This is a genomic window from Nocardiopsis sp. KDC1DS13DA1, assembly GCF_055632325.1.
Window position 1 is genome coordinate 109,352 of sequence record NZ_JBVMUY010000005.1, and the last position, 54,887, is coordinate 164,238.

Annotated in this window: 55 protein-coding genes (1 of these 55 cut by a window edge); 27 read left to right on the forward strand and 28 right to left on the reverse strand. The window is 72.7% G+C overall.

All coding sequences use genetic code 11. The features are described from left to right. Positions 1–196 precede the first annotated feature (196 nt). On the forward strand, positions 197–379 hold the full coding sequence (locus ACTVAJ_RS04235; RefSeq protein ID WP_470386708.1) for a hypothetical protein: 183 nt from the start codon (positions 197–199) through the stop codon (positions 377–379). 318 nt (positions 380–697) lie between these two features. On the opposite strand, the gene ACTVAJ_RS04240 is transcribed toward ACTVAJ_RS04235, so the two are convergent. Then, a complete protein-coding gene (locus ACTVAJ_RS04240) occupies positions 698–904 on the reverse strand; it encodes a hypothetical protein (RefSeq protein ID WP_470386709.1) in 207 nt (68 codons plus the stop codon). 127 nt (positions 905–1,031) lie between these two features. Here ACTVAJ_RS04240 and ACTVAJ_RS04245 point away from each other — a divergent pair, with 127 nt between their 5' ends. After that, positions 1,032–3,854 carry a helix-turn-helix domain-containing protein gene (locus tag ACTVAJ_RS04245; RefSeq protein ID WP_470386710.1) on the forward strand — a complete coding sequence of 941 codons (2,823 nt, stop codon included), beginning with the start codon at positions 1,032–1,034 and terminating at the stop codon, positions 3,852–3,854. Positions 3,855–4,029: 175 nt separating this feature from the next. On the opposite strand, the gene ACTVAJ_RS04250 is transcribed toward ACTVAJ_RS04245, so the two are convergent. After that, entirely contained in the window at positions 4,030–4,323 is a 294-nt protein-coding gene (locus tag ACTVAJ_RS04250; RefSeq protein ID WP_470386711.1) for a hypothetical protein, read from the reverse strand. A gap of 390 nt (positions 4,324–4,713) precedes the next feature. Here ACTVAJ_RS04250 and ACTVAJ_RS04255 point away from each other — a divergent pair, with 390 nt between their 5' ends. Further along, complete coding sequence (locus ACTVAJ_RS04255; RefSeq protein WP_470386712.1) at positions 4,714–5,721, forward strand: Gfo/Idh/MocA family protein; 1,008 nt, start codon at positions 4,714–4,716, stop codon at positions 5,719–5,721. 33 nt (positions 5,722–5,754) lie between these two features. On the opposite strand, the gene ACTVAJ_RS04260 is transcribed toward ACTVAJ_RS04255, so the two are convergent. From ACTVAJ_RS04260 to ACTVAJ_RS04280, 5 genes are all read right to left on the reverse strand, one after another. Then, positions 5,755–6,663 carry a GNAT family N-acetyltransferase gene (locus tag ACTVAJ_RS04260; protein WP_470386713.1) on the reverse strand — a complete coding sequence of 303 codons (909 nt, stop codon included), beginning with the start codon at positions 6,661–6,663 and terminating at the stop codon, positions 5,755–5,757. Positions 6,664–6,784: 121 nt separating this feature from the next. Further along, positions 6,785–7,744, reverse strand: coding sequence for a helix-turn-helix transcriptional regulator (locus ACTVAJ_RS04265; RefSeq protein WP_470386714.1), 960 nt, complete (start codon positions 7,742–7,744; stop codon positions 6,785–6,787). 139 nt (positions 7,745–7,883) lie between these two features. Next, positions 7,884–8,282: a RidA family protein gene (locus ACTVAJ_RS04270; RefSeq protein WP_470386715.1), complete on the reverse strand. Its 399-nt coding sequence runs from the start codon at positions 8,280–8,282 to the stop codon at positions 7,884–7,886. 95 nt (positions 8,283–8,377) lie between these two features. Continuing rightward, the gene (gene lanL, locus ACTVAJ_RS04275) at positions 8,378–10,966 is read right to left on the reverse strand and encodes a class IV lanthionine synthetase LanL (protein WP_470386716.1); all 2,589 of its coding nucleotides are present in this window, start codon (positions 10,964–10,966) and stop codon (positions 8,378–8,380) included. 148 nt (positions 10,967–11,114) lie between these two features. Beyond that, a complete protein-coding gene (locus ACTVAJ_RS04280) occupies positions 11,115–11,276 on the reverse strand; it encodes a hypothetical protein (RefSeq protein WP_470386717.1) in 162 nt (53 codons plus the stop codon). 181 nt (positions 11,277–11,457) lie between these two features. Here ACTVAJ_RS04280 and ACTVAJ_RS04285 point away from each other — a divergent pair, with 181 nt between their 5' ends. From ACTVAJ_RS04285 to ACTVAJ_RS04300, 4 genes are all read left to right on the forward strand, one after another. Next, on the forward strand, positions 11,458–12,462 hold the full coding sequence (locus ACTVAJ_RS04285) for an ABC transporter ATP-binding protein (protein WP_470386718.1): 1,005 nt from the start codon (positions 11,458–11,460) through the stop codon (positions 12,460–12,462). Further along, positions 12,459–13,304, forward strand: a complete 846-nt coding sequence (locus tag ACTVAJ_RS04290) for an ABC transporter permease (protein WP_470386719.1) — start codon at positions 12,459–12,461, stop codon at positions 13,302–13,304. The genes ACTVAJ_RS04285 and ACTVAJ_RS04290 overlap by 4 nt, the downstream gene beginning before the upstream one ends. Before the next feature lie 135 nt (positions 13,305–13,439). Next, positions 13,440–13,640: a hypothetical protein gene (locus ACTVAJ_RS04295; RefSeq protein ID WP_470386720.1), complete on the forward strand. Its 201-nt coding sequence runs from the start codon at positions 13,440–13,442 to the stop codon at positions 13,638–13,640. An 8-nt stretch (positions 13,641–13,648) separates the two neighbouring features. Beyond that, positions 13,649–14,215 (forward strand): Clp protease N-terminal domain-containing protein, encoded by a 567-nt coding sequence (locus ACTVAJ_RS04300; RefSeq protein WP_470386721.1) that lies wholly within the window; start codon positions 13,649–13,651, stop codon positions 14,213–14,215. A 4-nt stretch (positions 14,216–14,219) separates the two neighbouring features. On the opposite strand, the gene ddaH is transcribed toward ACTVAJ_RS04300, so the two are convergent. Beyond that, positions 14,220–15,038 carry a dimethylargininase gene (gene ddaH / locus ACTVAJ_RS04305; protein WP_470386722.1) on the reverse strand — a complete coding sequence of 273 codons (819 nt, stop codon included), beginning with the start codon at positions 15,036–15,038 and terminating at the stop codon, positions 14,220–14,222. Between the two features lie 132 nt (positions 15,039–15,170). Here ddaH and ACTVAJ_RS04310 point away from each other — a divergent pair, with 132 nt between their 5' ends. Continuing rightward, positions 15,171–16,286 (forward strand): NAD(P)/FAD-dependent oxidoreductase, encoded by a 1,116-nt coding sequence (locus tag ACTVAJ_RS04310; protein ID WP_470386723.1) that lies wholly within the window; start codon positions 15,171–15,173, stop codon positions 16,284–16,286. A 116-nt stretch (positions 16,287–16,402) separates the two neighbouring features. Then, the gene (locus tag ACTVAJ_RS04315; protein ID WP_470386724.1) at positions 16,403–17,260 is read left to right on the forward strand and encodes a siderophore-interacting protein; all 858 of its coding nucleotides are present in this window, start codon (positions 16,403–16,405) and stop codon (positions 17,258–17,260) included. Between the two features lie 51 nt (positions 17,261–17,311). On the opposite strand, the gene ACTVAJ_RS04320 is transcribed toward ACTVAJ_RS04315, so the two are convergent. Next, on the reverse strand, positions 17,312–18,007 hold the full coding sequence (locus tag ACTVAJ_RS04320; RefSeq protein ID WP_470386725.1) for a type 1 glutamine amidotransferase domain-containing protein: 696 nt from the start codon (positions 18,005–18,007) through the stop codon (positions 17,312–17,314). 493 nt (positions 18,008–18,500) lie between these two features. On the opposite strand from ACTVAJ_RS04320, the gene ACTVAJ_RS04325 reads away from it, so the two are divergent. Then, positions 18,501–19,721 carry a cation:proton antiporter gene (locus tag ACTVAJ_RS04325; protein ID WP_470386726.1) on the forward strand — a complete coding sequence of 407 codons (1,221 nt, stop codon included), beginning with the start codon at positions 18,501–18,503 and terminating at the stop codon, positions 19,719–19,721. A gap of 55 nt (positions 19,722–19,776) precedes the next feature. On the opposite strand, the gene ACTVAJ_RS04330 is transcribed toward ACTVAJ_RS04325, so the two are convergent. Continuing rightward, the gene (locus ACTVAJ_RS04330) at positions 19,777–20,052 is read right to left on the reverse strand and encodes a hypothetical protein (RefSeq protein ID WP_470386727.1); all 276 of its coding nucleotides are present in this window, start codon (positions 20,050–20,052) and stop codon (positions 19,777–19,779) included. A 131-nt stretch (positions 20,053–20,183) separates the two neighbouring features. Between ACTVAJ_RS04330 and ACTVAJ_RS04335 the strand changes: the two genes are divergently transcribed. Beyond that, positions 20,184–20,474, forward strand: coding sequence for a YiaA/YiaB family inner membrane protein (locus tag ACTVAJ_RS04335; RefSeq protein WP_470386728.1), 291 nt, complete (start codon positions 20,184–20,186; stop codon positions 20,472–20,474). Between the two features lie 147 nt (positions 20,475–20,621). Here the strand turns inward: ACTVAJ_RS04335 and ACTVAJ_RS04340 are convergent, their stop codons facing one another. Further along, positions 20,622–21,104 (reverse strand): winged helix-turn-helix transcriptional regulator, encoded by a 483-nt coding sequence (locus tag ACTVAJ_RS04340; RefSeq protein WP_470386729.1) that lies wholly within the window; start codon positions 21,102–21,104, stop codon positions 20,622–20,624. Between the two features lie 134 nt (positions 21,105–21,238). Here ACTVAJ_RS04340 and ACTVAJ_RS04345 point away from each other — a divergent pair, with 134 nt between their 5' ends. Further along, the gene (locus ACTVAJ_RS04345; RefSeq protein ID WP_470386730.1) at positions 21,239–22,201 is read left to right on the forward strand and encodes an AraC family transcriptional regulator; all 963 of its coding nucleotides are present in this window, start codon (positions 21,239–21,241) and stop codon (positions 22,199–22,201) included. 108 nt (positions 22,202–22,309) lie between these two features. On the opposite strand, the gene ACTVAJ_RS04350 is transcribed toward ACTVAJ_RS04345, so the two are convergent. After that, positions 22,310–23,158, reverse strand: coding sequence for an NAD(P)H-binding protein (locus ACTVAJ_RS04350; protein ID WP_470386731.1), 849 nt, complete (start codon positions 23,156–23,158; stop codon positions 22,310–22,312). Positions 23,159–23,419: 261 nt separating this feature from the next. Continuing rightward, the gene (locus ACTVAJ_RS04355; protein WP_470386732.1) at positions 23,420–24,469 is read right to left on the reverse strand and encodes a flavin-containing monooxygenase; all 1,050 of its coding nucleotides are present in this window, start codon (positions 24,467–24,469) and stop codon (positions 23,420–23,422) included. Positions 24,470–24,709: 240 nt separating this feature from the next. Here ACTVAJ_RS04355 and ACTVAJ_RS04360 point away from each other — a divergent pair, with 240 nt between their 5' ends. Together ACTVAJ_RS04360 and ACTVAJ_RS04365 are read left to right on the forward strand one after the other, a co-directional pair. After that, positions 24,710–25,483: a thioesterase family protein gene (locus tag ACTVAJ_RS04360; RefSeq protein ID WP_470386733.1), complete on the forward strand. Its 774-nt coding sequence runs from the start codon at positions 24,710–24,712 to the stop codon at positions 25,481–25,483. A gap of 21 nt (positions 25,484–25,504) precedes the next feature. Next, positions 25,505–26,674: a thiolase family protein gene (locus tag ACTVAJ_RS04365; protein ID WP_470386734.1), complete on the forward strand. Its 1,170-nt coding sequence runs from the start codon at positions 25,505–25,507 to the stop codon at positions 26,672–26,674. A 52-nt stretch (positions 26,675–26,726) separates the two neighbouring features. Here the strand turns inward: ACTVAJ_RS04365 and bioB are convergent, their stop codons facing one another. After that, a complete protein-coding gene (gene bioB, locus ACTVAJ_RS04370; protein WP_470386735.1) occupies positions 26,727–27,788 on the reverse strand; it encodes a biotin synthase BioB in 1,062 nt (353 codons plus the stop codon). 239 nt (positions 27,789–28,027) lie between these two features. Here bioB and ACTVAJ_RS04375 point away from each other — a divergent pair, with 239 nt between their 5' ends. Continuing rightward, positions 28,028–28,759: a class I SAM-dependent DNA methyltransferase gene (locus ACTVAJ_RS04375; protein ID WP_470386736.1), complete on the forward strand. Its 732-nt coding sequence runs from the start codon at positions 28,028–28,030 to the stop codon at positions 28,757–28,759. A gap of 15 nt (positions 28,760–28,774) precedes the next feature. On the opposite strand, the gene ACTVAJ_RS04380 is transcribed toward ACTVAJ_RS04375, so the two are convergent. Then, the gene (locus ACTVAJ_RS04380) at positions 28,775–29,536 is read right to left on the reverse strand and encodes a metal-dependent hydrolase (RefSeq protein WP_470386737.1); all 762 of its coding nucleotides are present in this window, start codon (positions 29,534–29,536) and stop codon (positions 28,775–28,777) included. Between the two features lie 161 nt (positions 29,537–29,697). Here ACTVAJ_RS04380 and ACTVAJ_RS04385 point away from each other — a divergent pair, with 161 nt between their 5' ends. Continuing rightward, positions 29,698–30,204, forward strand: a complete 507-nt coding sequence (locus tag ACTVAJ_RS04385; RefSeq protein WP_470386738.1) for an HAD domain-containing protein — start codon at positions 29,698–29,700, stop codon at positions 30,202–30,204. 306 nt (positions 30,205–30,510) lie between these two features. Then, positions 30,511–32,571 (forward strand): aminodeoxychorismate synthase component I, encoded by a 2,061-nt coding sequence (pabB, locus tag ACTVAJ_RS04390; RefSeq protein ID WP_470386739.1) that lies wholly within the window; start codon positions 30,511–30,513, stop codon positions 32,569–32,571. A 67-nt stretch (positions 32,572–32,638) separates the two neighbouring features. Here the strand turns inward: pabB and ACTVAJ_RS04395 are convergent, their stop codons facing one another. Continuing rightward, positions 32,639–33,655, reverse strand: coding sequence for an aldo/keto reductase (locus ACTVAJ_RS04395; RefSeq protein WP_470386740.1), 1,017 nt, complete (start codon positions 33,653–33,655; stop codon positions 32,639–32,641). 397 nt (positions 33,656–34,052) lie between these two features. On the opposite strand from ACTVAJ_RS04395, the gene ACTVAJ_RS04400 reads away from it, so the two are divergent. Next, entirely contained in the window at positions 34,053–34,865 is an 813-nt protein-coding gene (locus ACTVAJ_RS04400) for a helix-turn-helix transcriptional regulator (RefSeq protein ID WP_470386741.1), read from the forward strand. 86 nt (positions 34,866–34,951) lie between these two features. Next, entirely contained in the window at positions 34,952–35,551 is a 600-nt protein-coding gene (locus ACTVAJ_RS04405) for a DUF4291 domain-containing protein (RefSeq protein ID WP_470386742.1), read from the forward strand. Between the two features lie 142 nt (positions 35,552–35,693). Here the strand turns inward: ACTVAJ_RS04405 and ACTVAJ_RS04410 are convergent, their stop codons facing one another. Continuing rightward, entirely contained in the window at positions 35,694–36,362 is a 669-nt protein-coding gene (locus ACTVAJ_RS04410; RefSeq protein ID WP_470386743.1) for a DUF998 domain-containing protein, read from the reverse strand. 121 nt (positions 36,363–36,483) lie between these two features. Between ACTVAJ_RS04410 and ACTVAJ_RS04415 the strand changes: the two genes are divergently transcribed. Then, the gene (locus ACTVAJ_RS04415; protein WP_470386744.1) at positions 36,484–37,104 is read left to right on the forward strand and encodes a TetR/AcrR family transcriptional regulator; all 621 of its coding nucleotides are present in this window, start codon (positions 36,484–36,486) and stop codon (positions 37,102–37,104) included. Between the two features lie 124 nt (positions 37,105–37,228). On the opposite strand, the gene ACTVAJ_RS04420 is transcribed toward ACTVAJ_RS04415, so the two are convergent. Continuing rightward, positions 37,229–39,028, reverse strand: coding sequence for a bifunctional metallophosphatase/5'-nucleotidase (locus ACTVAJ_RS04420; protein WP_470386745.1), 1,800 nt, complete (start codon positions 39,026–39,028; stop codon positions 37,229–37,231). A gap of 230 nt (positions 39,029–39,258) precedes the next feature. On the opposite strand from ACTVAJ_RS04420, the gene ACTVAJ_RS04425 reads away from it, so the two are divergent. After that, positions 39,259–39,636, forward strand: a complete 378-nt coding sequence (locus ACTVAJ_RS04425; protein WP_470386746.1) for a nuclear transport factor 2 family protein — start codon at positions 39,259–39,261, stop codon at positions 39,634–39,636. A gap of 255 nt (positions 39,637–39,891) precedes the next feature. Then, complete coding sequence (locus ACTVAJ_RS04430; RefSeq protein WP_470386747.1) at positions 39,892–40,407, forward strand: ATP-binding protein; 516 nt, start codon at positions 39,892–39,894, stop codon at positions 40,405–40,407. Between the two features lie 135 nt (positions 40,408–40,542). Here the strand turns inward: ACTVAJ_RS04430 and ACTVAJ_RS04435 are convergent, their stop codons facing one another. Continuing rightward, on the reverse strand, positions 40,543–41,814 hold the full coding sequence (locus tag ACTVAJ_RS04435) for an aspartate aminotransferase type Ic (protein ID WP_470386748.1): 1,272 nt from the start codon (positions 41,812–41,814) through the stop codon (positions 40,543–40,545). 528 nt (positions 41,815–42,342) lie between these two features. Here ACTVAJ_RS04435 and ACTVAJ_RS04440 point away from each other — a divergent pair. Continuing rightward, complete coding sequence (locus ACTVAJ_RS04440; protein ID WP_470386749.1) at positions 42,343–43,764, forward strand: selenium-binding protein SBP56-related protein; 1,422 nt, start codon at positions 42,343–42,345, stop codon at positions 43,762–43,764. 154 nt (positions 43,765–43,918) lie between these two features. On the opposite strand, the gene ACTVAJ_RS04445 is transcribed toward ACTVAJ_RS04440, so the two are convergent. From ACTVAJ_RS04445 to ACTVAJ_RS04455, 3 genes are all read right to left on the reverse strand, one after another. Next, a complete protein-coding gene (locus ACTVAJ_RS04445; RefSeq protein WP_470386750.1) occupies positions 43,919–45,520 on the reverse strand; it encodes a tripartite tricarboxylate transporter permease in 1,602 nt (533 codons plus the stop codon). Beyond that, complete coding sequence (locus tag ACTVAJ_RS04450) at positions 45,521–45,985, reverse strand: tripartite tricarboxylate transporter TctB family protein (protein ID WP_470386751.1); 465 nt, start codon at positions 45,983–45,985, stop codon at positions 45,521–45,523. It lies immediately after the preceding gene. Between the two features lie 149 nt (positions 45,986–46,134). After that, positions 46,135–47,127, reverse strand: coding sequence for a Bug family tripartite tricarboxylate transporter substrate binding protein (locus tag ACTVAJ_RS04455; protein ID WP_470386752.1), 993 nt, complete (start codon positions 47,125–47,127; stop codon positions 46,135–46,137). A 209-nt stretch (positions 47,128–47,336) separates the two neighbouring features. Between ACTVAJ_RS04455 and ACTVAJ_RS04460 the strand changes: the two genes are divergently transcribed. Next, entirely contained in the window at positions 47,337–48,035 is a 699-nt protein-coding gene (locus ACTVAJ_RS04460; RefSeq protein WP_470386753.1) for a metal-dependent transcriptional regulator, read from the forward strand. A gap of 152 nt (positions 48,036–48,187) precedes the next feature. Here the strand turns inward: ACTVAJ_RS04460 and ACTVAJ_RS04465 are convergent, their stop codons facing one another. Further along, positions 48,188–48,841, reverse strand: a complete 654-nt coding sequence (locus ACTVAJ_RS04465; protein WP_470386754.1) for a dioxygenase family protein — start codon at positions 48,839–48,841, stop codon at positions 48,188–48,190. A gap of 66 nt (positions 48,842–48,907) precedes the next feature. Beyond that, entirely contained in the window at positions 48,908–49,825 is a 918-nt protein-coding gene (locus tag ACTVAJ_RS04470; RefSeq protein WP_470386755.1) for an AraC family transcriptional regulator, read from the reverse strand. On the opposite strand from ACTVAJ_RS04470, the gene ACTVAJ_RS04475 reads away from it, so the two are divergent. After that, positions 49,824–51,164, forward strand: a complete 1,341-nt coding sequence (locus ACTVAJ_RS04475) for an MFS transporter (protein WP_470386756.1) — start codon at positions 49,824–49,826, stop codon at positions 51,162–51,164. The genes ACTVAJ_RS04470 and ACTVAJ_RS04475 overlap by 2 nt on opposite strands. A 124-nt stretch (positions 51,165–51,288) precedes the next feature. Here the strand turns inward: ACTVAJ_RS04475 and ACTVAJ_RS04480 are convergent, their stop codons facing one another. After that, a complete protein-coding gene (locus tag ACTVAJ_RS04480; RefSeq protein WP_470386757.1) occupies positions 51,289–51,612 on the reverse strand; it encodes a TetR family transcriptional regulator C-terminal domain-containing protein in 324 nt (107 codons plus the stop codon). On the opposite strand from ACTVAJ_RS04480, the gene ACTVAJ_RS04485 reads away from it, so the two are divergent. Beyond that, positions 51,602–52,432, forward strand: coding sequence for a DUF418 domain-containing protein (locus ACTVAJ_RS04485; protein WP_470386758.1), 831 nt, complete (start codon positions 51,602–51,604; stop codon positions 52,430–52,432). The two genes, ACTVAJ_RS04480 and ACTVAJ_RS04485, sit on opposite strands and share 11 nt — an antisense overlap. Before the next feature lie 227 nt (positions 52,433–52,659). On the opposite strand, the gene ACTVAJ_RS04490 is transcribed toward ACTVAJ_RS04485, so the two are convergent. Together ACTVAJ_RS04490 and ACTVAJ_RS04495 are read right to left on the reverse strand one after the other, a co-directional pair. Continuing rightward, the gene (locus tag ACTVAJ_RS04490; protein WP_470386759.1) at positions 52,660–52,794 is read right to left on the reverse strand and encodes a hypothetical protein; all 135 of its coding nucleotides are present in this window, start codon (positions 52,792–52,794) and stop codon (positions 52,660–52,662) included. A 136-nt stretch (positions 52,795–52,930) separates the two neighbouring features. After that, positions 52,931–53,521: a TetR/AcrR family transcriptional regulator gene (locus ACTVAJ_RS04495; RefSeq protein ID WP_470386760.1), complete on the reverse strand. Its 591-nt coding sequence runs from the start codon at positions 53,519–53,521 to the stop codon at positions 52,931–52,933. A gap of 55 nt (positions 53,522–53,576) precedes the next feature. On the opposite strand from ACTVAJ_RS04495, the gene ACTVAJ_RS04500 reads away from it, so the two are divergent. Continuing rightward, positions 53,577–54,551 (forward strand): alpha/beta fold hydrolase, encoded by a 975-nt coding sequence (locus ACTVAJ_RS04500; protein ID WP_470386761.1) that lies wholly within the window; start codon positions 53,577–53,579, stop codon positions 54,549–54,551. Between the two features lie 15 nt (positions 54,552–54,566). Here ACTVAJ_RS04500 and ACTVAJ_RS04505 read toward each other — a convergent pair whose 3' ends face one another. Next, positions 54,567–54,887, reverse strand: the final stretch of a protein-coding gene (locus tag ACTVAJ_RS04505; RefSeq protein WP_470386762.1) for an FAD-dependent oxidoreductase. The gene runs 855 nt beyond the window's last position; 321 of the gene's 1,176 nt are visible here — the last part of the coding sequence; its start codon lies beyond the right edge, outside the window; its stop codon occupies positions 54,567–54,569.

The following is a 54,887-nucleotide window of genomic DNA, read 5'->3' on the forward strand; positions in this document are numbered from 1 at the left end:
GACCATCTCGAAGGGCACGATCCGGGTGAGTTCGCCCGGGTGGCCCGTGGCTAGGACGCCGGTGGCGGTGCGGTCGTCGTGAGAGACGACTGTTCCACCAGGGAACCCCTTCCTTGTGTTCCAGGGGTTCGGAGGCGGGGTTGACAGGACACCGCCCAGCCTCAACTGAACGGCATGGCGACGAGACCACGCTGAGATGACGAACAGGGTCGACGTGACCACCTGGCCGGACTACGAAGTGCTGCGCGACATCAGAGAACTGCGTATGGTCACCACCAACGCCCGCAGGGCCCACACACCTGGCACACGCGACGAAATCCGTCGGCGCGTCGAAGGCCTCCAGCGGTCGGAGGACACTTTGACCCGGAACATCCTGTGATTCTCACAAGGACGTAGGCGTAGGAACTGAGCACGTCGCCGTGTGGGGTGTAGGCGATTCCAGCCGCGGCGGCCAAGGCGCGTACGGCAGTCCGGTTGGCAGACTAATGTGCATACCTCCACAGTGGCCCAACCAGCACGAACACGTCAGCACGGGGCCCTGGTGTGCTGTCTTCGGCGCGGCCGCCCTGCGCGTCGGCCTGCGGTCCGGACATCGGCGGAGGGTCGTCAGGGCGTGAGCGAGGCTCCCGCACCCCGGGGTGCGGGAGCCTCCTGGCTCGTCTTCGGGATTCTGGTGCTGGCCTGTCGCTGTGCCGGTTCAGTGGGTCAGGGTCGCCACAGCGGTCAGGGCTGTGGTGAGGACGGCGGCGAGGGTGAGGGTGGCGGCGGCGGTAGCCGCGGCTCGGCCGATCGCCTGGGGGGAGCTGGCGCCGTCACGGCGGGCCAGGTAGGCGGCCCCGGCCCCGGCCAGCACAGCCACGACCGTGACCAAGCCGCAGGCCAGGACCAGCAGCGCGATCAACATCGTCTTCTCCTCCGGTTCGACGCGGTGTCGGTGGTGTCGAATCTGACAGAAGGGGTGGCCGCCGGTGACCGGCTGGACAAAAATGAACACCAACGCACACGCAGGGCGGTCACGGCAGGGGGACTGTGTGGAACAGGCAGCAGCACGCGAGGAACTGCGCGAGCGCCTGGACACCGCCCGCTTGCGTGCACGGATAGGCAAAAGACAGCTGGCCGCCCGCGCCGCGTTGAGCCCCACCACGGTCAGCAACGCCCTCAACGGCACCGGGCCTGTGCCCTCGAAGGAGACCGTCGTCGCTCTGGCCAAAGCACTGGGCCTGGATACCGGCCCGCTGCTGGAACTGCGTGCGGCGGCTGCGGGCCCGCCTCCCGGCCCTGTGAAGGCGGCGTCCCCCCACCGGCCCACCACGGACTGGGGCGAGGCCATCCCTGTCGAGACCGCCGACCCCGCCCGGCTGCAGGTGCACGCCGCGGTGCTGCCCGCCCCCGACCCGGGCGGGTACACCTTCCTGACCCCCTACCTGCGCCGCCGCCACGACCAGGAGATCCGCGACCGCCTCACACCCGCACTCCAGGGGCAGACGTCGGTGCTGGTGATGGTGACCGGAGGCTCCTCCACCGGCAAGACCCGCGCCCTGTACCAGGTCCTGGCCGACCTGGCCCCCCACTGCACCCTGCTGTGTCCGGACACCGGAGAGGACCTGCTCCGTCTCCTGGAGCGCGGGCGGATCGAGGGCCAGGCGGTGCTGTGGCTCAACGAGGCCCAACGCTTCTTCTACGGCCCCCACGCCAACGAGGCCGCCGCCGCCCTGCACCGCCTCCTGGCCCAGCAGACCGGGACCGTCGCGGTGGGAACGCTGTGGACCGACCCCTACTGGCAGGACCTGACCCGCCCCGGTACCCCCGGCGACCCGCACGCCCACATCCGCGACCTACTCACCGGACCGGTCACCGCCCGCATCACCGTCCCCGACCGCCTCTCACCCGACGAGCAGCACCAGTGGCGGGAACTGGGCCGGGCGCACGACGACCAACGCCTGAGTCAGGCCCTGGACGCGGGATCGGCCGACCGCGGCCGGATCGTCCAACACCTCAGCGGCGGCCCCGAACTCCTGCGCGCCTACCTGGACGGGCCGGGCCACCACTTCACCGCCACCGAGCACGCCCTGATCACCGCCGCCGTCGACGCCCGACGCCTGGGCCACCGCGCCCCACTCCCCGCCCCGTTGCTGGCCCAGGCCGCCGACGCACAGCTGGACCCGCGCGAACGGCCCACCGGCAACCACTGGGGCCCGGCCCTGGAGGGGCTGTGCACGGGCCAGCGCCCCGACGGTACCCACACCGACATCCGTCGCGCCCTGACCGCCGTGCACACCCACGTGCCCCGCACGGGCGCCGAAGCGGCCTACGAACCGGCCGACTACCTCGAACAGCAGCTGGGACACCGCCGCGCCGACCAGCTGGGCGACCCCGACCTGTGGCAGGCCCTGCTGGAGCACACCACCGACCCCCACAGCCTGTACACCCTGGCAGATGCAGCCGAGCGCCGCGGCCTGCTCCAGCACGCGGTGAGGCTCTACCAGCGGGCGATCCGAGCCCGCCACCCCACGGCCGCCGCAGGCCTGGCCGGTCTGCTGTCCCCGGAGACCGATCCCCACCAGAACGGCACCCGATGGCTCATCGAGCACGCCGACCTCACCGACCCGTTTGGGGTCACCCATCTGCCGGGGGCACTGTGCCGGACGGGGCAGGAGGAGACAGCGCGGGTGCTGGCCTCCCGCGCCGCCGAGCAAGCCGACCCCACCGACCCGGGGGTGTCCGCCCACCTGTTGGGGGCACTGTTCCGGACGGGGCAGGGTCATGCGGTGGGAGTGTTGGCCTCCCGCGCCGCTGAGCACGCCGACCTCACCCAACCGGGGGGTGTCGGTGCCCTGTTGGAGGTGCTGCACGACGTGGGGCGGAAAGAGACGGTACCGGTGCTGTTGGCGCGCAACCCCGCCGAGCACACCGACCCCACCGACTCGGGGGGTGTCGCCTTCCTGTTGGAGGTGCTGCACGAGGTGGGGCGGGAAGAGATGGTGGGTGTGTTGGCCTCCCGCGCCGCTGAGCACGCCGACCTCACCCAACCGGGGGGTGTCGGTGCCCTGTTGGAGGTACTGCACAGGACGGGGCGGGAAGAGACGGTGCAGGTGCTGTTGGCGCGCAACCCCGCCGAGCACACCGACCCCACCAAAGCGAGGGATGTCGCCAGCCTGCTGGGGGCACTGCACGAGGTGGGGCGGGAAGAGACGGTGGGTGTGCTGGCCTCCCGCGCCGCCAACCTCACCAACCCCACCGACCCGAGGGGTGTCGCCTTCCTGTTGGAGGTACTGCACAGGACGGGGCGGGAAGAGATGGTGGGTGTGCTGGCCTCCCGCGCCGCCGAGCACACCGACCCCACCGACCCGAGGGGTGTCGCCTTCCTGCTGGAGGTACTGCACAGGACGGGGCGGGAAGAGACGGTGGGTGTGCTGGCCTCCCGCGCCGCCAACCTCACCAACCTCACCGACTCGGGGGGTGTCGCCAGCCTGCTGGAGGTGCTGCACGAGGTGGGGCGGGAAGAGATGGTGGGTGTGCTGGCCTCCCGCGCCGCTGAGCACGCCGACCTCACCCAACCGGGGGGTGTCGCCTTCCTGTTGGAGGTACTGCACAGGACGGGGCGGGAAGAGACGGTGCAGGTGCTGTTGGCGCGCAACCCCGCCGAGCACACCGACCCCACCAAAGCGAGGGATGTCGCCAGCCTGCTGGGGGCACTGCACGAGGTGGGGCGGGAGGAGACGGTACAGGTGCTGGAGCGCCGGGCCCTGAACGCCGGTGGGCTTCGTCCGCTCCCCCCACCTCTACTGCCCTACGGCCGCGATCTCGACGGTACCCCCGCCCAGGCATGGACATGGGATGAATTGGGGCTGTGACCCGGCCGGGGAGTCCTCACAGCCATGGTGAGCCGCGCCGGGCATCCTCTCTGTCCTACCGGACCGTGACCGTGGAGGGGGCCGCGCCGTAGGAGCGCAGCATGTGGTGGGGGGTGTCCACCCACAGCCGGGTGCCGTCGGCGTCCACGGTCAAACCCAACCGTTCCGTGATGGGTCATCCGGCCGTGCACCAGGTGTTCCAGGCCGAGCCAATCTGTGCCCACAGGTCGTCGGGGCCGTGCCGGGCGGCCTCGGACGGGCCGCCCGCGGGGATGTACTCGGCCAGCGCCCAGGACCCATTGGGAGAGGCGACGTAGATGCTGGCCTGGCCCGCCCACTCGGGCCGGTCGGGGGCGGCTGTCGTAGACGGCGTGCCGCAGGCCGGGCACCAGGTGGCCGAGCAACAGCTGCCACCCCTGGTGGGGTAGGTGAGCACACGCGGGTTGAGGTCGGTGTGGCCGACGGCCACACCCGGCGGCGGTCTCGTCCACGATCTCGCGCAACGTCCGGCGGTCGGGACGGTGCTGGCAGCACCACCGGCCGACGCCACGCAGGACCATCGACACCGACCACGCCAGCCAGCGCGGCACCTTTCCCCGGGAGCCCGCCGGGAAGTCACCATGCCGACGCCGTCGGGCGTCCCGCGCGGAACGCCCGACGGTGCCTGAGAGGCCGCGCTCCAGTTCGCGATCCGGAGCAGGTCTGGAGCGGTGGAACCGCCCCGGTCCCTCTCAACCCACGGCGGACCACGCGAGAATCCCGAGGTTCAGCGCTCTGGTCTGCGTATATGTGATTGACGTGCTGGTCGGCGGAGACCGTCGGTAGACCTTGGGACGACCGGGTTTTTAGGATGGCCGTCATGACGGATGGCGAAGGTGTGCTGCGTTGGGGTGTCCTCGGTACGGGCGGGATCGCCCACTCCTTCCTGGAGGCGATACGGGCCACGCCCGGGGCGCGGGTGACGGCGGTGGGGTCGCGTTCGGCGGAGCGGGCGCGGGAGTTCGCCCACACGTGGGGGATCCCGGTGGGCCACGGCGACTACGCGGAGCTGGCCCGCGACGAGAACGTGGACGTGGTGTACGTGGCCACCCCGCATCCTGGGCACCATCCGCACACGCTGACGTGTCTGGACGCGGGCAAGCACGTGCTGGTGGAGAAACCGATGGCGATGAATGCCCTCCAGGTGGCGGAGATGGTGGCGGCGGCGCGTTCCCGGGGGCTGTTCCTCATGGAGGCGATGTGGACGCGCTACCTTCCCGCCTACCGGTTGGCCCGTGACCTGGTGGCCGACGGGGTGATCGGCCGACTGTGCTCGCTGTCGGCGGAGTTCGGGATCAGCGTGCCCTTCGACCCCGACCACCGGCTTTTCAACACCGAACTCGGTGGCGGGGCACTGCTCGACCTGGGGGTGTACCCGCTGGCGCTGGCCACCGACTTCCTGGGGGACCTCAGCATCGTGGGGGCGGCCCGGCAGCTGTCCCCGGACCGGATGGTGGACACCCACACGACCGTCCTGGCCCGTGGTGAGGGCGGGGTGACGGCCACGCTGAGCTGTGCGTCGCGTTCGACGATGCCCAACCGTGCGGTGCTGGTGGGCACCGAGGGGTGGTTGGAGTTGGACCGCGCGTGGGCTCCGACCGAGGTGGTGGTGCACCGCGACGGCCGTGAGCCGGAGGTGTTCCACCGCCCCTACCGCGGCAACGGTTACGTGCACGAGGCCGAGGAGGTCGCGCGGTGTGTGGCCGAGGGGTGGACGCAGAGCCCGGACATGCCGTGGTCGGAGAGCCTGCGGCTGGCTCGGCTGATGGACCTGGTCCGCGACGTCGGCGGGTTCGCCGACGAGGACCCCGGGATGGTCGCGCGCTGAGTCCGGTGGGCCGGCACGGGTGTGCGGCTCCCCTCAGGGGCGCGGGTTCGGGAGCAGACCGGAGGCGCCCGCGCCGGTGGGGGTGACCGATTCCGGGGTTGCGGCGCGGCTGGGACGGGCGTCGGCGGCGGTGCGGTGGCGCAGGCGCGCGCGGACGTGCCGGGCGGCGGCCACCCGGGCGAGGACGTGGATGTTGGTGCGCGCCACGACCAGGACGGCGTCTCTGGGGCCGACGGTGTCGTCGAAGTAGCCGTCGATGCCGGTGTCACCACTGCGCGGGCGGATCCCGTAGATGTCTCCGTCGAACATGCGGTAGGCGTCGCGCACGACCAGGGTGTCGGGGTGCAGGCGGGGGCCGTCGCCCAACCATTCGGCCGCCTCGCCGGCCAGGCGTCGGATCAGGCCGGGCGGGGGGCGCCTGCGGTCGGGGAAGACGCGGTGGGCGCCCAGGCCCCGGCGCCACCCCGCGTAGACGGCCGGGTGACGGGTGCGCAGGACCACGTAGGTGTTGGACAGGGGGTGGGCGAGGACCTCCCGGGTGAGGAAGTGGGTCATCAGCGCCGTGGACAGGCCGAAGCGGCGGTGGGCGGGGACCACACCGGCGGCGTCCAGGTACAGGGAGCGTCGGGAGGCCAGGCGGAGGCGGTGGTAGCCGCCCCAGCCGACGGGGGTGTCGTCCGGGCCGAGGATGAGGGCCAGGGTGGTGATCCGGTCGAAGAACCCGGACCGGACACGGGTGCGCCAGTAGCCGGAGTGGTCGGCGCCGAAGGCGCGTTCGGCCAGGTCGCGCAGGGTGGTGTGGAGGCGTTCGCGACTGTGGGCGGAGAGGGCGTGGGGGTGGTCCCATCGGGCGACGCGGTAGCCCGGCGCCAGGTCGTGGAGGGTCGGCGGGCAGCTGAGGTGCCGCAGTTCGGGGCACCGGGGTCGAGTGGGCACGCACACCCCTACTTTCGTTACTCTATGAATGCAAGTAACTCCTTAACGTAGTGGTTTGCTGGTGGCGTGTGGGGCCACTTCCCGAAGTCGGTACCGGACGCGGCCCCGCGGCGGTGCCGGGCCGGGGTCAGTTCCCGGAGGAGGCGCGGTGCAGGCGGGTGGCCAGGAGTGCCATCTGCTCGCGGAGTTCAGCGGGTTCCTCCACCTCCATGTCCATGTCGAGCATGGCCAGGTAGCAGGCCATGTGGAGCATGGAGTTCCCGGCGCACACCAGGACGCAGGAGTGGTCGTCGACCGGTTCGATGCGGCCGAACCACTCGCCGACGCGGCGGTGGGCCTCCTTCGCGGACACGAACAGGCGGACCCGCGCCCTGTTCGGCCACATGTGCACGTCCATGCGTTCGGCCAGGTAGGCGGCCACACCCTGCTCCGGTGGGTCGCGGGGCGGGACGCGCGGACCGGTGGGTGTCAGCGGCCGCATCCGGTCCACGCGGAAGGTGCGCCAGTCGTCGCGGTCGTTGTCCCAGGCCACCAGGTACCAGCGCCGTCCCCGGGCGACCAGGCGCAGGGGTTCGACGGTGCGGCGGGTGGGGCTTCCGTCGTGGCGTTGGTAATCGAACCGGAGTCGTTCGCTGTCGCGGCAGGCCGAGGCGACCAGGGCGAGCGTGTCGGCGTCGACGGTGGGGCCGCTGGCGGGCATGGGGACGGTGAAGGTGCCCAGCGCGTCGACCCTGCGGCGCAGGCGGGAGGGCAGGACCTGGAGGAGTTTGGCCAGGGCGCGCACCGAGGACTCCTCGGTTCCCGACACTCCGCCCTGGGCGGCGGTGCGCAGCCCCACGGCGACCGCGACGGCCTCGTCGTCGTCCAGGAGCAGGGGAGGCAGGGCGGCTCCGGCCCCCAGCTGGTAGCCGCCGCCGGTGCCCATGGTGGCCTCGATGGGGTACCCGAGCTCGCGGAGGCGGTCGATGTCGCGGCGCACGGTGCGCGGACTGACCTCGAGGCGGTCGGCGAGGTCGGCGCCCGGCCACTCCCTGCGCGTCTGGAGCAGGGACAGCAGACGCAGCAGGCGCGCCGAGGTCGCTTTCATCGGGCTCCTCCGGGGCGGACGGCGGGGAGGTCCCGCGGTGCGACCCGCGGGATCCCTTCGTGGGAAGGGTGTGCGTACACGCAGTCTGCCAGGGGTGGAGGACGACCGTTGTCCTCCACCCGTGCGGATCGTGGCCGGTTCACACGACGGCGACCGCCTCGACCTCGACCAGCTGGTGGTCGTAGCCGAGGACGGCCACGCCGAGCAGGGTGCTGGGGGCGTCGTGGTCGCCCATGTGGGCGCGGACGACGTCCCAGGCCGCCACGAGGTCCTCCTGGCGGTCGGAGGCCACGTACACCGTCGTCTTGACGATGTCGGTCAGGTCCGCGTCCACGCCCCGGAGCACCGTGCGCAGGTTGCGCATCACCTGTTCGGCCTGGCCCGCGTAGTCGCCCACGGCGACGGTGGCGCCGTCCTCGTCCAGGGGGCAGGCGCCGGCGGTCCACACCACGGTGCCGGCCTCGGGCGCCGTGGCCGCGTAGGCGTAGTCCACCTGCTGGGTCAGCTTCTCGTTGCGGATCAGGGTGACCGCGCTCAAACTCCACCTCCGTGTCGTCGTTGACTGCCCTGGCAACGGGCGCGGTGGTGGCTGGGTTCCCGGTGGTGTGGAGCGGGGCGGAAGTGTCGTGGTGGTCACATGTCGGGGGTGTGGGGGAGGTCGCCCGACCAGTCGCGCGGTCCGCCCCGGGCCAGCCTGCGCAGGAAGGCCAGGACGCCCGCGACGCCGCTGGCCCAGCCGCCGCCCGGCTCTCGGGTGTGGTCGAGGAAGACCGGGGCGTCGGGGGTACCGTCCGACCGGACCAGGGCCAGGCCCGCCACGTGCAGGGCGGCGTCGCGGTGGGCGGCGTCCCCGGTGCGGTCGGCGGTGTCCAGGAGGAACTCGCCGACCCCCGCCAGGCCGCAGCACTGGCCGGTGACGGCGATCCGGGGAGCGTGCGCGCGGCAGCGGCGCGCGGCGCCCAGGGCGAGTTCGGTGAGGTGGCTCCGGCCGGTGTGGGCGCCGCCGCGGAGCAGGACCGTGCCGATACCGGCCAGTCCCTGGCACGACGACAGGGCCATGGGGCGGGCGGTGGCGTGGTCGGCGTGGTCCAGCAGCGGTGGCAGGAGGTGGGCGAGTACCTCCAGGCCGGCGGTGGCCTCGGCGAGGGCGTCGTGGTCGCCCACCGCCGCGTCCAGGCACAGCAGGGCGTGGGTCACGCCCGCCAGGCCGTGGGCCAGTCCCAGGTGCGCGGCCGTGGCGTCGTGGTCGCCCGGGTCGGGCGGGCGGGCGCGGACGGTGGCGGCGGAGCCGGTGGAGACGAGGAGCCGTGCGCCGCGCCGGGCCAGGTCGAGGCGGGTCGGGTCCCCGGTCAGGCGCCAGAGGTGGAGCTGGGCCAGGACGATCCCCGCGAGTCCGGCGGTGTGGTCGGTGGAGGTGACGGTCTCGGGCAGGGGCCGGGCCAGGGGGCGGACGGCTTCGGTGAGGGTGGGGTCGTCGAGTTCGCGTGCGGCCGTGGCCAGGAACACGGCTGTGCCGCAGGAGCCGAGCTGCAGCCCGGGCGGTGTGGGGCGCAGGGCCAGGAAGCCCGAGGTCCAGTGGGCGAGGGCGCGGGACAGGGAGCGTGAACGGGGGTCGTGGTGGCGTAGGAGTTCCATGCCGGTCCCGGCCGCCCCCTGGTACTGGTTGGTGGGGCTGGGTGTGCCCGCCGGGGAGCGGTCGCGGCCGGTGAGCAGGGCGCGGGCGGCCTCGTGGGTCTGGTCCAGCGCCGCGGCGACGAGCGCGTCCACGCGGGCGGGTGTGACGGTGTAGCGGGGATCGGCGCGCGGGGGTTCGGGGGTGCGGCCGGAGCGGAGCAGGGCCATGGCGTGGACGCGCTGTGCGGGGTCAGGCGACATCAGGTCGGGGATCACCCCGGCCACGGCCGGGACGCGGTCGCCCAGGGCGGCGAGGGCGGTGCGGGCACGGCCGTCGTCGGGTACGGCCCGGGCCGCGCGGGAGGGCGGGTCGACGCCGGTGACGGCGTAGAACAGGGTGGCACCCAGGGAGTAGAGGTCGTCCTCGGTCCGGGCGGGTTCGCCGCGTTCCTGTTCCGGTGACGAGTATCCGGGGGTCCAGCCCCGGGGCGGATCGGGGTCGGGGGCGTCGGCGGTGTGGCTGATCTCGAAGTCGACCAGGCCGGGGTGGCCCTGTTCGGTGACGACGACGTTCTTGGGGGCCAGGTCGCGGATGAGTACGCCCCGGGCGTGCACGGCGTCGACCAGGCGGGTGAGGCGGGTGGCGAGGAGGACCGGACTGCGGTCGGCGGTGGTGTGGGTGCCGTGGGTGGCCACGTCGGTGCGCAGGTCCCGGGGGCCGAGGTCGGTGGTGGCGAGGAACTCGTCGGCACCGTGGCGGAAGTGGTCCACGACGCGGGGGACGCCCGCGACGCCCTCCAACCGTCGCAGGACGGCGGCTTCGGCGCGCAGTCGGTGGCGGGCGTCGCGGGTTCCGGTGGGGTCCTCGTCGGTGTGGGCGCGGCGCTCCTTGACCACGGCCGCCCGCCCGGTGGTGGTGTCGGTGGCGCGGTAGACGCCGCCCGAGGCGGTGTGGGCGATGGCGCCCGGCACCAGGAACCGGCCGCCGAGCAGGACGGGGGAGGGGGTGTCCGCCTCCGGAGCCGGCAGCCCTCCGGTGAGGGGGTCGGGGGTCCAGGACGGGGCGTGGTAGCGGCCGTCGGCGCCGCCGGGCCGGGCGCGTCCCTCGTCGTCGTGGACGACCAGCTGGAGGTCGCCGTTGTCGTCGGTGGCGTGGGTGGCCTCGAAGGGGGCGTAGCGGTAGTAGACGGGGGCGTCGGTGCGGATCCTGCGGTCGCTGTGGACGCGCGGTCCCTCCATGCCGACGAGTTCGGCGGCCAGTTTCTCGGCCAGGTCGGTGAAGTGCTCGCGCGGGGGGTAGACGGTGACGGCCTTGCCCACGGCACCCGGCCGGGAGCGGTGGGAGTTGAGCTCGCGCAGGATCTCGGTGGTGCGCGCGAACTTGAACCGGCAGGGGGTCCGCAGCAGGAGGGGGAGGGCGCGGTCGAGGGTCTCGACCAGGGTCGGGGGGCGGGCCGACAGGTGGATCTTCCAGCCCTGGGGCGGCAGGTCGAGACCGGGGAGGGTGACGTCGGTCCAGGTCGTGTGGTCGGTGATCACGCGTCCGGCCCGGCGCAGGCGTTCCTCCAGCGCGGGGGTGCAGGCCCGGGTGGCGTCGTGCTCGCGCACCGTCGGTCTCCTGTCGGTGTGTCGGGGAGGGGCGGCCGCCGGCTGGGGGCGGCCACCCCGGTGTCGGGCTCGTTCCGGGTGGGACGTGCTCGGTCGTGTCCGGGTGCGGCTCCGGCTCAGGTTCGCGGTGTCGTGGCCGGGTCCGGCGTCAGAAGGTGGCTCCGTCGCAGCGGATGGTCCAGCCGCTGATGCAGGTGCGGATGCAGTCGAGGTTGAGCTGCTCGGAGAGGAGTTCGGTCTCGGCTCCGAGGGAGACCAGGGGGGTGGTGTCGAGCGTTCCGGCGTCGCGGGGCAGGTCCTGCGCGGCCATGGGTTCCTCCCGTTCGGCTACTGATTGTGAGAGGCACGCTACCTCGTGTAGCTTTGCCGAAGACTTCAATCCCCCCTGGGATGCGCGGAAAACGGTTCGGTCATCGGATCCGCCCACCTGGCCACCAGATCGCGTCCGGTTTGGCCCCATGAGGAGTGAATTGGAACCCGAAAGTCCCCCCATGACCTCGATGGGAGTGACGGCCGCAATGCGCCAGGCCGCCACGCCCGAATCCCCACCGGAGGTGCCCGCCATCCGAGCCGAGGGGCTCGTCAAGACGTTCCCCGGAGTGGAGGCGGTGCGAGGGCTCGACCTCCTCGTCCGCCCCGGGGAGATCTTCGGTCTCCTGGGGCCCAACGGCGCCGGGAAGTCGACCACGATCTCCATGCTGTGCGCGCTGACGCGGCCCACCTCGGGCGGGCTGTGGGTGGCCGGGCACGACGTGCGCACCCGCCCGGCCTCCGTCCGCCGCTCCATCGGCGTGGTCTTCCAGGAGACCACCCTGGACGACAAGCTCACCGTCGAGGAGAACCTGCGCATTCACGCGGTCCTGTACGGGGTCTCCCGCCGCCGTGCGCGGGAACGGGTCAGCGCCATGCTCGCGCTCACCGAGTTGACCGACCGGCGCCGCAGCCTGGTGGGCACCCTCTCGGGCGGGATGAAGCGCCGCCTGGAGATCGCGCGCGGTCTGCTGCACGGTCCCCGGGTGCTGTTCCTGGACGAGCCGACCGTGGGCTTGGATCCGCACAGCCGGGCGGAGGTGTGGCACCACGTGCACCGCATGCGCCGCGAGTCGGGCGCCACCGTCCTGCTGACCACGCACCACCTGGCCGAGGCCGACCACTGCGACCGGTTGGCCATCCTCGACCACGGCCGGGTCGTGGCGCTGGGCTCACCCGAGGAGCTGCGGGCCAGGATCGGCCGCGACAGCATCCGGGTGCGCACCGCCGATCCCGAACGCGACGCCCTCACCCTGGCCGGCGGTCTCGGTGTGCGCCCGGCCGTGATCGACGGCCAGGTGGTGGTGCGCGCCGAGGACGGGGCGGCCATGCTGCCCAGGATCGTGACCGCCCTGGAGGGGGCGGTCACCTCCGCGACCGTGTCCAGGCCCAGCCTGGACGACGTGTTCCTGCACTACACGGGGCGCAGCCTGGGTTCCCCGGCCGGTGAGGGGAGGGCGCGGTGATCGACGCGTCGTCGCGGGAGGTCGGCGCGCGCCTGGCCGGGGAGGCGCGCGCGGTGGGGGCCGTGTGGCAGCGGGAGATGATCACCTTCGGCCGTGAGCGTCTGCGGCTGGTGATCAGCCTGCTCCAGCCGCTGCTGATCCTGGTCTCGCTCGGCGTCGGCCTGGGCGCGGTGGTGCCCGACGGGGGGTCGGGGATCGGGTACGTGACGTTCCTGTTCCCGGGGGTGCTGGTGATGGCGATCCAGCCGCCCGCGTTCGCGTCGGGCGCCTCGATCCTGTGGGACCGCGAGTTCGGGTTCCTGCGGGAGATGTTGGTGGCACCGGTGCGCCGTGAGTCGCTGCTGCTCGGCAAGGTACTGGCGGGAACGGCGACGGCCACGTGTCACGGGGCGGTGCTGCTGGTGTTCGCGGGCGCCGCGCAGGTGCCCTACGATCCCGCGCTGCTGGTGTCGTTCGTGGCCGTGTTGGCGCTCGCGGCGTTCGCGATGACGTCGTTGGGCGCCCTGCTGGCGGTGTCGCTGCCCAGTCCGCAGACGTTCCAGGCGGTCACCGGGCTGCTGCTGGGGCCACTGGTGTTCCTGTCCGGGGCGTTCTTCCCGCTCAGCGGTCTGCCGTCGTGGCTGGACGCGCTCACCGCGCTCAACCCGCTGACGTACGCGGTGGACGCGGCGCGGCGCGTCCTGGCGGCGCGTCTGCCGGGTGAGGCACCGACGGGACTGTTCGAGGGGCTGGAGGTGTGGGGTTCGCTGGTGCCGGTTCCGGTGGAGCTGGCGGTCCTCGCGGGGTTCGCGGTGTTGTGCCTGGTGGTGGCCGCTCGCCGGTTCTCCCGCCCCGACCAGTGAGGTCCGGTTCGGTCCCCGCCCCGGGTGTTCCGGGACGGGGACCGACGCGTGTGCGGGTGTCGGCGCCCTGACCGGAGACCACAAGATGTGTCAATTTCCATTGACAATCATGCTGTGTCAATTTATCTTGACGTTGTGGCCGACAGCACCGAACCCATCGACCCGCGGACCGGCCTGAGGGCCGTGGTCGCGCTGCGCAGACTCGCCGACCACCTGGAGGGGCTGCACGTGCGGGACGCACGGGCCCAGGGGTGGTCGTGGCAGAGCATCGCGGACGCCCTGGGCGTCACCCGCCAGGCCGTCCACCAGAAACACGTCCGCCGGACCAAGGAGTAGGACAGACCATGTTCGAACGTTTCACCAAGGAGGCCCGGGAGATCGTCCGCGGGGCCGTCGAGTCGGTGGAGGAGCGGGGCGAGGACAGGGTCGGCCCCGTCCACCTGCTGCTGGCCCTGGCGTCCGACACCGAGAGTCTGGGCGCCCGTGTCCTGGCCGACCACGGCCTCACCGCCGCCGAACTCGACACGGGAGCCTCCCCGCAGGGCCCGGCCGGCCTCACCGACGACGAGATCGCCGCGCTGCGCGCCGTGGGCGTGGACACCGACGCGGTCTTCGACCGGATCAGGGAGAGCTACGGCCCCGACGCCCTGCGCCCGGAGGCCGCGGCGAAGCGGCCCGGCAGGCGGGGGCGGCGCGGCGGCTCCTTCGACCCCCGGGCCAAGAAGGTCCTGGAGCTGAGCCTGCGTGAGGCGATCGCCCTGCGCCACAGGGCCATCGGGTCGGGGCACATCCTGTTGGCGCTGCTGCGCCAGGGCCTGCCGGAGCCGGTGGCGGGGGTGGTCGCCGACCACGGCCTGACCTACGAGCGGGCCCGGCGGCGCGTGGACGGCGCGCTCGACGACGCGGCCTGACCGCTCACGCCCCGGAACCGTCGTCCCGGTCCCCGCGCCCGCGCTCCCGGTCGGGGACCAGGACGCTCAGGCAGGTGACGCAGCCCTCCATCCTCTCGAACTCCGAGACGTCCACCGGCAGCACCCGCCAGTGCTCGGCGGTCAGCTCGTGGATGGTGGCGGGCGCGGCGGCACTGACCAGGACGTCGCGCCCGCCCAGCGGCAGCACGTGCGCCCCCGGTTCCTCGGGGGCGCGCCGGATCGGGGGCAGCGCCGCGGTGTCCACCAGGTCGGGCAGCCCGATCAGCGAACCGTCGGGGAGCGCCGTCACCGCAGACTTCAGGTGCAGGACCGCTCCGAGTCCGACCCGCCTGACCTCGCGACCGAGTGGTTTGAGCAGGCGTGCCAGCTGGTCGGCCCCCTCGGTGTTGGTCCGCCCGCCCACGCCGACGTAGACGGTCTCACCCACCTGGAGCACGTCCCCGCCGTCCAGGGTTCCGGGGGCCTCCAGGCGGGCCACCCGCAGACCCAGGGAGCGCACCGACGCCTCCACCCCCTCCACCTCGCCCCGGCGCTCCTCGACCCCGGGACGCGTGAGTACCGCCAGGTCCCCGCAGACGACCACCGCGTCCTCGACGAACACCGAGTCCGGGTGGTCCGGGGCCGGGTCGACCTCGACCACCCGCCACCCGGCCGAGGCCAGCGCCTCCTGGTAGATGACGTACTGGCGCATGGCCAGCACGGGGTCCACGGGAGAGCGGGGGAGGTGGGTGAGGATGCCCCGTGCCATCTCCGGGCTGGGCCTGCGTGTGAGGGCCAGCCCCGGGCTGGTGAATCCGTCCACGTGCGTGACCTCCCGGAGGTTCGGGTCGGGTACGGGAGAGCTCAACGTACCGCGTCGGCCGCACCGGCTCCCGGACGCGGCACGCGGGTCGCCCGCCTTGTCCGGGGGCACCGCCCGAGGCAGGGTGGGCACATGGACGTGATCGTTGTCGGTGGCGGGATCGTGGGCATGAGCGCGGCCTTCCACCTGGCCAGGAAAGGTGTGTCCACCGCACTGGTGGACGCCGCGAACAGGGGGCAGGCGACCTCGGCGGGGCTGGGTGTGGTCTTCCCCTGGCCCCTCCCCTGGGACTCCGCGCCCCTGTGGGAGTTCAAGGCGCGCGCCGCCGCGCACTACCCGGAACTGATGGCCGAGTTGGCCGACGACGGGCACGTGACCGGGTACGAGGCGGTCGGCGGCGTGTCGGTGGACCGGGAGGGGGACGACGCCGGTTACGACCTGATGCGCACTCTGGCCGAGCGGCCGGAGTTCACCACCATGGGGCGGGTGGAGCGGTTGGCGCCGGGCGAGGCGACCCGCCTGTTCCCCCTGGTGCCCGAGGAGTACGGGGGTGTGCGCGTGGCCGGTATGGCCCGCCTCGACGGCCGCCGTGCGCGCGACGCGCTGTTCGACGCCGCGGAGGAGCGGGGGCTGCGGTACTTCAAGGGCGACGCCCACCTGTCCTGGAACGGACATCGCGTGACCGGGGTGAGCGTGGGCGGCGACGACCTGGAGGCCGACGTGGTGATCGTCGCCGCCGGGGCGTGGTCGGCGCGCCTGCTCGCGGTGGCGGGGGTCGACCTGCCGGTGTTCCCGGTGCGCGGCCAGATGACGCACTTCGCGTTGCCGGGACGTGACACGCGCGCCTGGCCGGTGGTGCGGTTCGGTGAGCGCGGGTACTTCGTGTGCGCGTTCGGCCCGGACCGGGTGGTCACGGGTGGAACGGTGGAGCCCGAGGCGGGGTTCGACCGGCGGGTGACGGCCAGTGGGCTGCTGCACAACCTGTCCACCGCGGTGGAGGTGCTGCCGGGGCTGGCCGAGGCCACGGTCGTGGAGACCAGGGTGGGGTTCCGGCCGGGAACGCACGACGGCGGTCAGCTGCTGGGGCGGATCGGACGGCTCCCGGGGGTCGTGGTGGCGACCGGCCTGGGGGCGGAGGGGCTGACGTTCGGCCCGTACCAGGGCCTGGTCGCGGCCCGCCTGGCGGCGGGGGAGGACCCGGGGCTGGACCTGGCGGAGTTCCGCCCCGACCGCCCCCAGTCAGAGTGACGCATGCCACAAAAACAAGCACGGTTTTTCATTTGACATTTTCGCGAAATCGCTTGCTAGAACTTGAGTTTCGGCCTTGAGAACACCTGGCGAAACCACTATCCTGAGGAGTTTTGGTGAGCGAGAAAATGCCGGTCCGCCATCTCCGCGTCGTCGCGTCGCGTCCCCTCACCCCGCACATGGTGCGCGTGACCTTCACCGGTGACGGCCTGGCCGCCCCGTCCCTGAGCGGGCCCGACCAGCAGGTCAAGCTCTACTTCCCCCGCCAGGGGCAGGACGCGCCCCGTCTGCCCCGCCCCGAGGGGGACCTGATGTCCTGGTACCGGGCCTACACCGCCCTGCCCGACGACGAACGGCCCTGGATGCGCAGTTTCACCCTGCGCGGGCACGATCCCGAACGGGGCACCGTCGACATCGACTTCGTCGTGCACGGCGACTCCGGGCCCGCCACCCGGTGGGCGCGGCGGGTCCGTCCCGGCGCGGTCCTGGGCATGTTCGGCCCCTCCGCCGAGTTCGCCTCCCCCTTCGACACCGCCACCCCCGACTGGCTGCTCATGGCGGGTGACGAGACCGCCCTGCCCGCCGTGGGCACCCTGGTGGAGAGCCTGCCCGAGGGGCGGCGCGCCGTGGTCCTGGTCGAGGTCCGCGACACCGCCGAGGAGCTGCCCCTGACCACGCGCGCCGACGTGGACCTGAGGTGGATCCACCGGGGGGACGCCGCGCACGGAGAACGGCTGGTGGCGGCGGTGCGCGCCGCCGAGCTGCCGCCGGGGCGGGTGGGGGCCTGGATCGCGGGTGAGGCCGGGATGGTCCGCTCCCTGCGCCGCCACCTGGTGAACGACCGCGGCGTACCCAAGCGGGACGTCGACTTCACCGGATACTGGCGGCGGAGCCTGACCCAGGACGACGCTCCCACGACCGAGGACATGGCCGAGGCGCGGGAGAGGCTGGAACTGGCCCGGGGGGCTCGGTAGGCCGAGGCCCGGCCGCGGCGCCGAGCCCCGCGGCCGGGCCGGTCACGTCGGTCAGCCCAGCTTCCTCAGCAGTTCGGCGGCGAGCGGAGCCGAGGAGGCCGGGTTCTGGCCCGTGACCAGGTTCCGGTCCACGACCACCTTGGGAGCCCAGGGCTCACCCTCCTCCACCCGCACACCTGCCTCGGTGAGGCGGTCCTGGAGCAGCCACCTGGCCCTGTCGGCGAACCCGGCCTGGCGCTCCTCGGCGTTGGTGAACGCCGCGACCCTGTAGCCGGCGAAGGAGTTGGCGCCGTCGGCCCCGGTCGCCGCCAGGAGCGCGGCCGGGGCGTGGCAGACCACGCCCAGCGGCGTCCCGCCCTCCAGGGCCCGGGTGAGCAGCGCCCCGGAGTCGGCGTTGACCGACAGGTCCTCCATCGGGCCGTGGCCGCCGGGGTAGAAGACCGCGGCGTAGTCCGCGAGGTCGACGTCCTCCAGCGCGATCGGGCCGCGCAGTTCGGTCATGGCCTCCAGCGCGGCGGCCATCCTGTCGGCGCCCTCCTGCCCGCCGTTGGCCTCGGCGGACAGGCTGCCCGCGTCCACGGTCGGGACCACCCCGCCGGGGGTGGCGACGGTGACCTCGTGCCCCGCGGCCGTGAACGCCTCGTAGGGGGCGACCGCCTCCTCGGCCCAGAAGCCGGTGGGGTGCCTGGTTCCGTCGGCCAGCGTCCAGTGGTCGACGCCGGTCATCACGAAAAGGATCTTGGACATGGTGTGTTTCCTCTGGGCGGCGGGCCGCCGCGGACCCGCGGTGACGTGGTGGCGCGCACCCGACGGCCCGCGAACCCGCGACCGCGGGTGCGGGCCGTCAGTGCGGCGACGGTTCGAAACTAGGCGCCGAACCCACAGGCGTCCAATGCGAAGACGAATACCCGACATCAATCTTTCTATGGTTTTCCGGGAACGGCACAGAGCCGTGACCCGGCTGCCCGGAACATGACCCGCAACGGACCCGACGCGCCGACCCGGCCGCCGTGCACGTGGTCGGCCAGGACGCCCGCGAAGCCCCCGAGGTCCTCACGGAGGTCGGCCCTCCCGCACCGGAACCCGGGCCGATCCGCCTCGGCCAGTGTGGTGGCGTCGGTGAGGCACGGGGGAGGCCGGGATCGACGCGGTGGTGTGGACCCCGGGCGCGGCTCCACCGGTTCGACCGGTGCGTTCGCCAGGATGACCTGGTAGGAGAGCGCACTGAAGGGCGGAGCCGGTGGAAGCCGACACTGTGACGAGCCTGACGCCGCTGTTGGTCATCGTGACCGCCGCGGTGGCCGCACCCCTGGTGGTCGACGTGCTCGGCCGCTGGGTGGTGCTGCCCGGCGTCGTGCTGGAGATCGCGTTGGGCATCCTCATCGGACCGTCGGGGTTCGGTCTGGTCGAGGAGACCGACATCATCACCGCGGCCTCCGGCATGGGGCTGGCCCTGTTGATGTTCATGGCCGGGTACGAGATCGACGTGTCCCGGGTGGCCGGGGGAACGCTGCACCGCGCGGGAACGGCGTGGGCGTGCGCGCTCGGTCTGGGCCTGGGTACGGCCTGGCTGCTGCTGGGCTGGTCGCAGACGGCACTGATCATCGGGCTGGCCCTGACCACCACGGCGCTCGGGACGGTCCTGCCGATCCTGCGTGACTCCGGGGTGCTCGGCTCGGTGTTCGGCGCGCGCGTGCTGGCCTCGGGGACGGTGGGGGAGTTCGCGCCCATCGTGGTGATCGCCCTGCTGTTGAGCGGCTACCGGCCGCTGACCGGGTCGCTTCTGCTGCTGGCCTTCTTCGCCGTGGCCGTGCTGGCCGCCTGGCGGATGACCTGGGGGACCTCCGCGCGGATCCAGCGGCTGGTCCGGGTGACCCTGGGCACCAGCACCCAGCTCGCGGTCCGGTTGTGCCTTCTGGTGGTGGTGTTCATGCTGTGGGTGTCCACGATCCTGGGGCTGGACAGCGTCCTCGGGTCCTTCGCGGCGGGGATCATCGTCCGGGTGATGCTGTTCAACAACCACCCCCAGGAGGTCGAGGAGGTCGAGACCCGGATGACGGCCGTGTCCTACGGCGTGTTCATCCCGGTGTTCTTCGTGGTGACCGGGGTGCGGTTCGACCTGGACGCGCTGGTGTCGGACTGGGGTGCGGTCGCGACCGTGCCGATGTTCCTGGTCCTGTTCCTCCTGGTACGCGGACTTCCGGTGTGGGTTCTGTGCCGCAAGGGGTTGAGCCGCCACGAGGGTGTGGCTCTGGCGCTGTTCTCCGCCACGGCACTGCCCCTGCTCGTGGTACTGACCACCATCGGAACACAGGCCGGTGACATGAACTCGGCGCACGCGGCCGCGTTGGTCGGCGCGGGCATGCTCTCGGTGCTGATCTTTCCCCAGGTCGGCCTGGCGCTGGTCGGGCGCACACGGGCACGGACGCGGACCGGTGCACCCGCCGCGACGGACGGGTGACCGTGCCCGCGCCCGGACCCGTGCGGGCGTGCGCTCGGCCGGCCGGCGCTCCGCGTCAGTCCGGGGGGACGTCCTCCAGGGCACCGAAGATCCCGGCCTCCAGGTCGACCTCGTCCACCTCCAGCGACGGCGCGGGCAAGTACAGGTGGGTCTGGTCGGTGTCGCCGGGTTCGATGCGGCAGGGGAGGCGCACGGGTTCGACGTGGAAGACGTCTCCGTCGTCGCGGGGGCCGCCGACGCGCACGGACCGGTGGACGTCCCCGGAGTCCGGGTCCACGATCCCGAAGGAGCCGAACCGGCCGCCGTGGTTGCCCCGTTCGCGGAAACTCACGCCGACGACACCGGTGGTTCTCCGGTCTCCGTTGTCGGTCAGCGCCACGGAGGCGACGACGCACGCGCCGTCGCGGCCGGATGAGTAGTCCTACTCAGGCGCCCCGGGGACGATCGGACCACGATGGACACATGAGCACCCCCAACACACACCCCCGGTCCACCTCGCAGTTCTACCTCCAGTCGGTGATCGCCTTCGCCGTCTCCTCCCTGGGCGCGGGCGCGGGCATCGTCTACCTGCCCGTCGACCTGTGGATGCGCGCCTTCCTCGGGATGAGTCTCCTGTTCGTCATCACCTCGACCTTCACCCTGGCCAAGTGCGTGCGCGACCGTCAGGAGGACGCGATCGCGGAGGAGATGGCCCAGCAGTACCAGCAGATGCCGGTCTGGAACGGCCAGGAACCGCTCCACCAGCACCAGTAGCCGGTCCGGTGCCGCCGGGGACTCACGGCGGACCCGGACCCGGGCGCGTCAGCGGATCAGGCGGCGGGCGGAAGAGCGGCTCCGGCGCCCCGTTGGCGCGCCCCCGTGTCCCACGGGGGCGCCGCACGCGGTCGGGGCGCGGACCCGTCACGGATCACGCCGGGTCGGCTGGATGCGCAGGTCCTCCTCCGCCCGCTCGGTACCGTCCGGGGCCAGGTAACCCACCCGGACGGGTTCACGGGAGGCGTCGTCGACCACCGACAGGGGCGCGCCCTCCGGTGTGAGGTACTTGGCCCCCCACTCCATCAGCGCGAGCACGACGGGCGTCAGGTCACGCCCCTTCTGGGTGGGCACGTACTCGTACCGGGTGCGGCTTCCGGGTTCCTTGTAGGGCTGGCGGGTCAGCAGTCCGGCCTCGGTCAGGTGCTTGAGCCGGGCGGCGGCCACCGCCTCGGTGACGCCGACCCGGGTGACGAACAGATCGAAGCGGCGCACGCCGAACAGCAGTGCCTCGCGCATGATCAGCAGGGAGGAGCGGGGGCCGAGGACCTCCAGGGCACCGGCGATGGCGCACTCGGTGGGGCGCCAGGCGCGCGGGTCGGCCAGGGCGTGGTCCAGCTTGATCGTCATACCCCAGAGCCTAGTGAGCGAAGCAAGACCGGAACCCGCCCGACCGTGCGCTCCGCGGCACGGCCGGCCGGTCCCGCGTTCTCTGACGGCCCACGACCACCGACCCGTCGGAACGGCTCGTCTAGGGTGACGGCATGGACGTGGTCGACGAACTGCTGAGCGGTGTCCGGGGGCGCGGATCGGTGTTCGGGAGGTCGGTCCTGCGGCCGCCGTGGTCGCTGCGGTTCACTGACGCCCCCTACCTCACACTGTGCGTTCCCCTGCGCGGCACGGGATGGATCGTGCCGCCGACGGGGACGCCACGGCGGGTCTCGGTCGGTGAGGTGGCGATCGTACGGGGGCCGGATCCGTTCACCTTCACCGACGCCCCGGACACGCCCGTACCGGCCCCGACAGCCGGAGTGGACGGTGGCGCGTCCCCCGCGTTCGCGTACGGGGAGCCGGAGGAGCTGTCCGGCAGCACCGTGTTGCTGGTCGGGGCCTACGACGTGCGCGCCGAGGTCCCGCGCCGCCTCCTGCGGGTCCTGCCCCCCGTGGCCGTCGTCGCCGACGGCGGTGAGTGCGCCCCGCTGCGCGACTACCTGGAGGCGCAGATCGGGGTCGCCGGTCCGGGTCGGCAGATCGTCCTGGACCGGCTGCTGGACTGGTTGCTGGTGTGCGGTCTGCGCGACTGGTTCGACCGCCCCGAGGCCGAGTCGCCCCAGTGGTACGCGGCCCTCGGCGACGACGTGGTCGGACCGGCGCTGCGGGCCCTGCACGAGGATCCGGCCCGGCCCTGGACCACGGCGTCGCTGGCCACCCGGGCCGGGGTCTCGCGCACGACCCTGGCCAAGCGGTTCACGGACCTGGTCGGCGAGGGACCGGTCTCCTATCTCACGGGGTGGCGGATGACACTGGCCGCCGACCTGCTGGCCCGGCCGGAGCTGACCGTCGCGTCCGTCGCCCACCGGGTGGGCTACGCCGACGCCTTCGGCTTCAGCGCCGCCTTCAAGCGGGTGCGCGGGGTGAGTCCGTCCGCCTACCGGGAGGGCCTCACCGCCGCGGGGCCCGACGTTGGGCGGGCCCCGCGGGCGGAGGTTCCCGGACCCGCCGGATAGACGGCGACCGGCGGAGCGCGGGACGGCCGCCCGTCCGCGTACCGGCGGTCCGGGACGGCCCGCGCGGACCGGGCCCAGGGCCGGGGCTCGGCCGCCAGACCTCGCGGGTCACCGCTTCCAGGCGCCCCGGGCGGCCTCCTCCCGGACCACGTCGGCGACGTCGCGCGGTTCCCGTCCCAGGGCACGGCGCACACCGTCGGTGACCACGGCGTCCTGACTCGTGCGGATGGCGTGCATGGCGTCGGACCACAGCGCCGCCTCGGCCGGGGAGAAGCCCTGGGCGACCAGTGCCCGCTGGAAGTCCTCCCCGCTGACCGGAAGGTAGCGCGCCCCGATCCCCGCGGCCGCGCCGATCTCCTCCAGCAGCTCGGCCACGCCGACCGCGCGCGGCCCGGTCAGCTCGTAGGTGCGGCCCGCGTGGCCGTCACCGGTGAGCGCGGCGACCGCCACGGCCGCGATGTCCTCGGTGTCCACGAACGCCGCCCGGCCGTCGCCCGCGGGCAGTGCCAGCTCGCCCGCCGCGATGGCGTCCCGGAAGTCGCCCTCGCTGAAGTTCTGCGCGAACCAGCTCGGCCGCAGGATCGTCCATTCGGCTCCGGACCCGCGCAGCGCGCGCTCGCCCGCCAGGTGGACCTCCGCGGCGGTGGTGTCGTCACCGAAGTAGCCGGGCACGTCCACACCGCGGGCACTCAGCAGCACCATGCGGCGCACCCCCGCGGCCGTGGCCGCCTCGATCAGGGCGGGCGTGGGTGAGGGCGACGTGTCCAGGGGAACGACGTACATCCCCGCGGCACCCTCCAGCGCGGGCCCCCACGTGTCCGGGTCGGCCCAGTCGAACCGGACCTGTCCCGACCGCGACGCGGCCCTGACCTCGATGCCCCGCTCCCGCAGGCGGGCGGTGACCTTGCGGCCGGTCTTGCCGGTCGCTCCGATGACGAGTACTGGTGCGTTGTCCATACCGGCATCCTGGCGCCCGTGCACACTCCGGGGCCATGCGCCGGGATACGCCGCGCATAGGCGTGCGTACGGGGGGCGCCCAGCACCTGCCCGGCCGGACCGCGGGGCCGGGGCGTCCGCCTCGTGGGGCCGGCTCCGGGGACGAGGGACACCGTGCCCGCCGACGGTGACGAGGGCACCCGCGGTGGCCGCCCGAACGGGGTGGCGGCACGTCGGTTCGGCGCCCGCGCGGCACCCGGACGTCCGTGCCGCAGGGCTCCGTCAGGAGGCGGAGCGTGCCAGGACACCGCGCACGACGCGGTGCGCGTCGCGGCCGACCCCGCGCAGGCTGGCCGAGGAGTAGCTGCGCTGGAACTCCAGTCCCACATACCCCAGTGCCGGGACCGTGGTGGAGATCCCGCCGGAGTGCAGCGGGCCGCCGTCGGCGGCCAGGGCACCGGTGCCGTCCAGGTAGTCCAGAGCGGGCCGGTAGCCCGTGGCCAGCAGCACCGTGTCGACGGGCTCCGCGGCTCCGTCCGCCCACTCCACACGGTGTCCGCGCAGACGGGCGAAGAGCGGTCTGCGGTCGGGGTTGCCGGTGGCGAACGCCGCGCGGAACCGGCCGTCGTCGATCACCGGCGTGCGAACGCGCTCCCACAGCCGGCCCACCGGGGCCGAGTCGACGCCCGTGACGGCACCCCACCAGTGGACGTCACGGCCCAGCGGATGCTGGTCCACCCAGGCGATCGGTGCCCGGCTGGAGAGGCTCACCCGGGCCACCCGCGCCAGCTCGACGGCGATCTCCACACCGGAGCTCCCGGCTCCCACGACCACGATCCGCTGTCCCTCGAAGGGTTCGGGGGAACGGTAGTCGGCCGAGTGGAGCACCGCGCCGGTGAACCCGCCCAGGCCCGGCAGCGCGGGGCGGTGCGGGCGGGTGAAGGTCCCCGACGCCGCGATGAGCGCGCGTGCGCGCCGCGGAGTGCCCTCGGCGGTGGAGACGGTGAAGCCGTCGCCGTCGTGTTCGACGCGGGTCACCTTCTGGCCGAAGCGGAAGTCGGCGTCCAGTCGGGCTGCGTAGTCGCGCAGGTAGGCCGCGACCTCGTCCCGGGAGGGGTAGGTGCGCGCACCGCCGGGCATCGCCCTGCCCGGGAGGGAGGCGTGGGGGGAGGGCGAGAACAGGGTCAGGCTGTCGTAGTAGTGCGGCCACGAACCCCCGGCCGTGTCGGCGGCCTCCAGCACCAGCGGGCGGATCCGACGGCGGTTGGCCGCCTGGACGGCGGCCAGCCCGGCCTCTCCGGCACCGATGACGATCATCGGGGACTCGGACATGAGGGATCCTCTCCGGCCTCGGGTGCCAGGGGAGGCTACCGGCCCCGTTCCGGTGCGCACAACCGCGGGTTCCGGCCCGACGCTCGGGGCCTGGAGGCCGGGGCACCGGCCCCGGGGGACGCCGCACCCGCGGACGGGGTCCTGTGCGCGGCGGCACCTCACCGGCAGGGGTCAGCGGAGTGCCGCTGGAGGGACGACCTGACTTGACATTTTCATAGTCAACAGCCTAGCTTCCTGGCTATGCAAATCCATAGCCAGGACGTCGGCGAGACCACCCGACGCGCCGTGTTCGCCCCGGACTGGGCCGGCTTCGGCGGCACCCACGGAGGCCTGGTGGCGGCCCACCTGCAACAGGCCGCCACCGACGTCCACGGCGCGACGCCCCGTGCCGTCACCGTCCACCTCCTGGACCCCGTCCCGCCCGGAACCTTCGACATCCGCGTGGGCGCACTGCGCGGCGGCCGCTCGGCCGCCTCGACTGCCACCATCGACGGCCTGGCCACCGCGCTCATCCGCCAGACCCGGGGGCCGGACTCACCGCCGGCCGTCTGGCCGCGCCGCACCCCGCCCCCGGCGGTCCGGGCCGAACCCGGCTCCCTGGACCGCTTCACCCCGCCCGAGAACATCGTCCGCTTCGGTCGCCACCTGGACATCCGCCCCCTCAGCGACACCCTTCCGCTCACCGCCGGAACCGAACCCGCCTACGAGGCCTGGGTGCGCCTGGATCCCGACGCCACCGGCATCGACCACCTGGACGAGAACGCCACACGCCTGATCCTCATCGACGCCATGCCACCGGGCCTGTTCGCCCTCTGGGACCGACCCGTGCCCGTCCCCACCCTCGAACTGTCCGTGCACCTGGCACCCTGCCGGCCGGAGGGGCCCTGGTACCTCGTCCGGCACCGCACAGTCTGGGCTTCCGAGGACCTGTGCGTCGACGAGACCACCCTGTACACCCGCGGCGGCCACATCGCCGCCCAGGGACGCCAACTCCGCCGTCTCATCCACACCTGAGCCGAAACCGAGGACACCACCATGCGAGAAGCCGTCATCGTCGACGCGGTCAGAACCCCTGTCGGTAAGGGCAAGCCGACCGGGGCCCTGCACGAGGTCAACGCCGTGGACCTGCTCGCCCACAGCCTCCGCGCCCTCATCGAACGCACCGGCCTGGACCCCGCCCTGGTGGACGACGTCATCGGCGGCGTGGTCACCCAGCACGGTGAGCAGGCCGCCAACATGACCCGCCGTGCGCTCCTGGCCGCCGGGTTCCCCGAATCCGTGCCCGCCACGACCGTCGACCGCCAGTGCGGCAGCAGCCAGCAGGCCGTCCACTTCGCCGCCCAGGGCGTCATCGCCGGCGCCTACGACATCGCCGTCGCCGCCGGGGTCGAGTCCATGGGCCGCGTCCCCATGGGGGCCAACCTGGCCGGGTCCGCCGACCCGCTGGGCGAGGGCTTCGCCAAGCGCTACCCCGAGGGCCTGGTCGGACAGGGTGTGGCCGCCGAACTCATCGCCGCGCGCTGGGGCATCTCCCGGCAGCGGATGGACGAGTTCGCGCTCACCAGCCACGCCCGGGCCGCCGACGCCACCCGACGCGGCGCGTTCGACTCCCAGCTCGCCCCCGTCAACGGGCTCACCGCCGACGAGGGCATCCGCGAGGGCGGCACGATGCAGACCCTGGCGGCCCTGCGCCCCGCCTACCACGACGACGCCACCGCCGCCCGGTTCCCGCAGATCACCTGGGACGTCACCGCGGGCAACGCCAGCCCGCTCAGCGACGGCAGCGCCGCCGTGCTCGTCATGGCCGCCGACACCGCCGCCGCCCTGGGCCTGAGGCCCCTGGCCCGGCTGCACAGCTTCGCCGTGGCCGCGGACGACCCCCTCCACATGCTCACCGCGGTCATCCCCGCCACCCGCAGGGTCCTCGACCGCGCCGGGCTGTCCATGGACGACATCGACCTGTTCGAGATCAACGAGGCGTTCGCGTCGGTCGTCCTGGCCTGGGCCCAGGAGACCGGCGCCGACCTGGACCGGGTCAACGTCAACGGCGGCGCCATCGCGATCGGGCACCCGCTCGGCGCCAGCGGCGCCCGGCTGACGGCCACGCTCGTGCACGCCCTGCACGAGCGCGGCGGCCGGTACGGGCTCCAGGCCATGTGCGAGGCGGGAGGGCTGTCCAACGCCACCGTCGTCGAACGGCTCTGACCGGGACGTGCCGGGGCCGACCAGCGGCGGTCGGCCCCGGCACGTCACCCTGTCAGGCGTTGGGGGGAAGGGCGGTTCCCGCACCCCGCTGACGCGCTTTGAGCAGGTCGTGCCGCTCCTGGGGCAGGGTGGGCTCCCCGGCGCCCTGCACCTCGAACCCGGCGTCCTCGATCATCTCGCGGTCGGCCTTGCCCGCCTGGCCCTCGCTGGTCAGGTAGTCGCCGAGGAAGATCGAGTTGGCGATGTGCAGAGCCAGCGGCTGGAGGGAGCGCAGGTGGATCTCGCGTCCCCCGGCCAGGCGCACCTCCACGTCGGGGAAGACGAACCGGGCCGCCGCCACGATGCGCAGGCAGCGCTGGGGCGTCAGCTCCCAGGTGCCCTCCAGGGGAGTGCCCTCGAAGGGCATGAGGAAGTTGACCGGCACCGAGTCCGGCTCCAGGTCGCGCAGCGCCAGGAGGGCGTCGATGAGGTCGTCGTCGCTCTCCTTCATCCCCGCGATCAGACCCGAGCAGGGCGAGAGCCCGGCGTGCTTGGCCTGCTCGACGGTCTCCACCCGGTCGGAGAACTCGTGGGTGGTGCAGATGTCGGCGTAGCGCTCCTCGGAGGTGTTGAGATTGTGGTTGTAGGCGTCCACACCCGCGTCGCGCAGGCGGTCGGCTTGGCCGTTCGAGAGCAGACCCAGGCAGGCGCATACCTCGACGCCGGGGAACTCGGACTTGATGTCGGAGATGGTGGGGGCCAGGCGGTCGACGTCGCGGTCGGTGGGGCCGCGCCCGCTGGCGACCAGGCACACCCGGCTGGCTCCGGCCTCGACACCCGCGGAGACCGCCTCACGCGTCTGGTCGGGTTTGAGCCAGGTGTACTTGAGTGTGTCGGCCTCGGAGCCGAGCCGCTGTGAACAGTAGAAGCAGTCCTCCGGGCACAGTCCACTCTTCATGTTCACGAGGTAGTTGAGCTTGACCCGGCGGCCGAAGTACCGCAGCCGGACCCGGAACGCGGCGGCGACCAGGTCCATCAGGTCGTCGTCGGAGCTGCTCAGGACCTGGCGGAGCTCGTCGCGGGTGGGCGTCTCACGTCGGAGGGCCTTGTCGGCCAGAGAGTGGAAAGTCGTCACGGTGACGATCCTGGAGTGTTCCTCGCGCGGAGCGCATCCGTCGAACCCGCCAAAATCACGGCGCAAGTCTTGTACACGCTGGCTGTTTCCCGGGCTCACTCCCGGGCCGGAGGGGAGGGCGGCCCTCTCCAGGGGAGGCGGTCAGGGTACCTGCGGGGCGGGATCGGCACCAGACCGGCGCCGCGGCCCGGCGGAAAACCAGTTGTCTCCCCCTGCTTCGGACACAAGACTGACGCCCCATGATGGACGGCTTCCACCCCAGGACCAGCTTCGGCGCGGACACCGCACGCCACTACGACGACCGCCTGCGCGGTGACGAGGAGGCCACGGCCGCCTTCCTCGCCGGGTACGCACGGGACGGGAGGGCCCTGGAGTTCGCGATCGGGACCGGACGCGTCGCGCTCCCGCTCGCGCAGCACGGTGTGCGGGTCGACGGTATCGACCTGTCACCGCACATGGTGTCCAGGCTGCGTGAGAAGCCGGGGGGTGCGGACCTCGACGTGATCGTCGGTGACATGGCCTCCGAGGCCACCGGCAGGACCTACCCGCTCGTCTACCTCGTCTTCAACACCCTCTACAACATCCTGACCCAGGAGGGTCAGATCGCGTGCTTCCGGAACGCCGCCCGCCACCTGGACGAGGACGGGGTGTTCGTGGTCGAGGCCGCCCCGCCCTGGGCGTGGATCCGGGGTGAACAGTTCGTCAACGTTGAGCGCCTCACCGCGGGCGCGGTGACCCTCGACGTCAACCAGTACGACCACGCCACGCAGATCCTCGACGAGAACCATGTGAGCCTCGGCGTCGACGGCATCGGGCTGGCTCCGATCTCCTGCCGCCTCGTCTGGCCGTCGGAGATGGACCTCATGGCCCGGCTGGCCGGTCTGCGCCTCGTCGAGAGGTCGGGAGGGTGGGACGGGGAACGGTTCGACGCCTCCAGCCCCCTGCACGTCAGCGTCTACGGCCCGGCCTGATCCAGGTGGGCCGCCTCAGCCCACCTGGGTCAGGACCACCACCGCCGGGGCCGAGGTCAGGCACCCCCAGCGGATCCCGGTCTCCACCCAGCTGTCCCCCGTCCGGAACGCGACCGGGGAGCGGAACATCCACCACCGCTTGCCGCGCACCGCGACCGGCCAGGCCAGCGGCACACCGCTGCGGGTCAACCAGTCACCGAGGACGTGCGTCACCGCGCCCACCCCCGCCGCCAGGCCCACCAGCCACGGCGTCCCGCCCGGCAGGTACACGGCCGCGGCCGCGACCAGCACGGACAGCACCCCCACCACCTGGAGTCGGGCCCTCCTCGGCCCGCCCAGCGAACGCCCCGCGGTGCCGAGCCCGAGCGCGGACATCGCGAGGACGGCGACGCCGAGTCCGAGCCCGCCCGACGCCGCCAGGCCCCACACCAGCAGTCCGAACACCCCGCACGCCGGAAGCGTGTGCGTCAGGTGCCGGTGGCCGCCCGGCGGCACCGTCCGTCCGTCGGCCAAGGTGCGTGGCTCCAGGGAGTCCCCGGGCCCCGCCGTCATCCGGTAGACCACACGCGACAGCCTCCGCAGTCCCACCGCCACCAGTTCGGACAGCCCTCCCAGGGACCGTCCGACCGTGCTCCCCGGTTCGTCCAGGTCCGGCAGGAGCGCGGCACCGGCCGCCACGGCACCGCAGACGAACACGTCCGAAGGGTGCGCGCCCAGCGCGGCACCCGTCAGCACACCGGCGAACACACCCGTCGCGGCGTGCGAGACACCCAGCATCGACACTCCTGGAGTCGGGGGAGGAGGGGACACCGGACACCGTCCCCCACCCGAGCCGGAGGAAATCGGGGCGTTGGACCCTTCCGCCGGGAAACCCTCCCCGGTTCCCGGCGGCCCGCGTCCCGGACAGGACACACCGAACGAACCGAACGGAGACACACATGGACCAGCGACCCCTCCTGTTCGTCGACGTCGACGGCCCCCTCAACCCCTACGCCGGAAGTCGCCGGGGTGCCTACCGCGACGGCTACCGCAGGTGGAGGGCTGAGGGGTTCGAGGTACTGCTCAAACACGGACACGGGGCCGCTCTGGCCGCGCTGCCCTACCAACTCGTGTGGGCCACCACGTGGGGGCACGGCGCCAACGTCCACATCGCGCCCCGCATCGGCCTCCCGACGCTTCCCGTGTGCGAGTTCCCGGCCGCCGGGACCCACGCGCCCGGATCGGTACACGTCAAGACCCCCGGCATCGTGGAGTACGCCGACGGGCGGCCGTTCGCGTGGGTGGACGACGAGATCGCCCGCGCCGACCGGGACTGGGTCGACCTGTGGCACCCGGGACCGGCGCTCCTGCACAGGGTGGGCCCGGCCAGGGGGCTGACGGCCAAGGACTTCGAGGTGCTGGCGGAGTGGGTGGTGCCCGGGTGGGGGCGGGAACGGGACAGGTGACCCCCACCGGTCCGCGCCCGCCCGATGTCCACCCGTCCCCGGCAGCGGGTGGCGTACGGCGGCGCACGTCGCGAGGAGAGGCGATGCCCGCACAGGGGGCACAGCGGATACGCTGGACACCAGCTCGGCACCCAGGCCAGGTCGGGGCGGCCCCGGGGCCGGTGTGACAGCACCGCCCGGGGACGTTTTCAGCTAGATCCAGGCCAGACTCCATCTGGAGTGGATCTGGAGTGGAAGGTCCTGGGCACCCCTCGGCAAGACCGAGTGAACCACGAGCTTCCGGCCCCTCTACCTCGGATCTGCCTGATGCGCCTGCTGTTGATCGACAACCACGACTCCTACACGTACAACCTCCACCAGCTGCTGGCGCGTGTGCTGGGCGAGTCCCCCGAGGTGCTCACGAACGACGACGCCCGCTGGGACGGCCTGGACCCGGCCGCCTTCGACGCCGTGGTGGTCTCTCCGGGACCAGGGCGCCCGCACAACCCCCGTGACCTGGGCCGGGTACCCGAGCTGCTGGCCCACACCCACCTCCCGGTCCTGGGCGTGTGCCTGGGCCACCAGGCCATCGCCCACCTGGCCGGAGCCGACGTCACCGCCGCCCCCGTCCCGCGCCACGGACACCTCACCCGGGTCCGGCACACCGGCCGCGGCCTCTTCGAGGGTCTGCCCCAGGACCTGACCGCCGTGCGCTACCACTCACTGGCCGTTCCCGAGCCGCTCACCGCACCGCTGGCCGCCACCGCCTGGGCCGAGGACGGCGTGGTCATGGGCCTGGAGCACCGGGAACTCCCGCGCTGGGGCGTGCAGTTCCACCCCGAGTCGATCGCCAGCGACGCCGGAGCCGACCTGGTCGCCAACTTCCTGCGGCTGGCCCGCCCCCTCGTGCGGGCGGGGTCCGCCGCTCACGGACGCACCAGCCCCCCGGGCCCGGCCCTGGACGGCGCCGCGTCCGCCGCCACCGGACGGCCCCGAAGACCCGCCGCGGCCGAACCCCCCGCACCGCGCGTGCACGTCCTCGACCGCGCTGTGGACACCGAGGCGGCCTTCGCCCACCTGTACGGCGCCGCCGAGCACGCGTTCTGGCTGGACAGCTCCCGCCCCGAGGGGCCCGCCCGCTTCTCCTTCCTCGGCGCCGCCACCGGCGAGATCCTCACCTACCGCGTGGGCGACGGCGAAGTCCGCGTCCGCGGCGCCGACGGCGCCGAGCACCGCGAGCCCGGCACCGTCTTCGACGCCCTCGACCGGCGCACCCGCCCCACCGCCCCCACCGGCCTGCCGTTCGACTTCACCGGCGGGCACGTGGGCTACTTCGGCTACGAACTCAAGGCCGACTGCGGCGCCGACGGCGTCCACACCTCGCCCACCCCCGACGCGGTGTGGATGCGCTGTGACCGCTTCGTCGCCGTCGACCACGTCGAGAGGCGCACCTACGTCGTCCACGACGACACCGACGACGCCCGCGCCTGGGCCGCGCGCACCCTCGACGCGCTCTCCGCCCTGCCCGTCCCGGCTCCGCCTGCGCCCGCCGGTCCGGCCGTGGACCTGGGCGCCCACCTGGAGCGCCCCCGCGAGGACTACGTCACCGACGTGAAGGAGTGCCTGGGCCACCTCACCGAGGGGGAGAGTTACGAGATCTGCCTGACCAACCGGGTCCGCCTCCCCGACGACGCAGCCGACGGCGACCTGGACCTGTACCGGCGGCTGCGCGCCGCCAGCCCGGCCCCCTACGCCGCCCTGCTGCGCCTGGGGCCGGTGAGCGTCCTGAGCGCCTCACCCGAACGCTTCCTGCGGGTGGACGCCGACCGGGTGGCGGAGAGCCGCCCCATCAAGGGCACCGCCCCCCGCCACGCCGACCCCGACGCCGACCGCCGCGCCGCCGAGGAGCTGCGCACGGGCGCCAAGACCCGTGCCGAGAACCTCATGATCGTGGACCTGCTCCGCAACGACCTGGGCCGGGTGTGCGAGGTCGGCAGCGTGGAGGTGCCCGCGTTCATGTACACGGAGTCCTACGCCACCGTCCACCAACTGGTCTCCACCGTGCGGGGGCGGCTGCGGCCCGACGTGACCACCCTGGACGCCGTCCGGGCCTGCTTCCCGGGCGGGTCGATGACCGGTGCGCCCAAGCTGCGGACGATGGAGATCATCGACCGGTTGGAGTCCTCCGCGCGGGGCGTGTACTCCGGGGCGCTGGGCTACCTGTCGCACTCGGGGACCGCCGACCTGAGCATCGTCATCCGCACCGCGGTACGGGCCGGCGGGGAGCTGACCATCGGCGCGGGGGGCGCGATCGTACTGGACTCCGACCCCGAGGACGAGTACGGGGAGATGCTGCTCAAGGCCGCCGTGCCCGCCAGCGTCCGCTGACCCCCGGCCGGACGACGCGCCGGGCGGCTGGGGGGCGGACCCGCCGGGCTCGGGAGGAGGGACGTGCTCAGCGGTACCCGTCCACCCTGGCCGCAGCCGCGCCGAACACCCGGGGGTCGTCCTCGCACCGGGCGATGAAGTCCCCGGGGAAGCCCACCTCGAAGTCGGCGGCCGCCTCCAGCCGCAGACGGGCCTCCTCGGGCAGGACGACGTCGACCGCCCCCAGGTTCTCGACGAGCTGGTCGACACGGCTGGCGCCCACGATCGGGTGGACGAAGCGCCACCGCGCGCGCGTCCAGGCGAGCGCCACCTGCGACGGCGCGGCCCCGAGCTCACCGGCGACCTCGCGCACCGCCCGGGCGACCGCGTGATCGCGCGCGGAGAGGGAGCGGGGGTCGACCCGGGTGCCCTCGGGGACGTCCTCCCGGTCGGTGAACTTGCCCGACAGGACGCCTCCGGCCAGCGGCGCCCACGCCGCCACGCTGAGCCCGAGCGCCTCGGCCATCGGCAGCAGCTCCCGTTCGGCGTCACGTTGGAGCAGGTGGTAGGGGATCTGGAGGCCCGCGAAGGGGGTCCAGCCGCGCCACTCCGCCAGGGTGTTGGCGTGGGCGGTCAGCCAGGCCGGAGCGTCGGAGATCCCCACGTACAGGATCTTTCCGTCGCGCACGGCGTCGTCCAGCGCCCGCATGGTCTCCTCGACGGGTGTGCGCCGGTCCCACAGGTGAACCCAGTACAGGTCGACGTGGTCGGTACGCAGACGTCGCAGACTGCGCTCCAGGGACAGGCGGAGGTTCTTGCGGTGGTTGCCCGCCGCGTTGGGATCGTCGGCGTCCCGGGAGAGCGTGTACTTGGTGGCGAGCACGAAGCGGTCGCGTCGGCCGGTGAGCAGCTCGCCGACGATCTCCTCACTGTCGCCGTAGGCCGAGGCGGTGTCGATGACGTTGCCACCGGCGTCGGTGTAGGCGCGCAGGATCGCGTCGTGTCCGCGCACGGTCTCGGGGCCGCCGCGCCGGTGGAAGGTCATGGCGCCGAGGAACAGTTCGGACACGCGCAGGCCGGTCCGGCCCAGCAGTCGGTAACGCAAGGAGGCTGCTCTCCGTCTCTCGTCGTGGGGGTTTCCCGGGGCGCGGGGCGCGCTCTCAGGCGACCCGGCGCGCCGACATCTCGTAGGAGCCGTTGTCGATGCCCCGGGAGAGGATCCGGCGGGGGCGGATGAGGATCCACGCGCGGGCTCCCCGGGTCCACGGCCGCGATCGCCCCGGCCCCGGGGAGGGGATGCCCCCACCGGCCTGATCGCGGGTGCGCCGTCACGGCCGACCGCGGCCAGTCGGCCCGGCGGCTGACCGGTGGGACGGGCGATCGCGCCCCCGCTGAACGTGTGCATGGCTCCGACCCTGGCAGGAGGGTCCCTCTCCTGGGAGACCGCCGTGGGACTGTCCCTCCCGGGGCCACCCTCGGTGCGCGCTGGTTAGACTCCAGCCATGCCAGACAACGGGCTGGGCGCCTTCCTGCGCTCCCGCCGCGAGGCCGTGACCCCCGCCGAAGCGGGGATTCCCGCCGGTCCCCGCCGCCGTACCCCCGGGCTCCGCCGTGCCGAGCTGGCCACGCTCTCCGGGGTCAGCGTCGAGTACCTCACCCGCATGGAGCAGGGGCGCGACCGCCGTCCCTCTCCGGAGGTCGTCGAGGCGCTCTCCGACGCGCTGGGGCTGTCCGGCGACGAGCGGGTCCACATGCACCGGCTCGCCAAGGCGGGCACCGGTGGAGCGTGCCGGGGCGGTCCGCCACCGCCGCGCGCGGTGCGTCCCACGGTGCGCGCCGTTCTGGACCGGCTCGAACCGGGTCCGGCGCTGGTGGTCAACGGTCTGGGTGACGTGCTGGCGTCCACGGCGGGGTTCGCCCGGTTGGCCGGGCCGTCCGGGGTGCTGGAACCGGACGTGCCCAACCTCGCCCGGTACGTGTTCACCGATGACCGCGCCACGACCGCCCTCCCCGACTGGGACGCCGTCGCCGACCAGCGGGCCGCCGACCTGAGGGCGGCCGCGTCGCTGGGCGACGGCCACGCCGCGTCGCTCGCCGAGGAGCTGACCGAGGCCGCCGGAGCCCGGTTCCGGGACCGTTTCGAGGGATCGGCCGCCCTTCCCCGCCGTACGGGCGTCGAACGGTGGGCGCACCCCGAGGCAGGGGAGCTGTCGCTGGCCTACGAGAGCCTCGACCTGCCGGACACCGACGGGCAGAGGCTGGTCGTCCAGTTGCCCGCCGACGAGGCGACCGCGGCACGACTCGCCCTGCTGTGAGGTGGGGCGGTTCCCGACCGGGTACGGTCCGCGACGCGCGAAAAACGGTTTGCCCTCCGCGTCGCGAAGACGCCAGGCTGACGGCCATGCCGTTCCCCAGACACCAGATCCGCGCCCGGTTCACCGACGAGACGGTCACCGTCTACCAGGCCTACGCCCCCTCCATCGGCGGGCCCGCCGCGCGGGAGGGCCGCTTCCCGTCGGCGTGGAAGCGCGGACGGATGACCTGGATCAAGCCGTCGTTCCTCTGGATGGCCTATCGGTGCGGGTGGGGCCGGAAGAGGGACCAGGAGACCGTCCTGGCCGTGGAGATCACCCGCGCGGGTTTCGAGTGGGCGCTGCGCAACGCCTGCCTGTCGCACTTCGACCCCCGGGTCCACCCCGACCGCGACGCCTGGCGCGAGCGGCTCCGGACGAGTGCCGCCCGGGTCCAGTGGGACCCCGAGCGAGATCTGCACCTGCGCCCGCTCGACCACCGCTCCCTCCAGTTGGGGCTGTCGGGGGAGGCGTCCCACCGTTACGCCGACGAGTGGATCGTGGGCGTCACCGACGTCACGTCGCTCACACACGAGATCCACGCCCTGGTGCGCGCAGGCGACCTGGAGGGGGCCGCCGCGCTGCTGCCCGAAGAGCGCCCCTACCCGGTGCCGGAAGGGCTGCTGGACCACCTGGCCCGCACCGTCTGACCGGTCACCCGTCCTTCTTCCCGCCCGGGGAAATACACGCCGGGGTCCCCGGCGGTCGCGGTCACGTCGTGGTCCCGGTCGGGATGGTTCGCTTCCGTGGATCGGCGGTGCGGGGTTCGCACCCGTACAAGCCGCGCGGCGGCTAGGGCCGCTGTGTCGGGGTGGACAGCCGGGCGAGGACCGTACTGAGCCAGAGCAGTCCGAGCCCCGCTCCGGCGGTGAAGGCCGCGACGCTGGCGGCGGAGGCGGCGAAGCCGCCGAGGACCGCCACCGGCACCAGACGGCACGCGAGGGCCCAGCCGCGTTCCCGGCGGGCGGAGAAGTGTCCGGCCAGTACGAGGAACGCGGCGCACAGCGCGAGGTAGCCGATCATGCCGCCGAACATGTGGACGGCGCCGTGCGCGCTCAGCACGGGGGGCGCGGTCTCGGGCGTTCCGGCGGGGAACCCCGCGCCCGGGTCGGCGGGAAAGACCCCGGCGACCAGGAACGAGGCGCCGAACACACCGATCAGCCAAGGCCCCCACGTCCCTCCGGGGTCGTCGCGCAGCGCCTGCCGTGCTCCGATCGCTCCGGCGATGATCAGCGCACCGGTGACCAGGAAGACGATGGTCTGGATCCACCCCAGGGAGCCGAGGCTGAGCTGGCTGAGGGCGTTGCGGGTGAAGTCGAAGCCCTCGCGCGTCAGCCCCTGGATCAGGCCTGCGGTGAGGAACAGGGGTCCCCCCGCGATACCGCCCGTGAGCAGGAGCCGCCACGGGGGACGGGCGGAGGTGGGGGCGGGGGTCGGCGGGGCGGTTCGGGAGCGGGCCACGGGGATCTCCTTCGGGAAGGGAGCTGACAGTACTGGACGGTCCAGTACTGCCCTGGGAACTGGACGGTACAGTACTCGAAGAAGAACTAGACTGTCCAGTACTCAAACGTGAGGGGGCGGAGTGGAAGCGACCACCCAGAGCCGAACGGCGCGCAAACGCCAGGCGGTCATGACTGCCGCGACCGAGGTCTTCATGGCGAAGGGATACGCCGGGACCAGCATGGACGACATCGCCAAACTGGCAGCGGTGTCCAAACAGACCGTCTACAAGCACTTCACCGACAAGGAGACACTGTTCGTCGAGATCGTCCTGGCCACCACGAGCCAGATCGACGCGATGATCGACCTGGTGGCCGACATCCCCCCCGAGGCCGACACCCTGGAGGAGAACCTGACCCGGCTCGCCGGCCGGTTCCTGAGCACCCTCACCCAGCCCGAGGTGCTCCAGCTACGGCGCCTGATCATCGCCAACGCCGACGTCTTCCCCGAACTCGGAGCCACCTGGTACGAACAGGGCTTCGAGCGGGTACTGGACACCCTCGCGGTCTCCTTCCAGCGCCTGGCCGACCACGGACTGCTCCGGATCGACGAGCCGATCCTGGCCGCGAACCACTTCTCCGGTCTGCTCCTGTGGATCCCCGTCAACCAGGCCATGTTCCGAGGCGGCCCGCAACACAGCCAGGCCGACCTCGATCGCTACGCCGCCGCCGGAGTCCGCGCCTTCCTCGGCGCCTACCGCTGACCACCGCACCCCCCGCCCGCCGGCGGGCGGGGGGTGTCGGGGCCGGTACGCCGCCGGCTTCCGGACGGCCCCGCCCCGCGCCGGCGGGAGGAGGGGAGGGAGGGGCGGGGACGCGGAGAAGGAACTACCCGAACACCGGCTCCCCCTCGCGCACCAGGCGCCAGTTGACGGTGTGGAACTCAGCCGGGTCGATGGTGCCGCTCGCCGTGGCGAAGTCGATCAGCGCCTGACGCACCTCCACCTGCCGGTTGTAGACCACCGGCGCGTCCACGATGTGGGGGAAGTTCCCGCCCCCGGACTGCCGGTAGTTGTTCACCGCCATCACGAACCGCTGGTCGCCGGCCACCTCCTGACCGTCCAGGGTGAGCGAGGTGATCCGCTCGCCCTCCGGACGGGAGAGGTCGATCTCGTACTCCAGCCCCGCGATCTGGTCGAAGTTGTAGTCCGGGGTCCCGCCCGCGTTGGTGATGGCCTCCGGGTCGACCTCCTCACCCGGGGCGACCCGGGCGAAGTACCGCGCCGAGTACTCCAGGTAGTCGCGCACCTGCGCTCCGGTCAGCACACTGGCCAGCAGCGTGTTGTCGTAGATGTACAGACCGGCCATGTCGCGGATGCTGACGTCCCCGGCGGGGAAGACCGCCGACCGGCTGAACGGCGCCGCGATCGAGATGACCGGCAGGTCGCCCTCGGGGGTACCCGACAGGGCCGCGCGGACCGTCTCGATCTGCACGTGCTGGATGTAGTCCACGATCGCGGTGTCGCGCCAGCACGCCTCGGCGGCGCTCAGCTCCTCCACCGACGTGGCGATCACCTGGTTGACGTAGGACACCGCCGTGGCGTGCTGGTCCGCCACGGCCGCCACGATCTCCGGGTCCTCCTCGACCGTGTTGGCGTTGAGGGCCACCGCGCTCCTGGACACCACCCGCCAGCGCCCCCGCTCGCGGCGCAGGGCCAGGTCCATGACCGACAGTCGGCGCCCCCAGTACGACGGCATCGACATGAGCACCCGCTCACCGGTGGCGCGGTTGGTCACGAACCGTTCGGGGACGTCCTGGTGCGCGTGTCCGAACAGGATCGCGTCGATGCCGGGGACCTGCTCGGCGACCAGCGCGGAGGCGTTCTCCACCGGGAGGTCGTCACCGTAGGAGGAGGTGCCGCTGTCACCGGAGTGGGCGCTGACGATGACGACGTCCGCGCCCCCGGCCCGCATGATCGGCACCCAGTGGGCGGCGGTCTCCACCAGGTCGCGGAACTCCAGCTTGCCCTCGACGTGGCGCCGGTCCCACAGGATGGAGCCGGGGTTGGTCAGGCCGAGGACACCGACCGTCAGCGGCTGCGTGCCCGGCTTGTTCGTGGTCTCCACGTGCATGCGCTTGAGGACGTAGGGCCGGTAGGCCGGGTCGTCGCTGCCGTGGTGGACGGCGTTGGCGCCCAGCACCGGGGCGTCCATCTGCTCGACCCAGGCGTTCAGGTGGTCGATGCCGTAGTTGAACTCGTGGTTGCCCAGGGCCACCGCGTCGTATCCGACGGCGTTCATCGCGCGCGCCATCGGGTGGACCTCACCGGTCTCGGTGAACGGTTCGACGGTGTTGTAGTAGGTGACCAGGGAGGAGCCCTGGATGGTGTCGCCGGAGTCGAACAGCAGGGTGTTGCCGCGGCCGCGTTCGGCGCGGATCTGCTTGATGAGGCTGGCGGCCTTGGCGATGCCGATGTGGTCTCCGGCGGCGTCGGTGTACTCCGCGTCGCGGAAGTAGTCCCAGTTGAGGCAGGACCCGTGCAGGTCGGACGTGCCCATCACGGTGATGAGGGCGTCCCGGGCCGAGGACGCGGCGGCGGTGCCGGGCCATCCGGCCACCGCCAGCGCGCTCGCGGCGCTCAGTGCGCCGATGGCGCCGCGTCGGGAGATCGGGGGATCCTCGGCCATGTGTGTCCACCTCCGGGGGTGTGGGAGTCACGAAGTCACCCAGGTTAGGGATCCCGGTGGTGTGACGGAAGTGGGCGCGTGTGAACGAACGGTGCACGTTCCGCCCCCGTGGGATGCCGACGTCGCGGGTCCGGAGCCCCGCGCGGTGGTCGGAGAATCCGGTTGAACGGCGACACGGACCCGGGCCACTCTGGTCTCCCCGAAGGGCGCACAAACCGGAGGAGGACACGGTGGACACGACCGTCGGCCAGGTCGTCGCGGCGGAGATGCGGCTGCTCGACCCCAAGGTTCGGGCCTCGCGTGCGCTGGCCGGTGAACTGCTGCACCCTGACTTCACCGAGGTCGGGAGGTCGGGGCGGTGGTGGGACCGGGCGTCGATGCTGGCGGAACTGCCGACGATGGCCGGAGCTCCGGGTGCGGCGCCCGTCCGGGTGAGCGGTATGAGGGGAACGGTACTTGCGCCGGGGGTGGTGCACCTGACGTACACGACCGAGGTCGCGGGGGCGCGGGCCCGGCGCAGTTCGCTGTGGCTCAGGGGCGACGACGGGGCCTGGCGGATCTACCACCACCAGGGCACACCGGTCCCGGAGGGTACGGAACAGTCCTGAGAGAGGTTCCGCGTGTCCTGCTGCCTCACATCCTCGGCCCGCGCGTGCAGCACGGAACCGGCACGAGGTTCTCGACGCAACACTGTGAACTTTATGAACAATAGTGTCCACAATGGCCACAAGGTTTACTCGCGGCGCTGGTGGGACCATGCTCGGAACATCCAACCGAGTGAGACCGGCATCACTGTCCAGAGTGACGCACGGCATACTCCGCCCATGGCGGCCGACACCGGATCCGCCCCGAGGAACGGCGCGATGCTTTCCACCACCAAGGTCACGGCGGCCTCCGGCACCGCCGTCGAGGAACCCGTCACGGAGACTCCGGTCGAGGCGCCGGACCTCGCCCCCGGCACCGGGCACGGCGCGCCCGCCTCGGTCCGCGAGTCCCACCGCCTCCCCGGCGTCCTGGCCAGCGCGTCCAGCGCCCGCCGCCTGGTCGAGCGCTTCCTGGGCCGTCTGGACCGCACCGACCTGGCCGACGCGGCGACCCTCGTCGCCGGCGAACTCGTCGCCAACGCCGTCGAACACGGCCACCCGCCCGTACACCTGGACCTGGCCTGGGTTCCGGGCGGCGTCCGTCCCGCCCTGCGCCTCGACATCCACGACCACGGCCGCCTCGTCCCGCGCTCCGCCGATCACCACGCTGACGAGGAGGCCGAATCCGGCCGCGGGTTGCTCATCGTCGACCACCTGGCCGCCCGGTGGGATCTGGCCCCGCATCCCGCCCACGGAACGCACGCCTGGGCCGAGATCGCCGCGGCGGCACCCTAGCCGCACCGCACCACGGCGGCGGATCGCTACGGAACGGACTCCCCGCGGCGGCCCGCCGCGGGGAGTCCGTCACTGGTCCCGGTACCCGGCCGCGGTCCTCGTCCGCGACCGGGCCCCGCCTCGCGGTCCGACCGGTCAGGCCGTGGCCGCCTTCTCGTAGCCGACCAGGCGCACGCACACGGTCAGTCCGAGCATCGCCTGCTCCAGCTCGGCCAGGCCCGGGAAGCTGGGCGCGATGCGGATCGTCGCGTCCTGCGGGTCGTTGCCGTAGGGGTGGGTCGCACCGGCCGGAGTCAGCACGATGCCCGCCTCGGCCGCACGGCGCACCACCTCCTTGGCGCAGCCCTCGGGAACCTCCAGGGTGACGAAGTATCCGCCCTCGGGGTCGGTCCACGTGGCCAGGCCGGTACCGCCGAGCTCGGCCTCCAGGATCCGCTGGACGGCCGCGAACTTCGGCTGGAGCAGGTCCCGCTGCCGCTCCATGTGCTTGCGCAGTCCCTCCGCGTCCCGCAGGAAGAGGACGTGGCGCAGCTGGTTGACCTTGTCGGGGCCGATGGAGCGCTTGGAGTTGTTGGCGGTCAGCCAGTCCACGTTGGCCGCGGAGGAGCCGAAGAAGCCGACGCCCGCGCCCGCGAAGGTGATCTTGGAGGTGGAGCCGAACACGAACGCCCGGTCGGGGTTGCCGCCCTCGGCGCACGCGGCCAGCAGGTCGGCGATCTGGACGGATTCCCCGGTCAGGTGGTGGGCGGCGTAGGCGTTGTCCCAGAAGATGCGAAAGTCCGGGGCGGCGGTCTCCATACGGGCCAGGCGCGCCACGGTCTCGTCCCCGTAGACGACCCCGTTGGGGTTGCTGTACTTGGGCACGCACCAGATGCCCTTGACGGCCGGGTCCTCGGCGACGAGGCGCTCCACGACGTCCATGTCCGGGCCCGAGGCGTCCATCGGGACCGCGACCATCTCGATGCCGAACCGCTCGCAGAGCGCGAAGTGCCGGTCGTAGCCGGGCACCGGGCACAGGAACACGATCCGGTCCTGGTCGGCCCAGCGCGACTCGGCCCCCGGCAGCACGCTCAGCAGCGCGTGGACCAGGCAGTCGTGCATCAGCTCCAGGCTGGAGTTGCCGGCGGCCAGGAGCTGCCCGGAGGGCACCTGGAGCACGTCGGCGAAGATCTCGCGGAGCTCGGGCAGGCCCCGCAGGCCGCCGTAGTTGCGCACGTCGGTGCCGTCGGCGGCGGTGTGCGCGTCGCCCGGCAGGCTGAGCAGGTCCTCGGAGAGGTCGAGCTGCTCGGGTGCCGGCTTTCCGCGGGTCAGGTCGAGCTTGAGGCCGCGGCCCGACAGCTCCTCGTAGTCCCGCCGCGCCAGGTCGAGGAGCCCGGTCAGGGCGTCGGCGCTCAGCTCGGTGGTCATGGTGGTTCCTCCAGTGTTCTTCACACGATCGCGGACAGGCTGCGATCGTCTCCTCCAGAACCCTGGCACACTCCGGGTGACATCCGCCAAACGGGTCCGGACTCTTGACGAAGGCGGGCGGGGAGGGGCAGGCGACGACGCTGGCGACAGCGCCCCGGTCCAGGAAGCGGTGGGTGCCGTCGGGGGGAAACCCGCCGCTTCCGCGTGCCGACACGGTGTCCGCGCGGCAGACCGTCCCGGGGCGGGCGGGACCCGCTCCCGGAGGTGTCGCTCTCCCGGCACCGGTCGGTCAGCGGCGGCCCGGCCGTGATGATGCTGTTCTTCGTCCCCGCCATGGGCTTCCTCACGGTCTTCGTGCTGTTGCTGCGGATGACCGGGGTGCCCACAGGCGCACGCGTGGACAGGGTCTCCCGGCCACGGGCCGCGGAACGGTTGCCTGAACCGGTGGAACGGCCGGACAATGGTGGAAGGGCCCGTAGGGTCCGATTCCGCACCGATGCCGCGCGAACGAGGCAGGGGAGGCTTCCCATGTCCCCTCCAACGCACACCGAGGACCGCTCCGCCGATCCGACGATCTACCGTTCTCCGGCGGACGCCATCGCGGCACCTCCCGAGGAACTCGCCTACGTCGTCGGATTCGACCGTTCCGCACACCGTCCCGACGCCCTGTTCACGGTGTGCGCCGACCCGGACTCGGCGTCCTACGGCCAGGTACTCAGCACCACGGAGATGCCCAACCTCGGTGACGAGCTGCACCATTTCGGATGGAACGCCTGCTCCAGCGCGCTGGCGCACGCGGGACACCAGCACGCCGAGCGCCGGTACCTGTTGATCCCCGGACTGCGCTCCTCGCGACTGCACGTCCTCGACACCCGCCCCGATCCCGCCCGGCCCCGGCTGGTCAAGGTCGTGGAAGCGGCCGAACTCGCCGAGAGGGCAGGCTACTCCCGTCCGCACACCCTCCACTGCGGCCCGGACGGGGTCTTCCTGTCCTGCCTGGGCGGCGCGGACGGAGACGACGGCCCCGGTGGGGTGGCCCTGCTCGACCACACCACCTTCGAGGTACTGCGCGCCTGGGAGACGCGGCGGGGACCGCAGCGCCTGGCCTACGACGTCTGGTGGCACCTGCGCCACGGAATCGCCGTGACCAGCGAGTGGGGCACCCCCTCGATGGTGGAGGACGGCCTCGACCCGGAACTCCTGCTCGGGCGCGGGTACGGTCACGCGCTGCACTTCTGGGACCTGGCCTCAGGCAGGCACCGGCAGCGGGTGGACCTGGGTGACGAGCACCAGATGGTGCTGGAACTGCGTCCGGCCCACGATCCGGAGGCGGACTGGGGTTTCGCCTCGGTCGTCGTGAACGTCGTGGACCTGTCGGCCTCGGTGTGGCTGTGGCACCGCGACGGTGACGCCTTCCGCGTCCGGAAGGTGATCACGGTTCCCGCCGAGCCGGCGGACCCCGGCCGCCTTCCCCCTGCGCTACGACCGTTCGGTGCGGTTCCTCCGCTGGTCACCGACATCGACCTGTCGGTCGACGACCGGTGGCTGTACGTGTCGGCGTGGGGGACGGGGGAGCTGATCCAGTACGACGTCACCGATCCCTTCGAGCCCCGGCGCACCGCCTCGGTCCGGCTGGGCGGGATCGTCGACGGCGGCCCGCACCCGTCGGCGCCGGAGACCCCGCTGACGGGAGGCGCCCAGATGGTCGAGATCAGCCGGGACGGGAGGCGCGTCTACCTGACGAACTCCCTCTACGGCTCCTGGGACGACCAGTTCTACCCCGGCGGGATCGACCCCTGGCTGGTCAAACTCGACGCCGACACCGACCGGGGCGGCCTCCGGGTCGACCGGCGCTTCTTCCCGCACGGCCGGGACTTCGGGGGACTGCGCGTCCACCAGACACGCCTGGCCGGCGGAGACGCCTCCTCGGACTCCTACTGCTACCGGTGACGGGGGCGGGCTCCTGCCGGACCTTCGCCAGGACGTCGCGGACGAGGGGACCCGCGGACCGCTGGCAGCGCCGGGCCTGGCCGCGGGCACGAACGGGAACGACCGCGCCGTCCCACGCGGTGCGGCACCGGTCGGGAGCACCGGCGCACCGACGTCACCGTGGTCGAGGCCGGTGCGTGCGGCCACCGCGTCCCCGGGAAACGGCCCGGAACCGTCGTCGGGGCCCGCCCCGGCCGACGTCCGCGCCGCGCCGCGCGCGCATCCGCCCGACCACGGCCGCCGCGCCGACCGCCAGGACGAGGCCGTAGACACCCAGGGTGACCCAGCTGCCGACGAGTACCGAGACGTCCCCCTGCCCCACGGCCAGCGCGCGGCGCAGCTGTACCTCCGCCACGGGACCCAGGATGACCGCGAGCAGGACCGGCGCCAACGGAAGACCGTAGCGACGCATCATCAACCCCACCAGACTCAGCACCAGCATCAACCACAGGTCGGCCATCGAGGAGGCCGACGCGTAGACGCCCAGTACCGCGAACACCGTGATCCCGGCGTACAGGTAGGGCCTGGGGATCGACAGGAGCTTCGCCCACAGCGGTGCGAACGACAGGTTGAGGGCGAGCAGGATCACGCTGCCGATGAACAGGCTGGCCAGCAGGGCCCACACCAGGTCGCCGTTGCGCTCGAAGAGCAGCGGGCCGGGCTGCAGACCGTACTGGTGGAAGGCGGCCAGCATGACCGCGGCGGTCGCGGAGGTGGGGAGTCCCAGACCGAGCAGGGTGCCCATCGAGGTACCGGCGCTCGCGCTGGCGGCGGCCTCCGGGGCGGCCACGCCCTCGATCGCGCCCGTCCCGAACTCGTCGGCGCGCTTCCCGCGGCGGGCACGCCGGGCCGAGATCCTGCGCTCGGTCCGGTAGGCCAGGAAGGTGGGGAGCTCCGCCCCGCCCACCGGGACCGCCCCGAAGGGCAGCCCGAACGCGGTACCGCGCAGCCAGGACGGGGCGGCGCGGCGAAGTCCGTCGGAGCCCAGCCACGGCGTCCCGGCACGCTCCGGAGCGCTCCCGGTCCCCTGGTCCGCGTGCCTGACGGCGGCCACGTGCAGCACCTCGCCCACCGCCAGCAACGCCACGGTGACGGCGATGAGGCTGAAGCCCTCGAAGAGTTCGGGGACGCCCAGGGTGAACCGCTCCGCCCCGCTGAGGCTGTCGATGCCCACCAGGGAGAGGGACAACCCGACACCCAGGGCCGTCAGCCCGCGCAGGACCGAGCGCGACACGACGGAGGAGATCGCGACGAACGCGAACACCGTGAGCGCGAAGTACTCGGCCGGGCCGAACCGCAGCGCCACCTCGACGAGAGCGGGGGAGAGGAACGCCACCACCGCCGCCGCCAGGAACGCGCCGGTGAACGCACCACCCGCCGCGGCGGCCAGCGCCTGTGCGGCCCGCCCGCGTCGTGCCATCCGGTTGCCCTCGACCGCGGTGGCGATCGCCCAACCCTGACCCGGTGTGTTCGTCAGGATCGCAGCCGTGGAGTCACCGAACATGCCGCCGTAGTAGACGCCCGCGAACATGATGAGCGCGCCGGTGGGGTCGAGGTAGAAGGTGACCGGCAGCAGCAGCGCGACGGCCATGGAGGTGCCCAGGCCCGGAACCACCCCGACGGCGGTGCCGAGTACGGCGCCCGACAGCGCCCAGAACAGGTGGTCCGGGGCCAGTGCGTTGGCGAAGCCCAGCGTCAGGGGGGCGAGTACGTCCATTCAGAGGATGCCTCCCAGGATCCCGGACGGCAGGCGGAGGCCCAGGCCCGCGACGAAGACGAGTTGGACGACCGAGGAGAACACCACGGACAGCGCGGCGTCGAAGAGGAGACGACGGCTGCCCATCGCGTAGGACACCCCGAAGAACAGCAGCGCCGCCGACAGCAGCCACCCCACCGGTCGGAGCAGCAGGACGAACACCGTCAGCGAGCCGACAACGATCCCGACGGTCCACCAGTCGAAGCGCGCGGAGGTCCCGCTGCCCGGTTCGTCCGGTGCGGTCCGGGCACCCCCGGGCCGGCGGCGCAGGACCTGGAGCGCCAGCGCGCCCCCGGTTCCGGCCATGAGGATCGCGACGAGAGCGGGGAAGAAGCGGGGCCCCGGGGGCTCGGCACCCGGTGGTACGGGCATGGTGGCGGTCTGCACCGCGATGAAACCGGCGATCGCGAGGACCAGGGCGGCCATCAGCAGTTCACCGCGTCCCCGCCACCGGGGCCGTCGTACCCACCGGAACCATGGGGACCGCACGGACGGTCGCCGTGTCCCTCGGATCTTCGGGGACCGGCGTGCTCGGCGCGAGGCGGCCGACACGCCGGCTCCGGTGGACCTCGGGCTCATGACAACCCCAGTTCCCCGGTGATGCCGGTGATGCGTTCGGTCTCGGCGGCGATGAACTCCTCGAACGCCCCGTCGGTCTGGAAGGTGTCCTCCCAGCGGTTGCGCGCCAGGGTGTCCGCCCACTGGGGGGTGTCGCGCATCTCGGTGACGATCGCGGTCAGTTCGGCGCGCTCGGCCTCGGTGATACCGGGCGGGGCCACCACACCGCGCCAGTTCGGCAGGACCACGTCGATGCCCTGTTCGGTCAGGGTGGGTGTGTCGACTCCCTCGACGCGCTCGTGTGCCGCGACGCCCAGAGCACGGATGTTCCCGGCGGCGATCTGGTCGCTGAACTCGTCGTAGCCGCTGATGCCGACGTCGACGCCGCCCGAGAGCACGGAGGTCAGGGCCTTGCCTCCGCCGGAGAAGGGAATGTAGTTGACGTCCCCGGGATCGATCCCGACATCGCGGGCCACCATCCCCGCCAGGAGGTGGTCGGTCCCGCCCAGGGAGCCACCGCCGACCGCCATCGCGCCCGGGTCGGACCGCCAGGCCTCGGCCAGGTCACCCATGTTCCGGTGGGGGGAGTCCTCGCGCACGACGATCACCTCGTGGTCGTCGGCGAGGCGGGCGATGGGGGTGACGTCCTCCAGGCTGTGCGAGGAGCCGTCGGCGATGACGCTGCCGATCATCACGGTTCCGGTCACCAGCATCAGGTCGGGGCGGCCCCGCTGGCGCACGACGTGGGCCAGGCCGATGGTTCCGCCCGCGCCGGGGACGTTCACCACCTGGGTGTGGGCGACGATCCCGCCCTCGCGGTAGGCGTTCTGCGACTCGCGCGCCACCAGGTCCCAGCCGCCGCCGGGCGCGGCGGGGACGATGATCGTCAGCCTGTTGCGCAGGGTCCTCGACGCATCGTCCCCCGTCGTCGCCGCGTTCAGCGCGGCGGCGCAGACGATGGCGAACGCGACGAGCGCGCCGACGAAGCGAAGGATCCGCTGCACGCCCATGAGGTGGTTCTCTCTCGGAACCGCGGCCGCGGAACGCGGGAACGGCCCCGATACGCGGCTGGGATACACGTCCACCCTACCAACGGGTGATGCGGGTCACTCTGGTGAACTCCGGCCGGGACCGCCGCGGCCGCGGACGATCGCCGGGGTTGTCCACAGGCGCGCGTGGACTTGGTCGCCCTGCCACGGACCGCGATACGGTTACGTACATGGGTAACACACCGACCAGGCCGTCCACGTCGGCCGAGGACTACGTGAAGGTCATCTACGACCTCCAGGAGCGCGGTACCGGACCGGTGACGATCTCCGGGATGGCCGAGCGGCTGTCGGTGTCCAACTCGTCCGTGTCCGGGATGCTGCGCAAGCTCAACGAACTCGGCTTCGTCGAGCACCAGCGGTACGGGGCGGTCAGCCTCACCGAGGCCGGAACCAGGGCGGCGCTGTCGGTACTGCGGCGGCACCGGCTGCTGGAGACCTATCTGGTGGCCGAACTGGGCTACTCGTGGGACGAGGTGCACGACGAGGCCGAGATCCTCGAACACGTGGTGTCGGACAAGTTCGTCGACCGCATCGCCGCGCACCTGGGAGACCCGGTCGTGGATCCGCACGGCGACCCGATCCCCACCCGGGACGGGGACATCGTCGAACGCGAGTCGGTGCTGCTGTCCGACGCCAAGGAGGGCACCCGGGGGGCCGTCGTCCGGGTCAACGACAACGACCCGGACCTGCTGCGCTACCTGGCCGACATCGACATCGGCATCGGGATGACCGTCGAGGTCGTCGAGCGCCAGCCCTTCGCCGGTTCGATCCAGATCACCGTGCGCACGGGAGACGGGGCGCCCGAGCGTTCGCAGTCCCTGGGACTGGTGGCCGCCGAGGCCCTGTGGATCTCTCCGGACAGCACGTAACCGGGCGGGGACGGGGCCGACCGGTCGGTGGAGTCGCTTTCCCAGCAGCACTGGAACGCGCTCCGGGCACGGGCGGAACGGTTCGGCCGAGCCCCCGGTAGCGGGGCGGGGGCCCGGCCCACGTCCTTGCGCGAGGCCACGGCGGGAGGGGATCAGCCGGTGTGGCTCAGGACGAAGTCGAACTCGGCGGTCCTACCGGCACCGTCGCTTCGGACGTTCATCAGCAGCCGGGGATCGAAGATCCAGTCGGTGCGGTTGCGCGGCTCACCCGGGAAGTAGAGCTGGGTGGTGAGCACCGGCCGGCGCGGGGCCTGCACCTTGACGTGCAGGTGACGGGTACGGCCGGGGTAGAGGCCGGGAACCACGGTGGTCAGCCGGAAGGCCCCCTCCACGGTGGTGTACTGGTGGCCGCGGTAGTCGTAGCCGGTGTTGTCGTAGATCCCGCCGTCGTCGGCCTGCCAGAAGTCGAGCAGGGCACCGGCCACCGGTCGGCAGTCCCGGGTGAAGACGTAACCGGAGACCACCAGCGCCACCCCGGGGTCGCCCGGGATCACCAGGTCGGAGCGGTGCGGGGAGTTCGGGGTGAAGTAGGGGCCCTCCATCTGCGGGGGCGTGGGGTCGTCGCCGTCGTCGCACTCCGGGGTGGGTTCCAGCGGGCTTCCCGCCGCGGCCTGTTCGCGGGCGAGCGCCGGGGCCGCCCCGGCGGTGGACAGCAGGGCCGCTGCGGGAGCCGCGACGAAGGCAGCCTTGAGCAGGGTTTTCCGGGTGGGCCCTTCCTGCTCCGGGCGGTCGGTGCTCTCGGGCATGGAGACACTCCTCGTGGGGGAGAGGGGATGGGGCCCGGCCGGGACTCCCTGTGGGTGAGTACGAGGCTACGGAACGTCCCCGGGGAGGGCGATGGACGGATCTCGGCGGACGTGGTGCTTCTGCACGGCGGTGCCGGACCGGCGGCGGAACTCCCCGGGGCTGTCCCCGGTCTCACGGCGGAAGAACCGGCAGAAGTAGGCGGGGTCGGTGAAGCCGACCGCGCGGGCCACCGTGGCCACGGTCAGCCCGGTACCGGCGAGCAGCCGCTTGGCCTCCAGGGTGCGGGCGTCGCGGAGGAGTGCACCGGGGGTCCGTCCGGTCACCCGCCTCACCGTCTCGGCCAGGTGTCCGGGGGTCACTCCGAGTTCGGCGGCCGCCCCACCGACCGACATCCCGGCGGTCACGGCGGAGCCCTCGGCGAGGCGGAGGAAGCGTGTGGCCAGGGCGTCCGCACCGGAGGACGGCGGCGCGGGTTCCCGGTCGACCCACCGGGCCGCCCGGATCAGCAGGATGTGCAGGTAGGCGCGGAGCACCGAGGCCATGCCGTGCCCGTGGGCGCGGTATTCGCGCAGCATCTCGTCGAGCACACCGGCGACCTCGGCGGCGGCCCCGGGTGCCAGCGCCTGCCAGGGGCGCTCGGCGGCCAGTCGGCGGAGGAGGTCGCGGTCGCCTGGCCGGTCCAGCAGGAAGGCGTCGTCCAGGAGCACCACGTACCCGTCCACACCGCGGGCCGCCGCCCAGTGGTGCACCTGACCGGCGGCGAGGATCCCCAGGTTGGGCGGGGTGATCGGCCACCGGCACAGATCGATGACGTGCTCACCGGTACCGGCCGTGACGTGCACGATCTCGTGGAAGGTGTGCCGGTGCGGGAACGCCGCCCGGGACAGCGGCCCGATCGTGTCGAAGGTCCCGATGGCGAACGGGAAGAGCTGCGGGGCGGGAACCTCCAGCCGGTGCAGCTCCATGGGGGATGCCGTCTCCATGAGCGCTCTCCTGCCGTCTCTGTCCGAGGTGCGCGCTAGCGTGCTCCGCCCAGGAAACCACCCCGCCGACAGGCCCACCGTCACGGAGGTCGCGCTGATGGTTCCGCGCGAGCACGCACCTCCGCGGCTCTACTGGGCCTGGCTGGCCGGAACCGGAGTGAGCGCGCTCGGTACCCAGGTGCTGGTGTTCGGACTCGTGTGGCACGCGGCCCTGGTCAGCCCCGGTATGGCCGCGGCGGTGCTGTCGGCACAGGTCGTGCCCCGTGTACTGCTGACCCTGCACGGGGGTGCGCTGAGTGACCGTGTCGGGGCCCTGACCGTCATGGTGGTCGCGAACACGGTCCTGTGCGTTCTGGCGGTCACGGGTGCGGTGGTCATGTCCGTGGCCGACCCCGGCCCGGCCGTCATGGTCGTGATCGCGCTGGCGCTGGGCACGGTCGACGCGATCGACGTTCCGGCCTCGTCGTCGGTTCCCGTGCTTCTGGTCCCCTCCGCCGCGATGGGCCGCGCCGTGGCGGCCCGGCAGATCGCCCTCCAGGGCGCCGTGCTGTGCGGACCACCGTTGGGTGGTGCCGCGATCACCCTGCTCGGGTTGCCTGCCACCTACGGGGCCGGGGCCCTGGGCTACCTGGTCATGCTCCTCGTGCTGCGCCTCGTCCGCTCCCGGGCGGAACCCGCACCGCCCACCGGCGTGGGAACGGGACTGAACCGCCGGGTCCGCGAGGGGGTGGCGATCGTGTTCGGCACTCCACTGTTGCGTGTGATCGTACTGCTCACCGGGGTCTTCGCCATGTTCGTCATCCCCTTCTCCCCGCTCCTGGTACCGGTGGTCTCCGCCGCACGGGGCTGGGACGCGGTGACCACGGGGACGGCGGCGGGCGCCTTCGGTGCCGGTACGGCCTGCGTGACCGCGGTGGTCCTGTGGCGTGGAGCCGCTCCACGCGCCGGTCTGGTCGCCGCGTTGGGGATGATCACCGCCGGGGTGGGGGTCTCGATCTCCGCGTTCGCTCCGAAGCCGACGGTCTTCTGCCTCGTGTCCCTGGCCGTCGGTCTGGGGACCGGTCTCTTCTCCACCCACGTCGGCCCTCTGTTCATGGTCGCCTGTCCTCGGGAGGCGGTGGGGCGGGCCCAGGCGGTGGTGACCCTGGCCCAGTGGCTACCGCTGTTGTGGGCCAACCCGCTCATCGGCCTGCTCGCGCGGATCCACCCGGAGACCGTCCTGCTGATCCTGTGGGGCACCGGGGCGGGGGCGGCCGGAGCGGCCGCCCTGTGCGTGCGACCCTTCCGTGGGGCGCTGCTGCCCCGCGCCACCCGACAACCCGAGCGGGAGGCCGGCTGACGCCCCGGCCCCGTGCGGAGGCAAAGCCATGAGATGCGGATCCAGCTATTTCCAATAATTCCTAATCTAATAGGAGATTTATTTCGGTGGCTGGTACCCCGACCCACCACCGACGCCGAGCGGATCAGGCGCGCAGGGCGGGCAGGATCGCCTGGTCGACGATGGCGTCGATGTAGTCGTCGTCGGGCATCGTCATCATGTCGAGAGCGGACTTCAGCAGCAGCGCCTCTCCGATGTCCACGACGACGGGGGTGAGCCGGGCCGGGTCGACCTGCCCGCGTTCGGCGTAGTGGAGCAGCACGGTGCGGGTGAAGCGCCCGCCACGCGCGTCGAACACCTCCTCGTACAGCCGCCTGTGCAGTTCGGGCCTGCGCCGCACGGCCGAGGGCCGCGAGTGGCCGTGGGTGCGCCGACTACTGCGCCGCCGCGGGCTCTGGATGGTGGCCATCGGCCTGGCGCACACCGTGCTGATCTTCTTCGGCGACATCATCGCGGTCTACGGGCTGATCGCCCTGCTGTTCACGGCCGTACTCCGGTTCACCGACCGCCGGCTGCTCGCCCACGCGTTCGGATGGATGGCGGCGGGCAGCCTCGTCTACTCACTGGCGAACACGGCGGTGTTCGCGGCGTTCGCCGAACAGGGGGCCGCGGCCGGACCGGCGACGCCACTGACCGACCTCGTCGGGCGCTCCGCCTCCTGGGTGGTGCTCGCGCCGTTGCTCGTCGTGATCTCGGTCTTCCCGTTCATGATCGGGGTGTGGGCGGCCCGCCGCCGACTCCTGGAGGAGCCCGACCGCCACCGCTCCCTGCTGGTCCGTATCGCGGCGGACGGCATCGGGGCGGCTGTGGTCGGCGGGATCCCCCAGGCGCTGATCAACATCGAGGTCTGGGACGCACCGGCCGCCGCCGAGCCGTTCGTGTTCTGGCTGCACCTGCTGGTCGGCTACTTCGGAGGGTTCGGCTACGCGGCGCTGATCACGTTGGTCGCGGATCGGCTGGGAGAGCGGCGCGGAGTGGTCGTCAACGCTCTGGCCGCGACCGGCCGCCGCTCGATGACCTGTTACCTGTTGCAGTCGGTGGCCTGGACCGTGCTGATGCCGCCCTACGCCCTCGGGGTGATGACCTCCCTGACCGACACCCAGGCCGTCGGGGTCGGGATCGCGGTGTGGTTGGCGACCGTGGTCATCGCCGACCTCATGCGCCGCGCCGGGGATCGACAGGGCCCGGCCGAATGGCTGCTGCGCCGCCTCACCCACAGCCGGACCTGAGGCGGACCGCCCTCTCCGGCCTTCCCGAACAGGGCACGCGTGTGGATCGAACATCGTGCTCCGATATCGAAGACGGGTGCGGGGCCGTGGGGGAGGGGTGGGCGAAGGCGTCGGAAGGCGGCAACGGCACGAGCGGCGGGGACCAACGCGATATCGCCGAGCAGCTCGATGCGGTCGGCCGACACCGGTACATCGACCGCGGGTGCACCCGGGCCGAGCTTCTCCTCCTACGGGCTCCGGTCGAGGAGCGCGCGGACGGTGAGCGGGCCTCCGGCGTCGCCCTCCCAGTCCCAGTACAGGGCCAGGATGTCGATGATGCCTGGGCCGTAGCCGCCCACAGCGAGCGACTCGGGGGCGCGCATGCGGGGGAGGGGGAGGCGCGGTTGCCCGGGGCGGGGGCCGTCGTCGGTGACGCGGACGGCCGGTGGGAAACGGAGGCTTCGATCTTGATGCGCGTGGTTTCGCCCGCCGGGTTGAATCCGGCGGGCACCGAGCCCCTCACTCACCCAGCGCGGCGTTGATCAGATCCACGAGCTGTTCGGCGGCCGCCGCCGTGTCGTACTCCGGGTCGCTGAGTCGCTCAGCGACGATCCCGTCGATCGCCCCGCCGACGATGATCGCCAGCGTTCGCGTGTCCCGACCCACGTGTGCTCCACGCGCCCGCCGCGCGCCGTCGATGATCTCCGCCAGCGGTCCCCACCGCTCCGCCGACGCGTACCCCTCACCGTCGTGGATCAGCGCCTCGGTGATCATCCGCGTGTGCCTCGGATGCTCCCGCAGGTACCCGACCATGGAGCGAACGTAGGCGGCAGGCGCCCCCTCGGGCGCGGCGGCCTCGACCTCCCCCGCCACGTACCCCGCCAGCTCCGACAACACGTGGTCGCGCGCCGCCCGCACGACGGCGTCCTTGGACGGGAAGTGGTACAGCACCGCCGCCTTCGTGATGCCCGCGCGCTCGGCGATACCGGACAGCGCGACACCGGCGAAGCCCCGGTCGGCGACCAGTTCGACGGTCGCCTCGATCAGTTGGGCGCGCCGCGCGCGCTCGGTCAGGGTCAGCTCCCCCGACGTCGACCTCGTCCTTGCCATGCCACTGATTCTACCGTACGGTCAAATTACTAACCGATCGGTTAAGGAATCTCCTATGGGCACACGAAACCCCAGCTCACGACGGCGATGGCTAGCCATCACGGGGATCTGCGCCATCACCGCCCTGGTCGCGGCGGCGGCCCTGCGCTCACCCTCTCCGGTGGGCCACTGGAACAGCTCCCAGGGCCGCGACGAGTTCGCCGAGGTGTACGACGAGGCCTTCGCCGATCTGCCCGAACCGGAGCGGACCCTCGACCTGCGCACGGACTTCGGTATCGTGCGCGCCTACCGCTTCGCGGGTGACGGTGAGGCCTCCGCACCCCTCGTGCTGCTGCCGGGGCGGGCGTCGGCGAGCCCCGTATGGGCCGACAACCTGCCCTCCCTGTTGGAGATCGGCGACGTCTACACGATCGACCTCCTGGGCGAACCGGGCATGAGCGTCCAGGACCGCCCGATCGAGAACGACGCGGACCAGGCCCGATGGCTCCACCAGGCGCTCGACGGCCTCCCCGGGGACGGCTTCCACGTCGTGGGACTGTCGATCGGCGGCTGGACGGCGGCCAACCTGGCCACCCGGCGACCGGAGCTGGTCGAGACGCTCACGCTGATCGACCCGGTGTACGTCTTCTCCGACATCCCACCGGGCACGACCGTCCGCGCCCTCCCGGCCGCCCTGCCCTGGCTGCCCCGTTCCTGGCGGGACGGGTTCAACTCCTGGACGGCGGGCGGAGCGCCGGTGGAGGACGTCCCCGTGGCGGACATGATCGAGGCGGGGATGCGGCACTACACCCTGCGCCTGCCCCAGCCGACCAGGATCAGCGAGGAGCACGTGGGCCGCCTCGGCATGCCCGTGCTGGCGATCATCGCCGGGAACTCGGTGATGCACGACGCCGACGAGGCCGTGGCGGCTGCCGAGCGAACTCTGCCCGAGGGGAGCGTGCGCCTCTACCCGGACGCCTCCCACGCCGTCAGCGCAGAGCGTCCGGAGGAGATCGCGGCCGAGGTCGCCGCGTTCATCGGCGGTGTCTGAGAGCGGCACGCCCTCTCAGGGCCGGGGCGCGGACAGCCGGGTGCTGACCTCGCCGATCATCCGCTCGAACATCCCGGTCGCCGCGCCGCGGGGCATGAGGACGGCCGCGCGCAGGGCGGCCTCGCTCTGGAGCAGGGTCCGCGGCCCCGAGGTCGCGATGCCCCGGGTGGCCGTCCTGGCGGCCTTCACGGCCTGCCGGTCGCGGCTGCGCCCGTAGGCGCTCAGGGCGGCGGCCGGGTCGTCGTCGGCTCCGAGGCCGTCGAGGGCGCGCAGCAGCGCCGCGACGTCCTCCAGTCCCTGACCGGCGCCCTGGGCGAGGATGGGGGGCATCGTGTG

Excerpts from the sequence above, each read along its gene's own strand:
- ACTVAJ_RS04435 (WP_470386748.1), bottom strand. The coding sequence starts at position 41,814 with ATGACCACCGAGCTGAGCGCCGACGCCCTGACCGGGCTCCTCGACCTG.
- ACTVAJ_RS04300 (WP_470386721.1), top strand. The coding sequence starts at position 13,649 with ATGTTCGAACGTTTCACCAAGGAGGCCCGGGAGATCGTCCGCGGGGCC.
- ACTVAJ_RS04360 (WP_470386733.1), top strand. The coding sequence starts at position 24,710 with ATGCAAATCCATAGCCAGGACGTCGGCGAGACCACCCGACGCGCCGTG.
- ACTVAJ_RS04485 (WP_470386758.1), top strand. The coding sequence starts at position 51,602 with ATGGTGGCCATCGGCCTGGCGCACACCGTGCTGATCTTCTTCGGCGAC.
- ACTVAJ_RS04455 (WP_470386752.1), bottom strand. The coding sequence starts at position 47,127 with ATGGGCGTGCAGCGGATCCTTCGCTTCGTCGGCGCGCTCGTCGCGTTC.
- ACTVAJ_RS04385 (WP_470386738.1), top strand. The coding sequence starts at position 29,698 with ATGGACCAGCGACCCCTCCTGTTCGTCGACGTCGACGGCCCCCTCAAC.
- ACTVAJ_RS04470 (WP_470386755.1), bottom strand. The coding sequence starts at position 49,825 with ATGGAGACGGCATCCCCCATGGAGCTGCACCGGCTGGAGGTTCCCGCC.
- ACTVAJ_RS04400 (WP_470386741.1), top strand. The coding sequence starts at position 34,053 with ATGCCAGACAACGGGCTGGGCGCCTTCCTGCGCTCCCGCCGCGAGGCC.
- ACTVAJ_RS04375 (WP_470386736.1), top strand. The coding sequence starts at position 28,028 with ATGATGGACGGCTTCCACCCCAGGACCAGCTTCGGCGCGGACACCGCA.
- ACTVAJ_RS04445 (WP_470386750.1), bottom strand. The coding sequence starts at position 45,520 with ATGGACGTACTCGCCCCCCTGACGCTGGGCTTCGCCAACGCACTGGCC.
- ACTVAJ_RS04280 (WP_470386717.1), bottom strand. The coding sequence starts at position 11,276 with ATGGCCGCGCAGGACCTGCCCCGCGACGCCGGAACGCTCGACACCACC.
- ACTVAJ_RS04335 (WP_470386728.1), top strand. The coding sequence starts at position 20,184 with ATGAGCACCCCCAACACACACCCCCGGTCCACCTCGCAGTTCTACCTC.
- ACTVAJ_RS04240 (WP_470386709.1), bottom strand. The coding sequence starts at position 904 with ATGTTGATCGCGCTGCTGGTCCTGGCCTGCGGCTTGGTCACGGTCGTG.
- pabB (WP_470386739.1), top strand. The coding sequence starts at position 30,511 with ATGCGCCTGCTGTTGATCGACAACCACGACTCCTACACGTACAACCTC.
- ACTVAJ_RS04235 (WP_470386708.1), top strand. The coding sequence starts at position 197 with ATGACGAACAGGGTCGACGTGACCACCTGGCCGGACTACGAAGTGCTG.
- ACTVAJ_RS04340 (WP_470386729.1), bottom strand. The coding sequence starts at position 21,104 with ATGACGATCAAGCTGGACCACGCCCTGGCCGACCCGCGCGCCTGGCGC.
- ACTVAJ_RS04310 (WP_470386723.1), top strand. The coding sequence starts at position 15,171 with ATGGACGTGATCGTTGTCGGTGGCGGGATCGTGGGCATGAGCGCGGCC.
- ACTVAJ_RS04465 (WP_470386754.1), bottom strand. The coding sequence starts at position 48,841 with ATGCCCGAGAGCACCGACCGCCCGGAGCAGGAAGGGCCCACCCGGAAA.
- ACTVAJ_RS04255 (WP_470386712.1), top strand. The coding sequence starts at position 4,714 with ATGACGGATGGCGAAGGTGTGCTGCGTTGGGGTGTCCTCGGTACGGGC.
- ACTVAJ_RS04365 (WP_470386734.1), top strand. The coding sequence starts at position 25,505 with ATGCGAGAAGCCGTCATCGTCGACGCGGTCAGAACCCCTGTCGGTAAG.
- ACTVAJ_RS04285 (WP_470386718.1), top strand. The coding sequence starts at position 11,458 with ATGACCTCGATGGGAGTGACGGCCGCAATGCGCCAGGCCGCCACGCCC.
- ACTVAJ_RS04355 (WP_470386732.1), bottom strand. The coding sequence starts at position 24,469 with ATGTCCGAGTCCCCGATGATCGTCATCGGTGCCGGAGAGGCCGGGCTG.
- ACTVAJ_RS04440 (WP_470386749.1), top strand. The coding sequence starts at position 42,343 with ATGTCCCCTCCAACGCACACCGAGGACCGCTCCGCCGATCCGACGATC.
- ACTVAJ_RS04490 (WP_470386759.1), bottom strand. The coding sequence starts at position 52,794 with ATGCGCGCCCCCGAGTCGCTCGCTGTGGGCGGCTACGGCCCAGGCATC.
- ACTVAJ_RS04450 (WP_470386751.1), bottom strand. The coding sequence starts at position 45,985 with ATGGCCGCCCTGGTCCTCGCGATCGCCGGTTTCATCGCGGTGCAGACC.
- ACTVAJ_RS04495 (WP_470386760.1), bottom strand. The coding sequence starts at position 53,521 with ATGGCAAGGACGAGGTCGACGTCGGGGGAGCTGACCCTGACCGAGCGC.
- ACTVAJ_RS04475 (WP_470386756.1), top strand. The coding sequence starts at position 49,824 with ATGAGCGCTCTCCTGCCGTCTCTGTCCGAGGTGCGCGCTAGCGTGCTC.
- ACTVAJ_RS04405 (WP_470386742.1), top strand. The coding sequence starts at position 34,952 with ATGCCGTTCCCCAGACACCAGATCCGCGCCCGGTTCACCGACGAGACG.
- ACTVAJ_RS04460 (WP_470386753.1), top strand. The coding sequence starts at position 47,337 with ATGGGTAACACACCGACCAGGCCGTCCACGTCGGCCGAGGACTACGTG.
- ACTVAJ_RS04380 (WP_470386737.1), bottom strand. The coding sequence starts at position 29,536 with ATGCTGGGTGTCTCGCACGCCGCGACGGGTGTGTTCGCCGGTGTGCTG.
- ACTVAJ_RS04345 (WP_470386730.1), top strand. The coding sequence starts at position 21,239 with ATGGACGTGGTCGACGAACTGCTGAGCGGTGTCCGGGGGCGCGGATCG.
- ACTVAJ_RS04430 (WP_470386747.1), top strand. The coding sequence starts at position 39,892 with ATGCTTTCCACCACCAAGGTCACGGCGGCCTCCGGCACCGCCGTCGAG.
- ACTVAJ_RS04265 (WP_470386714.1), bottom strand. The coding sequence starts at position 7,744 with ATGAAAGCGACCTCGGCGCGCCTGCTGCGTCTGCTGTCCCTGCTCCAG.
- ACTVAJ_RS04500 (WP_470386761.1), top strand. The coding sequence starts at position 53,577 with ATGGGCACACGAAACCCCAGCTCACGACGGCGATGGCTAGCCATCACG.
- ACTVAJ_RS04420 (WP_470386745.1), bottom strand. The coding sequence starts at position 39,028 with ATGGCCGAGGATCCCCCGATCTCCCGACGCGGCGCCATCGGCGCACTG.
- ACTVAJ_RS04320 (WP_470386725.1), bottom strand. The coding sequence starts at position 18,007 with ATGTCCAAGATCCTTTTCGTGATGACCGGCGTCGACCACTGGACGCTG.
- ACTVAJ_RS04350 (WP_470386731.1), bottom strand. The coding sequence starts at position 23,158 with ATGGACAACGCACCAGTACTCGTCATCGGAGCGACCGGCAAGACCGGC.
- ACTVAJ_RS04480 (WP_470386757.1), bottom strand. The coding sequence starts at position 51,612 with ATGGCCACCATCCAGAGCCCGCGGCGGCGCAGTAGTCGGCGCACCCAC.